This window comes from Terriglobales bacterium (genome assembly GCA_035567895.1).
Lineage (GTDB): Bacteria > Acidobacteriota > Terriglobia > Terriglobales > Acidobacteriaceae > Gp1-AA112.
The window spans coordinates 1-49,691 of the sequence record DATMPC010000106.1 but is presented as its reverse complement, the minus strand read 5'-3'; the positions used below and the strand labels follow the sequence as shown (position 1 = coordinate 49,691).

The 49,691-nt window shown below is 55.0% G+C and carries 39 protein-coding genes and 1 tRNA gene; 18 read left to right on the top strand and 22 right to left on the bottom strand.

Going from position 1 to position 49,691, the window contains the following annotated elements; genetic code table 11:
* On the top strand, window positions 1-1,300 hold a 1,300-nt coding region (locus tag VNX88_23010), incomplete at its 5' end, for a hypothetical protein (protein HWY71556.1).
* Between the two features lie 556 nt (window positions 1,301-1,856).
* On the opposite strand, the gene VNX88_23005 is transcribed toward VNX88_23010, so the two are convergent.
* The 4 genes from VNX88_23005 to VNX88_22990 all read right to left on the bottom strand — a co-directional run bounded on the left by VNX88_23005 (window position 1,857) and on the right by VNX88_22990 (window position 4,422).
* Window positions 1,857-2,255, bottom strand: a complete 399-nt coding sequence (locus tag VNX88_23005) for a response regulator transcription factor (protein ID HWY71555.1) — start codon at window positions 2,253-2,255, stop codon at window positions 1,857-1,859.
* Between the two features lie 111 nt (window positions 2,256-2,366).
* On the bottom strand, window positions 2,367-2,549 hold the full coding sequence (locus tag VNX88_23000; GenBank protein HWY71554.1) for a hypothetical protein: 183 nt from the start codon (window positions 2,547-2,549) through the stop codon (window positions 2,367-2,369).
* Window positions 2,550-2,869: 320 nt separating this feature from the next.
* The gene (locus VNX88_22995) at window positions 2,870-3,499 is read right to left on the bottom strand and encodes a hypothetical protein (GenBank protein ID HWY71553.1); all 630 of its coding nucleotides are present in this window, start codon (window positions 3,497-3,499) and stop codon (window positions 2,870-2,872) included.
* A gap of 476 nt (window positions 3,500-3,975) precedes the next feature.
* Window positions 3,976-4,422 (bottom strand): hypothetical protein, encoded by a 447-nt coding sequence (locus VNX88_22990; GenBank protein ID HWY71552.1) that lies wholly within the window; start codon window positions 4,420-4,422, stop codon window positions 3,976-3,978.
* Window positions 4,423-4,647: 225 nt separating this feature from the next.
* On the opposite strand from VNX88_22990, the gene VNX88_22985 reads away from it, so the two are divergent.
* Entirely contained in the window at window positions 4,648-5,487 is an 840-nt protein-coding gene (locus tag VNX88_22985; protein ID HWY71551.1) for a hypothetical protein, read from the top strand.
* A gap of 98 nt (window positions 5,488-5,585) precedes the next feature.
* Here the strand turns inward: VNX88_22985 and VNX88_22980 are convergent, their stop codons facing one another.
* The 6 genes from VNX88_22980 to VNX88_22955 all read right to left on the bottom strand — a co-directional run bounded on the left by VNX88_22980 (window position 5,586) and on the right by VNX88_22955 (window position 15,117).
* On the bottom strand, window positions 5,586-6,596 hold the full coding sequence (locus tag VNX88_22980) for a YncE family protein (GenBank protein HWY71550.1): 1,011 nt from the start codon (window positions 6,594-6,596) through the stop codon (window positions 5,586-5,588).
* Between the two features lie 48 nt (window positions 6,597-6,644).
* Window positions 6,645-8,051, bottom strand: coding sequence for a TIGR00366 family protein (locus VNX88_22975; GenBank protein ID HWY71549.1), 1,407 nt, complete (start codon window positions 8,049-8,051; stop codon window positions 6,645-6,647).
* Between the two features lie 153 nt (window positions 8,052-8,204).
* Window positions 8,205-11,372: an efflux RND transporter permease subunit gene (locus tag VNX88_22970; GenBank protein HWY71548.1), complete on the bottom strand. Its 3,168-nt coding sequence runs from the start codon at window positions 11,370-11,372 to the stop codon at window positions 8,205-8,207.
* 2 nt (window positions 11,373-11,374) lie between these two features.
* The gene (locus VNX88_22965) at window positions 11,375-12,673 is read right to left on the bottom strand and encodes an efflux RND transporter periplasmic adaptor subunit (GenBank protein ID HWY71547.1); all 1,299 of its coding nucleotides are present in this window, start codon (window positions 12,671-12,673) and stop codon (window positions 11,375-11,377) included.
* 4 nt (window positions 12,674-12,677) lie between these two features.
* Entirely contained in the window at window positions 12,678-14,069 is a 1,392-nt protein-coding gene (locus tag VNX88_22960; GenBank protein HWY71546.1) for a TolC family protein, read from the bottom strand.
* A gap of 37 nt (window positions 14,070-14,106) precedes the next feature.
* Window positions 14,107-15,117 carry a YncE family protein gene (locus VNX88_22955; GenBank protein ID HWY71545.1) on the bottom strand — a complete coding sequence of 337 codons (1,011 nt, stop codon included), beginning with the start codon at window positions 15,115-15,117 and terminating at the stop codon, window positions 14,107-14,109.
* Window positions 15,118-15,317: 200 nt separating this feature from the next.
* On the opposite strand from VNX88_22955, the gene VNX88_22950 reads away from it, so the two are divergent.
* The 8 genes from VNX88_22950 to VNX88_22915 all read left to right on the top strand — a co-directional run bounded on the left by VNX88_22950 (window position 15,318) and on the right by VNX88_22915 (window position 25,766).
* Entirely contained in the window at window positions 15,318-15,998 is a 681-nt protein-coding gene (locus tag VNX88_22950) for a response regulator transcription factor (protein HWY71544.1), read from the top strand.
* Window positions 15,995-17,455 carry an ATP-binding protein gene (locus tag VNX88_22945; GenBank protein ID HWY71543.1) on the top strand — a complete coding sequence of 487 codons (1,461 nt, stop codon included), beginning with the start codon at window positions 15,995-15,997 and terminating at the stop codon, window positions 17,453-17,455. The genes VNX88_22950 and VNX88_22945 overlap by 4 nt, the downstream gene beginning before the upstream one ends.
* Before the next feature lie 91 nt (window positions 17,456-17,546).
* A complete protein-coding gene (locus VNX88_22940) occupies window positions 17,547-20,723 on the top strand; it encodes a carboxypeptidase regulatory-like domain-containing protein (GenBank protein ID HWY71542.1) in 3,177 nt (1,058 codons plus the stop codon).
* A 12-nt stretch (window positions 20,724-20,735) separates the two neighbouring features.
* Complete coding sequence (locus VNX88_22935) at window positions 20,736-21,623, top strand: hypothetical protein (GenBank protein HWY71541.1); 888 nt, start codon at window positions 20,736-20,738, stop codon at window positions 21,621-21,623.
* 25 nt (window positions 21,624-21,648) lie between these two features.
* Window positions 21,649-23,046 carry a TIGR00366 family protein gene (locus VNX88_22930; GenBank protein ID HWY71540.1) on the top strand — a complete coding sequence of 466 codons (1,398 nt, stop codon included), beginning with the start codon at window positions 21,649-21,651 and terminating at the stop codon, window positions 23,044-23,046.
* Window positions 23,047-23,071: 25 nt separating this feature from the next.
* On the top strand, window positions 23,072-23,563 hold the full coding sequence (locus VNX88_22925; GenBank protein ID HWY71539.1) for a hypothetical protein: 492 nt from the start codon (window positions 23,072-23,074) through the stop codon (window positions 23,561-23,563).
* A gap of 108 nt (window positions 23,564-23,671) precedes the next feature.
* On the top strand, window positions 23,672-24,685 hold the full coding sequence (locus VNX88_22920; protein HWY71538.1) for a YncE family protein: 1,014 nt from the start codon (window positions 23,672-23,674) through the stop codon (window positions 24,683-24,685).
* Between the two features lie 241 nt (window positions 24,686-24,926).
* Window positions 24,927-25,766, top strand: a complete 840-nt coding sequence (locus VNX88_22915) for a proline dehydrogenase family protein (protein ID HWY71537.1) — start codon at window positions 24,927-24,929, stop codon at window positions 25,764-25,766.
* 80 nt (window positions 25,767-25,846) lie between these two features.
* Here VNX88_22915 and VNX88_22910 read toward each other — a convergent pair whose 3' ends face one another.
* The 4 genes from VNX88_22910 to VNX88_22895 form a co-directional block, all read right to left on the bottom strand.
* Window positions 25,847-26,446 (bottom strand): DUF3106 domain-containing protein, encoded by a 600-nt coding sequence (locus VNX88_22910; protein ID HWY71536.1) that lies wholly within the window; start codon window positions 26,444-26,446, stop codon window positions 25,847-25,849.
* 26 nt (window positions 26,447-26,472) lie between these two features.
* Complete coding sequence (locus VNX88_22905; GenBank protein ID HWY71535.1) at window positions 26,473-26,955, bottom strand: hypothetical protein; 483 nt, start codon at window positions 26,953-26,955, stop codon at window positions 26,473-26,475.
* 29 nt (window positions 26,956-26,984) lie between these two features.
* The gene (locus VNX88_22900) at window positions 26,985-27,662 is read right to left on the bottom strand and encodes an RNA polymerase sigma factor (protein ID HWY71534.1); all 678 of its coding nucleotides are present in this window, start codon (window positions 27,660-27,662) and stop codon (window positions 26,985-26,987) included.
* Between the two features lie 276 nt (window positions 27,663-27,938).
* Window positions 27,939-28,499 (bottom strand): DNA-3-methyladenine glycosylase I, encoded by a 561-nt coding sequence (locus VNX88_22895; protein HWY71533.1) that lies wholly within the window; start codon window positions 28,497-28,499, stop codon window positions 27,939-27,941.
* Between the two features lie 194 nt (window positions 28,500-28,693).
* Here VNX88_22895 and VNX88_22890 point away from each other — a divergent pair.
* Together VNX88_22890 and VNX88_22885 are read left to right on the top strand one after the other, a co-directional pair.
* Window positions 28,694-28,770: transfer RNA gene (locus VNX88_22890), tRNA-Val, on the top strand.
* 98 nt (window positions 28,771-28,868) lie between these two features.
* Entirely contained in the window at window positions 28,869-29,099 is a 231-nt protein-coding gene (locus tag VNX88_22885) for a type II toxin-antitoxin system prevent-host-death family antitoxin (GenBank protein ID HWY71532.1), read from the top strand.
* A 306-nt stretch (window positions 29,100-29,405) separates the two neighbouring features.
* Here the strand turns inward: VNX88_22885 and VNX88_22880 are convergent, their stop codons facing one another.
* From VNX88_22880 to VNX88_22860, 5 genes are all read right to left on the bottom strand, one after another.
* On the bottom strand, window positions 29,406-30,101 hold the full coding sequence (locus VNX88_22880) for an ABC transporter ATP-binding protein (protein ID HWY71531.1): 696 nt from the start codon (window positions 30,099-30,101) through the stop codon (window positions 29,406-29,408).
* A gap of 136 nt (window positions 30,102-30,237) precedes the next feature.
* On the bottom strand, window positions 30,238-31,602 hold the full coding sequence (locus tag VNX88_22875) for an efflux RND transporter periplasmic adaptor subunit (GenBank protein HWY71530.1): 1,365 nt from the start codon (window positions 31,600-31,602) through the stop codon (window positions 30,238-30,240).
* Between the two features lie 7 nt (window positions 31,603-31,609).
* Entirely contained in the window at window positions 31,610-32,773 is a 1,164-nt protein-coding gene (locus VNX88_22870; GenBank protein HWY71529.1) for an ABC transporter permease, read from the bottom strand.
* Between the two features lie 8 nt (window positions 32,774-32,781).
* A complete protein-coding gene (locus VNX88_22865; GenBank protein ID HWY71528.1) occupies window positions 32,782-33,930 on the bottom strand; it encodes an FtsX-like permease family protein in 1,149 nt (382 codons plus the stop codon).
* Between the two features lie 598 nt (window positions 33,931-34,528).
* Window positions 34,529-35,326: a DUF4097 family beta strand repeat-containing protein gene (locus tag VNX88_22860; protein ID HWY71527.1), complete on the bottom strand. Its 798-nt coding sequence runs from the start codon at window positions 35,324-35,326 to the stop codon at window positions 34,529-34,531.
* Window positions 35,327-35,538: 212 nt separating this feature from the next.
* Here VNX88_22860 and VNX88_22855 point away from each other — a divergent pair, with 212 nt between their 5' ends.
* Window positions 35,539-35,874: a PilZ domain-containing protein gene (locus VNX88_22855; protein ID HWY71526.1), complete on the top strand. Its 336-nt coding sequence runs from the start codon at window positions 35,539-35,541 to the stop codon at window positions 35,872-35,874.
* A gap of 18 nt (window positions 35,875-35,892) precedes the next feature.
* Here VNX88_22855 and VNX88_22850 read toward each other — a convergent pair whose 3' ends face one another.
* Entirely contained in the window at window positions 35,893-36,735 is an 843-nt protein-coding gene (locus VNX88_22850; protein HWY71525.1) for a hypothetical protein, read from the bottom strand.
* Window positions 36,736-36,980: 245 nt separating this feature from the next.
* Between VNX88_22850 and VNX88_22845 the strand changes: the two genes are divergently transcribed.
* Together VNX88_22845 and VNX88_22840 are read left to right on the top strand one after the other, a co-directional pair.
* On the top strand, window positions 36,981-37,973 hold the full coding sequence (locus VNX88_22845) for a transglutaminase domain-containing protein (protein ID HWY71524.1): 993 nt from the start codon (window positions 36,981-36,983) through the stop codon (window positions 37,971-37,973).
* A 124-nt stretch (window positions 37,974-38,097) separates the two neighbouring features.
* Window positions 38,098-39,636, top strand: a complete 1,539-nt coding sequence (locus tag VNX88_22840; protein HWY71523.1) for a M20/M25/M40 family metallo-hydrolase — start codon at window positions 38,098-38,100, stop codon at window positions 39,634-39,636.
* Between the two features lie 117 nt (window positions 39,637-39,753).
* Here the strand turns inward: VNX88_22840 and VNX88_22835 are convergent, their stop codons facing one another.
* A complete protein-coding gene (locus tag VNX88_22835) occupies window positions 39,754-41,874 on the bottom strand; it encodes a radical SAM protein (protein ID HWY71522.1) in 2,121 nt (706 codons plus the stop codon).
* Between the two features lie 890 nt (window positions 41,875-42,764).
* On the opposite strand from VNX88_22835, the gene VNX88_22830 reads away from it, so the two are divergent.
* The 3 genes from VNX88_22830 (at window position 42,765) to VNX88_22820 (ending at window position 48,935) form a co-directional block, all read left to right on the top strand.
* Window positions 42,765-44,981, top strand: coding sequence for a DUF4139 domain-containing protein (locus VNX88_22830; protein ID HWY71521.1), 2,217 nt, complete (start codon window positions 42,765-42,767; stop codon window positions 44,979-44,981).
* A gap of 216 nt (window positions 44,982-45,197) precedes the next feature.
* Window positions 45,198-45,422 carry a hypothetical protein gene (locus tag VNX88_22825; protein HWY71520.1) on the top strand — a complete coding sequence of 75 codons (225 nt, stop codon included), beginning with the start codon at window positions 45,198-45,200 and terminating at the stop codon, window positions 45,420-45,422.
* Between the two features lie 300 nt (window positions 45,423-45,722).
* Complete coding sequence (locus VNX88_22820) at window positions 45,723-48,935, top strand: IPT/TIG domain-containing protein (protein ID HWY71519.1); 3,213 nt, start codon at window positions 45,723-45,725, stop codon at window positions 48,933-48,935.
* Window positions 48,936-49,324: 389 nt separating this feature from the next.
* On the opposite strand, the gene VNX88_22815 is transcribed toward VNX88_22820, so the two are convergent.
* Window positions 49,325-49,691, bottom strand: a 367-nt coding sequence (locus VNX88_22815; protein HWY71518.1) for a VWA domain-containing protein, incomplete at its 5' end; no start/stop codon positions are given.

Below are 49,691 nucleotides of genomic sequence, written 5' to 3'. Positions count from 1 at the left end.
AAATGCCAGTTTGACGAGCGCATTCTGGATTCGCGATTCGCCGAACGATGGCTTCTACCGCATCACTCGCCCAGAACTGCTAGGTGAACCGATCACTCCGGATCCGCTCCAGGCTGAGCTCACTTACGCGATCGAGGGCGTTGAGGCTTCGATGCGCACCGACGTGGAAACCAGTTCAATCGGCAACACCGGCGTGCAATTTCGGCATGCAGTCGCGGTCGCCCCTCCGGTTTCGGTGCGTTTCCGACCGGAGGCGATTGCGCTCCCTCAGGGCCGTTTGCGCCAGAAAGTGATCTGCTCGGTTCGCAATTATGTGAATGGTCCCAATGAAGGAAGCATTCATCTGGAGATGCCTGCGGGCTGGCGCGCGGAACCGCTGTCGGCGGCCTATGCCTTGCAGAAGCAGGACCAGGAAGCAGACATCGTCTTCGAGCTGGTGGTTCCCCCTAAGTTGAGCGAGGGTGAATACCATCTTGCAGCAATAGCCGAATCGAGGGGCAAGAGCTACCGCAACAGCTTCCTACCGGTTACCGAAACCGGATTGGACACGGTGTACCTGGAGGCGCCGGCGAAATTGACGCTGCGTCCAGTCCAGGTGGTGATCCCAAAGGTGCGAGTCGGCTACGTGATGGGAACCGGGGATGAAGTTCCTGATTCCTTGCGCCTGCTCGGCGTCGACGTAGACCTGGTGGACAGCACGGCGCTTGCGCAAGGCGATCTCTCCCGTTATGGAACGATCGTACTGGGGGTGCGCGCCTATCTGGCGCGCGAGGACCTCAAAGCCTACAACTGGCGCTTGCTGGAATACGTGAAGAATGGCGGCGTCCTCATCGTCCAATACAACACGGGAGAGTTTGACGACAATTACGGACCGTACCCGTATTTGCTATCTGGTGCTGACGCGGAAACGGAGGAAGATTCTCCTGTCGAATTCCTTCAGCCAGATCATTCTGTATTGAAATACCCGAACAAGATCGGACCGGAGGATTTTAGCGGCTGGGGAGGCCGACGTTCTCTGCGCTTTCTGGCCAAGTGGGACGCAAGATACGTCCCAATTCTCCTTAACGAAGATCGAGATCACAAACCGCAAGCAGGTGGTCTAATGATCGCGAGGTATGGAACGGGACTCTATGCATACAACGCCTACACACTCTATCGCCAGATATCGCTTGCGGTGCCCGGTGCTGTTCGACTCATTACGAATATCATTGCTCTCGGCAGCAACCAGGGTTATTGGAGAAGTGAGAGTCGGGTAGCACCTGCTGGTCGCTGCAGGCGGAATCAGGTTGGCGCGCGTTGAATCGGAGTTGGCACTGCCTTTGCCACTGTTAACGGCGTTCTGCAGCCCAGGAATCTTCTGGCAACTCCCGCCCATGCAGCTCTCGACAATGCCGCAGCTATGCCCGCAACTGCCGCAATTGTTGTCACTGATAAGGCTGACCAAAAGGGGACAGCCTGAGAGCCTGTCGGAGACAACGATTCCTGAGCCAGGAATCAATAACTTACAGAGATTCGATTATTGTTGTTGATTCTTCGTTCGCAAAAATCTATCTCCGACAGGCTCCTGAACTGGGCGATTTTGAGAAAATTACGCAATTCAGAAATGTCAGTCGCGAGATCGTACATTTGGGAACGGCACGCGAGCCGCAGATTTGATGGGTTTCATGGGAGTAAAAGTCTAAACGAAGACTCACGGTTACGAATGTGACCAAAAGGGGACAGCACAGCGTGGGATTACGAAAAGGATGGAGATTCGCTTTCCACGATTCACACAGTTCCGTAAATGGGACATGTCTAAACAAAACACCGGATCAAGAGAAGGACGGGGCCCCCTATTCAAGGTTGGATCCGCTCTTTCACAAATTCACGCTGTTACTGACAAATCGCTTGTCTTCCAGAACGGTCTTGATTGCGAGGAAGAGTTGGCCTCCGGCATCAGACTTAACAAGATAACCGGGCGCGCCCGTAGCCAAGGCTCCCAGTACAACCTCAGGATTTCGTTCCATGCTTACAAAGAGGATTTTGGAATTCTGGGAAAGCTGTCTGATTCTGCGGGCGGCCTCAATTCCATTCAGCTCCGGTAGTACCAAGTCCAGCAAAATCAAGTGCGGTTGCAATTCTTCCGCTTTTTGAACTGCTGCTAGTCCATCCGCCGCTTCGCCCACAATTTCCAATCCTGGCTGGGTAGCAAGCGCGGTCGACAGATAACGGCGCCACGGCTCGTAGTCATCCACTATGAGGACCCGAATTTTCACCGGCGGGAACTCGCAGTGGAGCTTTCAGATTTTGCAAAATGCCACTGCCCAACAAGCCCGACCGGGCATGCGGGTGGGCATTTTCACTGCGAAGCAACTGCGTTCGTTTTCTTAGCCATTCTCATCCAGTAGGGTGCGCATTGATTCGGCATTTCTCACGTACTGCTCCGCTCGGGCTTCCCACATCGGGCGGTCGGCTACGGGCACATGCGGCAATAATTCATCGATTGCTTTGGCTGCCTCGTGCCACTTTGCGATGTCCTGTTTTACAAGCTCGATGAACCGACTATTCATCTTGATTCATCTTCGTTGATGGACTGCTGTTCAAGGACTAACAAGCTCGACGATCGGCCATGTGCGTGATCTGTGGCATCAGGCCAGCCTCTGTTTCCAAGTGCGATTCAAGAATCCTCTCGTCGAGACTTTCCAGAATGGGACACTCAGAGAGTGGAGACTTCCCGTTACACGACTGCGCGCGCCCCCGCAATAGACGTCCGATCAAGGTGGCTGCAAGAACCCGGCGTTCTAGCCACCCTCAAGCACAATTACCCACCACGGCTGCCTGCATGGACATGGCGTTTGGTTCGAGACTGTGAACCGAACAAGTGTTCTTTCTATTTAGACGGAAGAAGTTCGTCTGCGACGACGGTCTCCTTCTCCACGCGCATATTCAATTTGCTGTCGCTGAGGGCCTTCCAATCGGGGTTTGACTTCAGACCTGCACGCACTTTCGCCATCGTGCGCTCGCGGGCGCCAAAAGATTCCGCATCTTTATATTCCAATACAAAAAGGACCTTCCACGGTCGAGAGGTCGGATAGCGACTTACATAGATCCCGTAATTCGCGATGATCCCCTCTGAAACCCAGCCCTTGATTTGCGGAATGACATATCCGTTCGCGTACTTGATGTATTCCTCGATTGTGTGCGGGTAGTAATCATACGGAATGAGGAAAAACACTGTGTGGCCCCGAGGTGGAACTGATGGAGCTGATCCGTGCCAGATCACGTCCATTGAGTAGGTGTTCAGGGGTGTGACGAACGCCAGCGCGTCCTCAGTCAGCCCGCCAGGCGACTCGGTCTCGATCGCAGCCCATTTTTCGACGTCTGAATATTTGCCGAAATTTAAAATCGCCATCATGTCATATGTTTCAGCGTCGTTATAGCGATTGAACAGGATCCGATAATCGGCAAGGACACCATCTTGCTTCCATTTTTCGAACCGTTGGACCCCTTGCTTCAGCATGTAACTCCGCAGCAAAGGTCGCTTTGGCGGGGCACAGCGATAAGTGATGACCAGATTCCGAGGACCGGAGTTCCGTTCCTCCGTGTCAGCCGCTTCTTGCGCATGGGCCAATGACATTACTAGACATGATAGAGCCAGCACTGCAAAGCAACGAGCTCGCACTAGCACTTTGAATATCCTCCTGACGAGTATTCTGCGGTTCTAGCCAACAGCAATTCCAACTACCAGTCCCCACCAAAAATTCAAGAGTTCCTTGTGCTCATGCGGATATTCCTCCCCGGGAAAGCCGAACGCATTCGCGCGTGGTAGTGGAACGTAATGCAGTCACAGCGAGGCTGCGGCGGGGATTATATGCGGCCATTGAGGCAATTCAAGCTGAAACCAGCATTAACTTTTATTTACCAGCTTAAAGATGCGTGATGAAGGATTTGACTATGCAGTTATCACTGAAGTGGCGCATGGGAAATCCACTCGTTTTAAGGTTGGGACTTACCGGCACAGGGAGACATTTTTAATTCGACTCGAATTGTTTCAAGCGGATAGTCAGTGACGTTCTCACTTGCGTGCTTGAAAGAAGCGCGGGCAGGCACAAACCGCACTGCTCCAGCTTTTTCCGGCTTGCCCTCAACTATCGTGCCATCGGCGTTTGCTTGGCGCATCCTGCCGCCGCCTTGGAGAACCACAATAACCACAGCGTTCCCATAGTGTTCATGCATCTGCGACTTTTCATGCGGCGCATACGTGACCCGGACGACGCGAACCAAATCATTTTCTAACTCTACTTTGTAGTTCCCGGGAGCAACTACGGTTGCATCCTGCTCTGAAACAGAATATTTAGTCTGAGGCGTACCCCTCGCTTCTTGAACGGAAGCAGAGGCGAACAAAATACAAGTTGCAAATAGACTCAACATCGCTGGCTTCATGTCAGGATCCTTCCTCGATGGACATTGCGCAGGAAAGTTTAGTCTGAACGTGCCTTTCGGAAGTCAGTATGTAGGAGATTTAATGTCGAATTCATCTGGCGGGAGAGATTTCACTCGATATGATGCATTGCGGACGAAGCCCACTAGATGGAACGCTTCTGAATGCGATCGTTACCTGCAGTCGAGTTGTGCGCTGGAACAGGAGCCATCTCAAAGGAGAGACTTGTGTTTGCAAAATGGCCATGGAATCACGAATCATCAGAGTTCGTCCTCAGCAGTAAGCAACACGGAGCCTTACTCCTGCTGCTCGCTCTAGCTCTTCTGACTCTGACCCCGCCTATTTCAGCCCAGGAGAAAGCCCAAGGAGCCAGCCGCTACCCCCAGTTTTCCCTGTTCTACAGCTATCGTTGCCTTCCTGAGAATCGCCCAGAACTGCGAAAGTACATGGATGCGGCCGGAGTCGTGCAGTTCGAACAATGGAAGTCGCGAGGCGTGTTCAAGGACTACATAATCCTCTTCTCGTCTTATGTCCATATAAATTCGGTCCCGTGGGACATGTTGATCCGAATAGATTTTGATCGCTATGCTGATACGGAAAAATGGAAAGAGATTGAGAGGACGATGCCCGCTGGACTTCCGCCGCGGATCCTGGCCCTTGCCTCCCCCGAAAATCTCAATGTGGGCGAAACGTTGGCGGCAGGAGGAATGGAACCTACAGATGCTGCGAAGGCTATATATGATGTTTCATATTACAAGTTCAAAGTTCCATTGCAGGCCGGGAAAGACTTCATACAAGGCTATGTCGTCCCACAGTTGGACGCGTTCTTGCACGAAAAAGTACTCGCTGGCTACGGTCTGTATCTTAACAAGTACGAGGGTACCGATTGGAGCTACCTCATCTTATCCGAATACTCGGATGCAGCGTCATTCGATCTCCGCGTGCCGAACAAGTCGAAAATCCGCTCGCTCTTGGATCCAGCCTGGAAAACGCTGAACGACATAAAAGTTGAGCACATCCGCGACGAGCCGCATGGGTTCATAGCTGAACAGATCGTTCCACATTGATGATAGTGTGAGGAGTTTTCGTTGTTCTTACGGCAATCTACGAAAGTCACGTGCGTCGCCCACTATCGGGCGGAAAACCACTTACTATTCAAAGCCGATCATTGAGGCTGATAAACACGTATCTCCGCATCGCTTTGGTCATTCTTCGGCAGCGCCACATACAGCCGATCAAGCTCTGGCACGAAAAGAGACGTGCGGGCGAGGTACGAGGTAGCTATCCGCGCGGTCTGCTCGTAGTGATCCGGATCTTTTTGCTGATAAACAACCAGAAATCCCTCGCCTCCGGACGCGTAGATTTGCTTGTGCTTGGGGTTTAAGTAGAGTCCATCGAGCACTCCAACAGTTTCCATCTCGGCTACGATCTTGCCGTTGTCGGTGTCATACACCACAACTCGTGGCGGCTTGCGTGTACCGACCAAAAGCCGATGGTTAGCCTCATCTAAGGCCAAAGCGACGGGTTGCTGTGTGTCCGATGGGAGGGGCCAAGACCCAGTCACTTGCTGAGTCTTGCGGTCAATGACGATAGTTTCATTGTTTTCTGGAAGAGTAACGAACATTCTCCCGCGGCCGTTTTCAATAGCGAAACCTCCCGGGTGAACAGCGGTCTTGATGGTCCCCACCTGCTTGTCAGACGCAGGGTCAATCAAGGCGATCTCACCGTAGTCCTTACCGGCGTCTTTTCCACCATGTCCCACGTACAATCGGCTAGCGTTGCGGTCAAAGTCCATCTGATCGGCGCCTAACGACAAAGGGACAGAAGCAACAATTCCAAACGGATTTCCAGCCAACACCTTGCAGGTTCCATCATTTCCATTCGCAACAAAAACCTTCTTAAGTCGGGGTACGTAATACACCCCCTGTGGCTTGCTGAATCCTGAGATACTCTCAAGCTTCTTTCCTTGAGAGACATCGACGACTTCCAGCGTGTTGTTGATCAATGCCGCGACGAAAAGCCGATGACCTTTAACATCAAAGCCCATGTGATCGATGCGACCTTGAACATTTGGCATCGGAATGGTCTGAACGAGTTTGAGCGGTTCTTGGGAGAATGCTTGGATCGACAAAAGCATCATTAACAGGCAGCTCACACGAACGATTAATCTTTTCATTGACCACGCTCCATTTGTCACAACTGTAAAACCAACGCCGACTCGTGCCTATCGTGGAACAAGCAGCAAGAGCGATGCCCCAAAAATCATGAACGCAACGACAAAAGTGACAACCATATAACCCATCATGCGGCGCATTCCAATGCCGGCAATTGCAAGAATGGGAAGCGCGAAGAAGGGCTGCAGCATGTTTCCAACAGATTCCCCCATAGCTACAGCCATTGTTGTGCCTGCCAAAGATGCGTGCAGGTCACGCGCCGCTGGCAAAACAAAGGGACCTTGAACCGCCCAGTGCCCCCCTCCGCTTGGAATGAACCAAGTGATGAAGATAGAAGAGAGGTAAGTCCAAAATGGCAATGTCCTGGCCGTGGAGAAGCTAATAAATGCCTTCGAAATAACAACTGCAAGACCCGTCGCAGTCATGATACCCATGATGCCGCCGTATAGTGGATATTGCAGAATTAGTGGTCCAGTAACTCGAGCGGCTTTCTTGATAGCCTCCACGTACTGCAGGGGCCTCCAGTGGAATAGCAAACCAAGCAGTAGGAAAATCAAGATCACTGAGTTAAGGTCAATTGAGAAACCAACCTGTTTCCAGTGTCCAATCAAGCCAAATACTCCGCCCGCAATGAGCAATACATTGAGTATCCAAGCATGGTCGAGCCACCGCCCCAAACTGCGGCCAGACTCGGCGGGACGCTTTGGCTCGTCTTCAAGACGAAGGCGGTCTGGATCGGCGATGACTGAGTTCTCCTCGGCAGGTTCCGTGAAACGAAAAATGACAGGAAGTAGTATTAATAATGCAGCTATAGGTATGAGATTGAAGGCCGCAAATACGGTCTCTCGGAGCGGCAAGCCGTGTCCAACCGTCTTCTCGGCGATGTTGAGAATCGATCCAGGGGTGGCCTGGGACAGTGCTATTGATCCTGATAATCCCTCCGTTGAAACAACAAAGCCCGTGTAGGCGGCAGCCACGAGCCAGCCGAAGTCCATCCGCACTCTCTTGGCAAGCTCGCGAGCCAAAAGGGCAGAAATAATCAGGCCGAATCCCCAGTTCGTCCAGGAAGCTACCATTCCAATTAAAATCGTAAGTGAGACTGCGTCGCGAGGCGTCTTCGCGACTGAAGCGATCTTCAACAACATGCGATGCACGGCGGGCGAATTCGCCAAAGCCGATCCTGTTACAAGCATCAACACCATTTGAAATCCGAATGTCAGAATGTTGAATACGCCGTTGTACCAACCAACGGCGATCACGAGTGGCGAACGTGTTGCAGTCAACGCGTAAGCCATCGCAGCAGACAAAAAGGTGAGAATCACGGCAAATACAAAGGGATCTGGAACAGCCTTCTCAAAAACGTAGACACAGTATTTGCTTATCCGGCTTAGTAGCGTTTGCCGTTGAGACGTACTCGCTGTAGGCGCTGTTTCCAGTGCGACTGCCGAAGGTCTCATTTGGTGTTCATCCCATCTTCAGGCGTTTAAAGAAAGCAAGGACTCAGCACTCCATGAGTGGTTGCTCAGACCCGAGTCCTTGCCTAACGCGCCATGTCGGGCGAGTATAGCTTGGACTAAAAGTATCTAAGCTAAATGTGAAATTAATATGCGTTAACCGCTGCGACGATTCAGATAGAAATATACGGCGGGCGTAACCAGGAGTGAGAGCACCATTGAGATAAGGATGCCGCCGATTACAGCGATAGCGAGCGGCTGAAGCATTTCTGATCCGGCGCCGAGAGCGAAGGCGAGGGGCAGCATGCCCGCAATAGCAGCGATAGCAGTCATTGCGATTGGACGCAAGCGTCGCCGGCCTGCGCGCATCATGGCATCTTCGGGGGCAAACCCGGCGCGGCGAAATTCGTGCTCGGCATCGAGCAGCAGGATTCCGTTCTTGGCTACGATACCGATCACCATGATCAGTCCCATGAACGCGGAAACGCTAAATGTCGTGCCGGTGATCAACAGCGCAAGGAAGACTCCGGCGGTTGAGAGCAGCGCGGAAGCGAGGATGGCGGTTGGAGCGGAGAAGCTGCGAAACTCGAACAGCAAAACAGCAAAAACGAAGGCGAATGCCATCGCGAAAACAAAGACGAAGTCGTGGAAGGTCTGCTGCTGCTCAGCGTAGAGCCCGCCGTACTCTATGCGAATCGACGATGGAAGGTGCAGCTTGGCGATTTCGGCTTGCACTTTACTAATACCGGTTCCCAGATCGATTCCCTCAAATCGAGCGGTAACTTCCAAATCGCGTTGCAAGTTCTCACGGCGAATTTCCGTCTGCCCGGGAATTTGCGTGACCGTTGCCAATGAACCGAGCGTTGCGGTGCGACCGGCGGAGCTTGCGAGCAGCGTATTCTTCATCGCTTCGATATTCGTTCGATTAGCGTCCGGGAACCGGACCCGCACAGTGTAGGCGCGATTGTTCACAACCACGGGGGTCGTGGCGGGCTCGCCTTCGAGAATGGCAGCAGCATCGACAGCGACTTCGTCCGGCGTAAAGCCGGCGCGGGCCGTGACCGCAGGATTGATCTGGTAATTCAGTGCCGGGCCGCTGGTCGTGTTCTCAACACCGTCCTTAACGTCGACGACGCCTTTGATTTTGGAGATTGCATCGGCAACCTGCGGCCCGGTCTTCGCCAACAGAGCGGCGTCGTTGTTAAATAACTTGATCACCACCGGCTCCGGCGCGCTGGTGAGATCTCCGATCATGTCCTGCAGGAGCTGCGGGAACTCCGTATCCAGTTGCGGCTCCTCCTGTTTAATCTTGACGCGAAGATCCGCAATCACCTCGTCAGAAGAGCGTTCGTGCTTCGCCTTCAGCTTCACCGAGATGTCGCCGGTATTCGCTTCCGTCACCGCCGCCAATCCAAGTTGCAAGCCGGTACGCCGCGAGGTGCTTTGCACATCCTTGTCGGCGCGGATGATCTGCTCCACGTGGTTCACGACGCGATTAGTCTCGGCGAGCGAGCTTCCCGGCGGCATGATGTAGTCGACGATAAAACCGCCTTCGTCCATCGCCGGCAGCAGGTCCGATCCAAGAGTTCTAAAGCAGAAGTACGCAACAACGATCAGGACTACGCTTAGGCCAGCGAGCAACAAGGGACGCTCCAGCGCGCGGCGTAACCAACGCTCGTAGAAATTAACCACGGCATGAAAGCGTTTGCCATATGAGGCCTCTTCGGCCTCAATCATGTGTTCGAGGCGCTCACGATCGGTCCACTCCGCAGCCGCCGCTTCGTCGGTTTTGTGCTCAGATTTCCGTTTTACAAAGTATTGGCTCAGGTTCGGCGTCCATGTGAGCGCCAGCGCCAGCGAAGTGAAGAGCGACACTCCCATCGTGACTGCCAGAGCTCGGAAGAATGTGCCGTATACGCCGTGGATGGCGATCAGCGGAAGAAACACGACGATCGGAGTAACAGTCGATCCAATCAGCGGTGCCGTAACTTCTTTTAACGCGCTGTAGATTGCCTGAGCTCTTCCCTGGCCGAGGTCGCGATGCAGGACGATGTTCTCGATGACAACAATGGCATCGTCGATGACCAAACCGACGGCGGCAGCAAGACCACCGAGGGTCATCAGGTTGAAGCTCTCTCCAATGGCCTTCAGGACGATGAAGGTAATTACGATCGTGATCGGAATTACCATCCCGGCGACGGCTGAGCTGCCCCAGTCTCGCAGAAAAATGATGATGACAATCGACGCCAGCACGAGGCCGATCAGGATCGCGTCGCGCACGCTGCTGATGGAATCCCGCACCAGTCCTGATTGATCGTAGTAGGGAGTGAGCTTGATGCCCGGCGGCAACGTCTTCTTGAGCTCCGCCACCTTGGCGTTTACTTCGTCCGCTACTACCACGGTATTGCTGTCGGGCTGACGGTTGATGGAGAGGAGCACCGCTGGCTTGCCGTTCGCCGTCACCACCGTGTACTTGGGCTTTGTGCCGTGGGTGACTTTAGCGACATCGCCAATGTGAATCGGAATCCCGGCCGGGTTGGTCTTCACAACGATTTGGCCGAGCTCCTCGGGGCTACGAACCTGGCCGTTGATCAGCCCCAACACGAGCTGGTGATTGTCCTCGATCAGGCCGGGCGAATCGACAAGGTTGGTCTTCGCGACAGCGTTCGTAATGTCCGGCACCGTAACTGAGGCGCTCAAGAGCTTGGAAGGATCAGGTGTGATTAAGTATTCCGGCTCCTGTCCCCCCTGGACAACAACCGTTGCCACACCATCAAGCCGATTAATCTGCGGCTTAAGCTCGTAAGTCGCTAACTCCCAGAGCTGTGTTTGCGGAACGGTATCGGAGGTCAGGCTGTAGCCCAGAATGGGAAAACTGGCGAAGGTGAGACGGTGAGTATCGAACTTCGCCGTATTCGGCAGCGAGGTTTGCACCTGCGCCACCGCAGAGTTCACCAACTGTAACGTCTGCACCATGTCAACGTTCCAGTTGAAGAACAGATCGATTTCGGCAGAGCCACGACTGGTTATGGAGTCTACCCGCTGCAATCCGGGAACGCTGTTCACCGCATCCTCGACGGGGCGTGTGATCGTGACCATCATCTGATCGATGGGCATCACGCCGTTGTCGATGCCGATAATGATGCGGGGAAAGTTCACTTCCGGGAAAACGGCGACGGGGATGGTGAACGCGAGATACGCTCCCATGATCGCCAACGCGATGATTAGAAAGATAAGCGGCTTCGAAAAACGCGAGAACCAATAGTCAAGCAACGGAGCAGGAGCGCGCTGCACTTCGTCGATTGGCGTGATCTTCGTCGCCATCCTTACGGCTCGCTCCCGCCCTCGCCTTTATCTTTTCCCTCGTCTCCGCCTTCCTTGCCAGGAGCGGCGGGCGCCTCAACTCTTACTTTGGTCTTGTCTGGCAAGCCGTACGCGCCCGTGCTCACTACTTGCTCTCCCGGCTTCACTCCGCTCACGATCTGCACGGAGTCAGCGGTTTGTACCCCGATCTCGACTTCCCTTTTGTTGGCAACACCGTCGCCGCCGATGACCATCACCGACTTCTTGCCTTCCTCGGTAACCAACGCTTCAGCCGGGACAATGAGCGCATCGGGAACGGTATGCGCGACCATAGACAGTGATGCCGACGACCCAGCTTTCAAAGCGCCCTTGGGATTGACAGCCTGAACCCACACTTCGACGGTTGTGCTACCAGGATCGAGGGCGGGACTAACCAGAATGACTTTGCCTTTGATTTCGTCTTCAAGGCCCGCCATCTTGACGGTCGCATCATCGCCCTTCTTCAGCAACGACGCCTGGTTCTGCGGAATATGAGCCTTCGCGATCATCTGCGACAGGTTCATCACGGTGATGAGAGGCGCGCCCGCCGTTGGCAGCATTCCCGGATACAGTGGTCCGTCCGTGACCACACCATCGATGGGACTGCGGATTTGGGAATATTGAAGTTGAGCTTGCGCCCCCTTGTATTTCCCCTCAGCGGCGACGAGTTGCCCGCCAGCAGACTTGAGCGCCTGTTGATTTCCGCCGGCTTTCAATCCGTCGAGATGCTTCTGCGCCTGTTCATACTGAGCGCGAGCCTGCACCCGAGAAACTGCCGCCGCATCGAGATCCTTGCGTGGAATTGCGCCTTGATTGAACAGATTTTGACGGCTATCAAAGAGCTTTTGCTGGGCGTCGAGGTTTTCTTTTGCGGCTCGCGTGTCTGACTCGGCCTTCTGCAACTCCTCAGGTACAGAGTTTTTCGTCGCGATTGCGGTTTGTGCCTGCACCGTCTCGAAGTTCCCCCGATTCTCCTCTTCTGCCGCCGTCAGATCTTTGTTCTCGAGCGTCACCAGCAACTGGCCCTGACGAACCTTCGATCCACGGGTTACATAGGTCTTCAGCACCGGGGCGACGATCTTGGGAGTAATGGTCGCCTGATTGATCGGGTATAAGACCGCATCGGCCGTCACGGTTTGCGAAATGCTTCCCTGCTTCACCGGCGCAGCCTGCACCAACACGATCGGCGGCGGCTCAGCCTGCTGCTTTGAGCAGGCGGCGAGCGGCAGCAGACTTAAGACAACCAACCCTCGAATTGAATGCACAAGCCGTCGAGTTGCCATTGAATTAGAAGACCCCGGTCAGAGTCTGCAGATTAGCGATGGCCAGCCGGTATCGGGCTTCGCCGTCATCATAATTGTTACGAGCTGTAACCAGCGAATTTTGCGCGTCCACCACTTCAAGAGCTGTGGCCTCTCCACCCTGATAACGCAGATTCGTCAGGCGAACACTCTGCGCGGCCAAATCAGCCGATTGCTGGAGCAAATCCAGTTGCATCCTTGCCGATTCCGCCTCCGCGTAGAGCGTCTTCAAATCGCCGATGAGTTTGCGCTGAGCCGCCGATAGCTCAACCTGCGCCTGGTCGCGCCGCAACTCGCTCTGTTTGACCTTGCTATGCGTGGCTCCCCAGTTCCAAATCGGGACGTTGAGGGTAGCGCTCGCGGAATAGCCAAGATTGTGAATGCGTCCGTCGGGTGTGGGAGTGTAGGTAGCGAACCGACTGGCGTCGATGCCGTACCAGTAATCGAGCGTAAGGTTGGGCAGGTAGGCGGCCTTCGACGCGAGCACCTCGAAGCCCGCCGCACGAACCGCCTGCATCGCCGCATACAGTTGCGGGTTGTTGGTCTTCGCCTGCTGCTCCACTTCCTGCATTGGAGGAAGCGGCAGTGGAAGCCGCAGATCGTCGACCGTCGAGAAGTTCTGATTGAAGTTAAGGAACACCAGCACGGCAAGCTCGATGTGACTGCGGTCCATCGCGAGTTGCGCATCCTGCAGGGCTCTTTGGGTATCGTTCGCCGTCAACTGAGCTTTGATCACGTCGGAATGAGCCACTTCACCGCCTTGTTCCAACTTCTGGGTCAGTTCAAAAAAATGCCGCGCCTCATCGGCGGCAAGCTGCGCGTTGGCATATTTACGCCGGCTCACAACCTCGGCATAGTAGGTCTTCACTACAGTCGCCACTAAGCCTCGTGCAGCAACTTCGGCGTTTGCGCGAGCTACCGCCGCCGCAGCGGCCGTTCGATTGTAGTCCGCGAACTGGGAGCCGCTAATTACCTCATGGAGGTTGCCCTGGCTGATGTATTCGTGGACTGCGTTATTGGCTATATAACGCGGTATCGCAGTGCCGGTGCCTTGGGTGTAAAGGTACTGCGTGTTCTCCGCGACGCTCGGCAGTAATGCAGCGCGTGCCTGAACGTGGTCTTCACGCGCCACTCCCGCGGCGGTCAAAGCCATTCGATACGTCGTGTCCAGATTGCGGGCGCGCTGCAATGCATCCTGCAGCGTGATAACAACTGGGGCCTGCGAGTCGGAGGCGGTCGGTTGCGCCTGCGTCGGCTGGGGTTGCGCTGTTTGCACATCCACAACGGGCGTGTTGCTCGATTGCTGCGCAGCGGCGCTGCAAACGACTACGACCGCGCCGACCAACGAGCTTGCCCACCGTCTCGAAATCGAATTCATCCTCACAGTTGGTCTTCCTCCAATTCCAAGCCAAAGATTATGGCAGAGTCTCGAATGCAAGGACGCGGGCGCCATACTTCCCTTCGCCCGGAGACACAGCCACAAACAACCGGTTCAGTTCCGGAACTAAGAGGCATGTTTTCGCTCCGGGCGCTGTCGGTACCTTGGCGGTTAGCTCGTAGTGGTCAGCATCCCTCTGCTGGTACACAGCGATATACCCCTCAGCTCCAGGTACATAGATGCGTTTGTGAACTGAATCGTAGGCCATTCCATCAGAATGTCCCGCCGTGGTCCAGGCACCAACCTGCTTTCCCGTCTCGGAATCGATGACAACCAGCTTGGCGGGCTTGCGGCAGACAATAAAGAGGCGGTGATTGGGTTCGTCAAGGATCATCGGGGAATTTTCGCCTACGTCCTGAAGCGGCCAGCGACCGACGATCTTCATGCTGTCGCGATCCACGACATCAATCTCATTGTGGTCCGTGACGTTCACGAACATGCGTTTTCCCCGCGCCTCGAGAGCCATTCCCTCCACATGCGCGGAGTCAAACTTGAGGTCTGCCTTCTTGCTGAAGTCGGTAGTGTCGATCACCGAGAGCACTGACTCCTTCATCTTTACGTCTTTGCCTCCAGTAACGACGTATGCCTGGTGCTTTTCCGGATCGTATGCCAGCGAATCCGCACCCGGGACCAGCGGTACCTTCTGAAGGATCTGCAGATCTTGGCCATTCAAGACTTTCGACATACCCTCTCCGCCGTCGGTCACAAACAGCCTTTGTGAGGCAGGAAGATAGAGGATGCTGTGGGGCACCTCGAATCCCCGAATCGTCCTGAGCCACTTTGTGCTCTTCAGATCAAAGACCTCGAGAGTACCGTGATCTTCGGCCGCCAGGAACAAACGATTCCCACTGATGTCGGCGGCGAAATGATCGAAGTCGCCGGAGTACCTGGGCAAATCGACGCTGTTTACCAGCCTCAGCGGCACACTATCACTTGCTGCCGCACACGCTGCCCACAGAAATACCAACGCGAATAAGGCTCTTTTCATATTTCCTCACTAAATGGCCTCTTGAAGGCTAGTAGGGAGGCATGAGCTCGTCCTTAAGTCACAATGAAAATTCGTTCAGGAACTACCGCTGGAATCGCGAGAGAATGTTCTTCGCGAGCGCAGATGAAGACTGTATGAACGAACTTTCATTATGAGTTCATGCCCGGTTCATTGCAGCCGCGCGTAATAGGGAGCCGCAAATGCGAATTCTGTTGATTGAGGATGAAGTGAAGTTAGCAAGCTTCATCAAGCGAGGCTTAGTAGCGGAAAGGTATGCAGTCGATGTTGCCAAGGATGGTCGAAACGGACTGGAACTCGCGCAGACGTACCAGTACGACCTTATCCTGCTCGACCTCATGTTGCCCGGCATGGACGGAAGCGAAGTGCTGCGTCGAATCCGGAAGGAGAACTCCTCCGTGCCAGTGCTGATTCTGTCTGCTCGCGATACCGTCCAGGACAAAGTCGCGAATATGGAGACCGGCGCGGATGACTACCTCACGAAACCGTTTGCGTTTGCCGAGCTGTCGGTTCGCATTAAAGCGCTGATGAGACGAGGTCCGGTGAATCGCGCAAGCACAATCCGAGTCAGCGATCTCGAGTTGGACCGGCTCTCGCAGCAAGTGAAGCGCGCCGGACAGCGTATCGATCTCACCGCCAAAGAATACGCGCTCCTTGAGTACCTCATGAGCAACGCGGGACGCGTTCTCTCGCGCAACATGATTATCGAGCATGTCTGGGATCAGAGCTTCGACGGAATTACCAATATTGTCGATGTCTACATCCGGCACCTGCGTAACAAGGTGGACACTGGCCACGACTCGAAGCTCCTGCGCACCGTACGCGGAGTCGGGTACACCATTCGCGAAGGAGCGGAAGCATGAACTTCAATTCCCTCCGCTTACGAATGGCTGCGCTGTATGCCGGCGTGCTCGCGATCTGCCTTGTGATCTTCGGCGCTGCGGTCTACCTCGGTCTCGCGCGCTATCTCGATTCGAACTTGCGAAGCTCGCTCCGCAGTGAAGGGCAATCGATCGGCGAGAAGTTACTGGTTGACGTGAATCGCAAAGGCGAGTCGTTCGTGACCGACGAAGTGAACGAAATGGCGCCTGAAATCAGTGGACGGTTTATTCGCATCACGCGTCACGACGGGAGCTTGCTGTACCAATCTCCTGCTCCGATCAATCAGAATTTCCTCCCCTCAAAGATTCCGATCCTGCGGGACTGGGGCTCTCGGCCTTTTTCCCTTGTCGAATCCGGAGCCGGGAGCCGGCCGGTGCTGATTGAGGCTGTTCCCTTTGTGACACCAGAGGGCAATTCCTTTCTAATCGAGATTGGAGCGTCTTCCCGCGACATTCATTCAGTCCTCCACGGACTGATCCTCACGCTGGCTCTGGGGATGCCGCTCATTATCGCGGCCGCCATCCTCGGCGGCATTGTCATTATGAAGCGCGCTTTGCGTCCGCTGGACGAGATCACGCGCACGGCTGAAACCATAACCTCGCGCAATTTTGGCGAAAGGCTGCCCGCGGTTCGAACTGGAGATGAAATCGAACGGCTCAGCACGTCGCTGAATCGCATGATGTCGCGGCTCGAAGATTCCTTCCAGCACATTAGCCGCTTCTCTGCGGATGTATCGCACGAGTTGCGTACGCCGCTCGCCATCCTTCGAGGAGAGCTTGAGTCACTCACACAATATGAGCAGTTGTCGCCGGCAGCCTTGGAGATTGTTGGCAGCGCTCTCGAAGAAATTGCGCGCCTGAGCAAGATCGTGAACCAGTTGCTCGAGATTTCCAGACTCGAGGCAGGCGAGGCCACTAAGGAAGTTGCACTTGTGAATTTGGGTGAGCTCGCAACTTCCACGGCAGAGCAGATGCGGCTGCTTGCCGACGAAAAATCGCTTCGCCTGGAGTACCTGGTTTCCTCCGGAGTCATGGTGGTCGGCAATCCATCGCTGCTAAAGCAGGTTGTCGTCAATCTTCTTGACAACGCAATCAAGTACACGCCCTCAAACGGCTCGGTGGAGCTCCTCGTCGAGAACCAGGGATCCAAGGCGGTGCTGGAAGTGCGCGACACCGGAATTGGGATCCCCAGCAGCGCGTTGCCGCACATTTGTGAACGGTTTTATCGAGCAGACAAGGCCAGATCGCGACACTCGGGTGGCGCGGGCCTCGGACTGTCCATCGTGAAGTCGATCTGCTCAGCTCAGGGTGGTGAGTTATCGATTTTCAGTAGTGAAGGAGAGGGCACCCGGGTTCGCATTGAGATGCCCAGAGCTAATGGCAAGGGACAAGCCACGGATGAAGGCGCAGCCAGAGAATATCTTCATCTCGAACGCTAAGAGTCTTTGTTGAATTGACGGTTCCCTCTCCCGAAAAAGGTTTTGCTGAAGAGTCGCCGGCTCAGCGGAAACCGGCATGGGAGAGGGAGCGATGTTCACTCAGCTTGAAAAGCGTGCGTGTTTCTACTTTGCAGTCGCAGTTTTCGTATGCCTGCCGGCATGTTCATTGCAAGCCCAAACTGTGGGCGCCACCGTATCCGGTACTGTCGCAGACCCGTCTGGTTCAGTAATTCCAAACGCGCAAGTCACTATTCGCAACACCGACACTGGGAACGTGACGGTAGTCGCATCGAACTCACAAGGGTTTTACAGCGCGCCTAACCTTCAGCCGGGAGATTACGCAATACGAACTGCCGCGAGCGGATTTGCGACGACGGAATCACACATCAAGCTAGAAGTTGGCGGTCAACCTCTGCTGAACATCGCTCTACAGCCCGGTAGTGTGACCCAGAGTGTCGAGGTTAAGGACACACCTCCGGACATCGAATTGGCCTCTTCACAAATCAGTGATGTTGTAGATGCCCGAACCGTCCGTGAGCTTCCACTCAACGGACGCGACTGGACACAACTCGCCACATTGCAGCCTGGTGTGGCTGCTGTCAGGACCGAAAAAGCCGTCGCCGTCGGAGCTGATCGCGGCAATCGAGGCTACGGTGTGCAGATCACAATCGCCGGCGCGCGTCCGCAGCAGAACAACTACCGGCTGGACGGAATTAGCATCAACGATTTCTCGAATGGCGCGCCCGGCAGCGTTGTTGGGCTCAATTTGGGAGTCGACGCGATCCAGGAATTCTCTGTCGTGACCAGCAACTACTCGGCTGAGTACGGCAGAACCTCCGGCGGAGTGATCAACGCAATCTCGCGTGCTGGAACGAATCAATTCCACGGCAGCGCATACGAGTTCTTCCGCAACAGCGCACTCGACGCTCGAAACTTTTTCGACAAAGCACAGATTCCGCCTTTTAAGCGCAATCAGTTTGGTGCGTCGGCAGGTGGACCGATCATTACGGATCGCACCTTCATCTTTGGAGACTACGAAGGACTCCGCCAATCTCTCGGATTTACTTCCGTAGGCCAGGTGCCTTCTCCGGCTGGCCGAGCATCGGCCAGTGCCGCAACCCAGCCTTATCTCGTCTTCTATCCACTACCGAATGGACCTACCCCGGCAGGCAGCTCGACCGGACAATACTCACTTGTCGGACAACAGATCACACCGGAAGATTTCTTTACCGTTCGTGCAGACCACCGAATTAGCGACAGAGACGCTCTGCATGGCTCATACATGTTTGACAATGGCAACTTCACGCAACCCGATTCACTAAACGACATCTTCCTGAAATCACACACTCGCCGGCAATCCGGCTCGGGTGAAACAACTCACACATTCAGCCCGACTTTAATCAACACCGTCCGCTTCGGAGTGAGTCGCGTGGCCGCGGATATAAACGGCTCAGCGCCAGGACCTGTGGCGGCTGGAAACGATCCCAAATTGGGAGTCGTTCCTGGACAGAACGCTCCCAGTCTCATCACTTCAGGAATTATCACTTTTGGTGGCGGCGTAAACGGGCCTTCGGCCTATCACTATGGATGGACATCCATTCAGGCTTATGACGACGCCTTTCTCACCAAGGGCGTGCACTTCCTGAAGTTCGGCTTTGCGTTTGAGCGCATGCGCAATAACATTCTCGCGCTATCGAATCCGAGTGGATTATTCCGCTTCAACTCGGTTGCCGCCTTCCTGGCCGGACAAGCCAACGAATTCGACGCGAGCATTCCCGGAACAACCTCGCCTCGCAATCTGCGGCAGAATCTTTTCGGAGGCTATGTACAGGACGACATTCATTTCCGGCCTTACCTGACCTTTAACGTTGGCCTACGCTACGAAATGTCGACTGTGCCCACGGAGGTCAACGGCAAGCTATCGACCTTGCTCAGTTTGACCGATGCACAGCCACACTTGGGTGATCCTTATTTCTCTAATCCGACAACCAAGAACTTTGAACCCCGTGTAGGTTTCGCCTGGGACCCGTTCCATACTGGAACGACTTCCGTTCGAGGAGCCTTCGGTTTATTTGACAGTCTTCCTCTGCCGTACGAATTTGAACTGCTGTCGTCTTTGGCAGCACCGTTCCTGGAGCTAGGCAGCGCAGTACCGCTGCCGGTCGGTGCTTTCCCCAACAGCTCATTTTCACTTATCTCTGCATCTCCAAGTGCCTTGCGGCAGACTTACATCCAGCCGAATCCGAGCAGGAACTACGTCATGCAGTGGAACCTGTTCCTCGAACGACAGGTGGTCAGAGACCTCACTGTGACCGCCGGCTACGTGGGAACTCGAGGAATTCATCAGCCATTCCGCTCGGATGATGTGAACACTGTTCTTCCCACAGCGACACCACAGGGACTGTTGTGGCCATCTCCGCGAAACAGCGGAACCAAGTTGAATCCGAACGCTGGACAGATCGCCGCATTAGCTTGGACGGGGCACTCGTACTACGACGGGTTGCAGTTGCAAGTCGTGAAGAGAATGAGCCACGGGTTCCAGAGCCAAAGCTCCTTCACCTACAGCAAAGCCATCGACGATGGTTCAGCAAGCCTCGCAGGGGATCCTTTCGGGAATTCCATTTCCGGACTCTTCTTCTTTGACGAAACCTCGCGACGCGGACCTGCAGACTTCAATATCGGAAAGAATTTTGTACAGAACCTGATTTGGACGGTGCCTGCGGCAAAGTCCTTGCATGGTCCGGTTGGTTGGGCTGCCAATGGTTGGGAACTCGGCGGAATCTTTCAGGCCAGTGATGGACTCCCGTTCACTCCTTTGCTAGGCGGCGATCCATTAGGACTCAAGAACACCGCCCCCTACGACGTTCCCGACCGTGTCCCGGGATGCGGTTCGCCTACGCATCTCCAGTACAACACTCCGGTGCAGGGCCAGGTTCAATACATCAACCTGAGCTGCTTCGCGTCCCCTAATCCACTCACTCGATTGGGGAACGTTACCCGAAACTCGCTGACCGGGCCCGGACTTACAAACCTTGATTTCTCTATATTCAAGAACAACAAGATCCCGGCGATTTCAGAGGCGTTCAACGTGCAATTTAGAGCGGAGTTCTTCAACATTCTGAACTTCACAAATTTTGCACCCCCCAGTTCGGGAAAAACTCTTTTTCCCGTAACTGGTGGAACGACCCCGATCACTGGAGCAGGCCTGGTCACGTCAACCCAGACCGCATCGCGTCAGATCCAGTTTGCGCTGAAGGTAAGCTGGTAGGTATTCGTGGAAATGAGCATCAACGCGAAGCAAATTGCGGCGAAGGTTTCGTTAGTCCTAATAGGCGCTTTGCCTTGCACAGGGCAGACGACTACGAAGCCGTACGCGCAAATGCTGGTGAACGAGACCATGTTGCGCAACACCAACATCTCAACTTTGTCGATGGTAGTTCCTAGCCCAACGACTAAAGAGAACAGGGTCGTAGCGAGCAGTAATGCCGCCGCGATCGGTAGTGAGGCCGGCCAAGTCGATCTCGAAGTGCTTGGCGGTAATCGACCCGTGACGACACCTGACATCGCAAACCATCGATGTCAGGCGGTCGTCCCGCTGCACGATGCTTCGAGTGCAACCATTGGAGTCTTGCGCATCAGCGTCAAATCCGAGATCGACACTAAGGCTGAATGCCTGCGCCAAGCAGAAGCGAGGCGCGATGATCTGGCGAGAGTAATTCCTTCGGTGCAGGTGTTGTTCGATCCATTCATCGTTGCTAGTTCTTCCGATGATAATTTGGCGCAGAGACTGACGATTGAGACCCTAGCAAAGTATCCAGATGTTCTCGTCCTCGCTTTTCATGTGACCGCGCCGGGTGAGACTACGAATCGTGTCGTTGGAATTAACCAACCCAAGTTCATTGGCCGAGCTTCCGATGATGTTGATCAGGACATCGCGAAGACAGGGAAGATGATCGTTCAGGTGATTCCCAGCACGCATCGTATGGAAATTCATATGCCATTACGCTCAGCCGACGGATCGCTGGTAGGAACCCTGGTCACAGTCTATTTGTGGCGACAGGAAACTGAGGCGCCGGAACTCATTTCTCGCTCTATGAAGATTCGTGATGAGCTGCGATCGCGCATTCCCAACTTAACCGCCTTGCTTGGCCGTGAACAGCAAAACTGAAGTCGACTTACGTCGAGAGGAACAAGTGGGCATCTCAACTCCAGCCGTTGCAACAGAGACTCAAGCGCAAAAGCGTGCGTCGTTTCTAACACGTGCCAGCAGTTCCATCGTGTACCTGATGGAGCGCGCTCTTCCCGATCCATACGTCTTTGCGCTGCTTCTCACCTTCGTGACGGCTATTCTGGCGTTCACGTTGACTCCGACCCGCTCTGTAGGCGCAATCGGGCTCGCCTGGTACAACGGCGTCTTCAACATCCTGACGTTCGGCTTTCAGATGGTGCTGATCCTGGTAACCGGATACGCGCTTGCCAGCTCGCCTTCTGTGCATCGCGCACTGGAACGGTTAGCCTCAATTCCCAAAACGCCACGGAACGCTGTGTCGCTCACGATTGTGATCGGGATGATCGCATCATGGTTGAACTGGGGGTTCGGACTCGTCATCGCCGGTCTGCTAGCCCGCGAGATCGCGAAACGTGTACGCCTGGACTTTGGCTGGCTCGTAGCTGCGGCTTATACCGGTTTCGTGATCTCGACGGAAGGCCTTTCAGGATCCATCGTCTTGTCGCAAGCCACACCAGGCTCGGCGCTGAACCTGGTGGAGAAGGTGGCAGGCTACAGTCTGCCACTGCGCGCGACGGTCTTTACGGCATTCAACCTTGTGCCCGTAATTGCGCTGTTAGTTTTCCTGCCGATCATCTTTCGATCTACCGAACCAGCCCCCGCAGATTCGATATACGTTGACTCCGAGCGCCTGAAGCATGAGGACCAGCAGAAGATCATTGGTGAGAAGGCAGGGACTTTGGGTGCGTGGCTTGACCGTGCTTGGATTTTAACCATTCTGCTGGTGGCTCTTGCAGCCTGTGCACTGGCAGCACACTGGAAATCGGGCTTCAGCGTGGACCTGAATGCGGTAATCCTTATTTTTCTGCTGCTGGGTTTGATCTTTCATCTGCGGCCTATTGCGTACGTGGGAGCCGTGAAGAACGCAGCTCGTGTGACGGGACCACTGATCCTGCAGTATCCGCTTTATGGCGGAATCATGGGCATCATGACGGCCACCGGACTGGCCGGTGTAATCTCTAAAGGCTTCCTGGCAATCTCCACGGCGCGATCTCTCCCATTCTGGACTTACATTTCGTCGCTAATTATCACGTTGTTTGTGCCAAGTGGAGGTGGCCACTGGGCAGTACAGGGACCCTTTGTCCTGCCTGCGGCTAAGGAGCTGCACGCCTCGATGGCTGGTACCACGATGGGAGTAGCCATGGGCGAGTCTGTGGCCAACATGCTACAGCCCTTCTTTGCGCTTCCCATTCTGGCAATCGCGGGCATAGGCATGCGTCGAATGATGGGGTACATGGTGATCACATTCCTGATAGCGCTGATTGCGTTCGGATTGTCCCTGTTGTTTTTGTTACCGAGCTAGCCAAATTGAAATAAGGAGAGAATCTATGAAAGTCGCAAAAGCAATTCTGTGCACATCGTTGTTAGCCTGCCCCGCAATACTTTCTGCTCAGGAGGCGGCCTCCAAGGCCAATTCGCAGCCGCCCAAAACCTATGCTCAGAAACTAGTGAATGACACGCTGGCCAAGCACAAGGAAGTCGTGATCATGGCCTTCCATGTAACCCCACCCAACCAATCGGAGAACGTGATCATCGCCTCAAACATCGGTCGCATCGGCAAGAAGGCGGACGAAGACGATATGCGCGTCATCGATACCGGACAGAACAATCTGGAAGTAAACAAGGCTGGAAATCATTTTGAAGATGAACTTCCGTTGCTGGATCAAGCCGGCAACCGAATCGGTGCCGTGGGAATCGTCTTCGACTACAAGCCCGGAGTCGATAAGAACAAACTTGCCAAACAGGCGGAGAAAGTTCGCGACGAAATGGCCCAGCAAATCCCTTCGAAAGAGAAGTTGTTTGAAGAAATAAAGGAGTAGTTCTTATTTTCTGACTGCCTGTGCCGTATAGTTTGGTTGACCAAGTCGGTCGTCTGCTGTTTTCATTTTCATTTGAGGGAGACTATGCGAACTCGGATTAAAACGATAATGCTCTTACTGTCCGTCTTAGCGTTTGGATCTGCATATGCAGTGGCGCAGGGCGCCGGCGGATACCATCAGCTTCATGCATACAAATTGCCGGGCGACACCGGTTGGGATTACCTCACAATGGACCCCGCTTCACGCCGTCTTTACATTTCCCGCGGCACGCACGTGCAGATTTTGAACATCGATACCGGCAAGCTTGAGGGGGACATTTCCGACCTAAAGGGTGTACATGGCATCGCCCTGGACAAGGCCAATCGGAAGGGCTACATCAGCGACGGTCGTGATAACTCGGTGGTCGTATTCGACCTCGGATCGCTTAAGTCCACCGGCAAAGTGCAGGCAGGCACAAACCCGGACGCGATTCTCTTCGATCCTGCCACGAAGCGGGTATTTGCCTTCAACGGCCGCAGCGGCAACGCGACCGTGATTGAAACCAAGGACAACAGCGTTGCCGCGACTATCGACCTTGGCGGAAAGCCCGAATTCGCCGTCTCGGATGGCAAGGGCAAAGTTTTCGTCAACCTGGAGGACAAATCTGAGACTGCGGAGATCGACGCGAAGGGGCTTAAAGTCCTGAATCACTGGTCACTCAAGCCATGCGAATCGCCAAGCGGATTGGCGATTGACGCCGATCATGAACTGCTCTTCGCCGCATGCGACAACGAAACCATGGCGGTGCTCGACGGAAATAGCGGAAAGGTCGTCAAGACTGTGCCGATCGGCAAGGGTACTGACGCCGCGGCTTTCGATAAAGGTCTCAAACAGGCCTATAGCTCGAACGGGCAGAGCGGCGATATCACAGTGGTGAAAGAGAGTTCGCCGGCCAGCTTTGACGTAGCCGCAACAGTTCCCACAAAACCACGGGCTCGCACAATGACCGTCGATGAAAAGACTCACGACCTGATCACTGTCTCAGCCGATTTTGAAAAGGCCCCCGAAGCTACCGCTGACCAGCCCAGGCCACGCCCCAAGATGGTCCCCGATTCCTTCGTAGTGTTGGTATACGGCAAGTAGACGGAATCTTCGTTCTCTCGAGCCCCGCGGTACCGCGGGGCTTTTTTACTGCGATCTGAAAACCTGAATCTCTCCGCGCCGGCAAATGACAGCGATAAATAGCTTGTGATAGAACCAAGTGTTTGCCTACACGCATGAAAATCCCACCGTCAGGACCCCAATGTTAAGAGCAGCTTTCATTGCTCTTTCTGAAAATCGCTCTTTGCGGCATATGGCAGAAAGTTCTTCGATTGGACATCGAGTGTCTGGCCGCTTCGTGGCAGGGACTACGATCGAAGAAGCCCTAAAGGCCACGCAGGAAACCAACGCTCTCGGTATGAGCGTGAGCCTCGATAATTTAGGCGAGAACGTCACGAATGCAGATGAGGCTCGGCTTAGCGCGCAGCTTTATCACGAGCTCCTCGATCGTATTACCGAGCGCGGACTCGACGCCAACGTCAGCCTGAAGCTCACACACATGGGTTTCGATATCGATGAGCAGCTTGCGATTGGCATTGTCCAGAAGCTCGTCGAACATGCGCGTGATAAGCACAATTTCGTTCGCGTCGACATGGAAGGATCTCCCTACACGCAACGCACCTTAGATCTTGTCGAGGAGATTCATTCCCGAGATGGCAACCGAGGAGCCGTGGGCGCAGTCATTCAGGCTTACCTTCGGCGGAGCGAAGCTGACGTGCGGAACCTCATCTCCCAAGGTACTCGTATTCGCCTGTGTAAGGGCGCATACAAAGAGCCACCGGAGATCGCGTTTCCGGAAAAGTCCGATGTCGATGCGAACTATGTGAAGCTTATGAAGCTGCTGCTGAAAAGCGGCATTTATCACGGCATCGCCACGCACGACGAGAAAATGATCGAAGCGACGATCGCCTTCGCGCAAGCGGAGAAGATTCCGTCCACGGCGTTCGAGTTTCAGATGCTTTATGGGATACGTCGCGACTTACAGCGCGAGCTGGTAAAGCAGGGCTGGCGCATGCGCGTGTACATTCCATTTGGCACCGAGTGGTACCCGTACTTCATGCGACGCCTAGCGGAACGCCCTGCTAACGCTCTATTCGTTGCGAAGAATCTGCTGAGATCATAATCCGAAGGTTACATAAAACGGAGCGCCCGGCGCTCGGTTTGTGCCTGCTTTAGCTTATTGCTTATTGCTAATCGCTGACTCTACCGCGGCCCGCCGCCGTTGCTGTCTTCCGGATTGAAGCCAGAATCCAGCAGCCCCCTGAGCGTTGAGCGCTCCTGATCGTTAAAGGTTGAGCGGAAGCGCTCGGAATTCAATGTCTGCTCACGTTGATCTGGCGGCATTTGCCGCAGGCCGAGCCATGCACGTCGCACTGCGCGCCGGCGATCATCAGGGAGTTGCCGCATTTGCTGTAGCGAATTTCGCAGAATATCCTGGCGCTCTTGTGGTAGAGACTCCATCGCCTGCATCCGCTTCAGAGTGCGTTTTTGCTGCTCCGGCGGAAGGCTGTTGAACTGATTCAGGCGTTGTTGCAGATGCTGCTGTTGTTGCGGATTGAGCTGTTTGAATTCCGGATCGTTCGAGAGTTCCTTCTGCTGCTGTTCCGGCGAGAGGTTCAAGTGTTTGCTGAGCCAATCTCCCGGTTTAGGAGCATTGTTCTGAACCTTACCCGGCGGCATGCGATCGCGGTCGTGATCGTTGTGCCCGCGATTCTGGTTTGGCTTTTGTGGCGCAGCCATCCCGGGCAGACAAAGAGCGCCAGCCAGCAACAACATCGTCGCGGATTGGCGCATGAGTTTCATATTGGGATTCCGTCTTGCTTCTTTTCTCAGTTGCTCAGTGGCACTTGTGAGTTGTCGTTCGAGCTGTCGTCATCCAGATCCTGAAGCTCGCTCAGAATCTGTTGATTCTTATCAAGAGCCTGTAAATCGACCACTGGGCATGCCGCCTGAACAACTGGCGTCTTAGGTGGCAATTCGAAATACACACCCACTGCCATTACCAAAGCAAACACGCTAGCCGCAACTGGCTTCCAAGTCAGGTGATGAACGCCAATTTTCTCCATCCACTGGGCAAAGAAACCTTGCGGCTGTTCTTTCACCTCGCGGAGACGTGCCTGGAGCCGCACCTCAAAGTACGGCGACGGCTCAGGCGCGGTCCACGTATCGAGCACGTTCATAGTTGAACGCAGGCTCTGAAATTCGCGATCACAGGCCGCACATGCTGACATGTGCGCCTTCACGCTCTCACCCGGAGCCGCACCCGAAAGTGCAGCCTCGAAGATCTCGTCCCTTAAATCTTTGCAAACCATAATTACAGCCTTTCCCGGAAGTAAAACATTTACACAAACTCTTTCAACCGCTCTCGCAACGTTTCGTAGGCACGGAACAAAAGCGACTTCGTCGCAGACTCGCTCAGCTTTAAGACTTTGCCGATTTCCTTATAGTCGAGTCCCTGATACTTATGCATCAACACTGCCACCCGCTGCCGTTCCGGCAATGCCATGACGTGCTTGCGAATCGCCGCCATCCGTTCTTCGCGCAGAATGTCTGCTTCAATCGTCGGCGTCGCATCAGCGACATCTGGCGTCGTTCCCGTTTCAGGATCAGGTTCGTCCAGATTCACAGTCGGGGCCGTACGCTCCGACCTGGAATCTCGCGCGTGATTCACCGCCAGGTTCGTTGCGATTCGGTACAGCCAAGTACTGAACTTGGCCTCTGCCTGATACGAGCTCCGCGAACGATACACTCGTAGAAAGACTTCCTGCGCCAATTCTTCGGCAATCGCCTGATTGTGGGTCATCCGATACATAAAACTGATAATCGGACGGCGAAATTTTTCTACCAGATATCCAAATGCGGAGTCATCTCCAGTCCCGGCGAGCAGCATCACTTCCGCATCGCTCATCTCATTCATCGGACGCAATGCAGTGCGCGCGGCTGGTTGACCACCATTCTGGCCCGAAACCTTACCCGCAACCCCTGGATACCTCTCCGGATTCAGAGCTATCGTACCCACGCTATCTTTAACCCCTTCCGGGGGCGGAAGTTGCGCCGAATCAGAAGGCGGTAAACCGCTGGATTGATTGGACTTTGACCGGATTGGATCGTCCGGAAACGGCATGCTTCAGAGCACCTCGGCAAGCATAGTTTTATTAGACGCGACAACCCGGGCGCAGGGCAGCTAATTGTAACGCTTTGTTGAGTGAAAACCGAGCTGTACCGGCTGCGGTACTGGTCCCTAGCCGCTGGGTCAAGAGTTGGCCGAACCCGCGGCCACGGCCGCCGGTACTCCTCATACCTGCTTCCGCCGAAAACATTTTTGGCTGTGATCGTTCACGATCCCTACTGCCTGCATGAAGGCGTAACAGATCGTGGAGCCTACGAAGCCGAAACCGCGTTTTCTTAGATCCTTACTCATGCGGTCGGAATCGTTTGTCTGGGTGGGCACGTCTCCGGAACCTTTAGGCCCCCTACCGGCCCTTTTCGGAGCGAACTGCCAGATGTACTTGTCAAAACTGCCGAACTCTCTCTGGACAGATTGAAAGGCCTTTGCATTCTGGACCACCGAAGCGATCTTCATCCGGTTGCGCACGATTCCCGAATCGGCAAGCAGGTCAGCGATCTTCTTTTGGTTGTACTTCACGATGATCTCGGGCCGGAAGCCGTCAAACGCCTTACGATAGTTCTCACGCTTCTTCAGAATCGTTTCCCAACTCAGTCCCGCCTGCGCGCCCTCCAGACACAAAAACTCAAAGAGCATTCCATCATCGTGCAGCGGCACACCCCACTCTTCATCGTGATACCGCACCATGATGTCGCTCTTCGCCCATCCACACCGATTCAACTCTTTCATTTGGGACTCGCAGATTTTGGACTCGTTGATGAATAGACTACAGTCAGGAGACAGATTGTGCCGAGGTGATGCGCGCCCCTTTGCATGACGCGACGCTTTCTTGCTCGCGCTCGAAAACGATGGGCAGGCATGTGGAAACGCACGCAGTGCGTGTTGCAAGTAGCGTGTTATGCTGGTGTTACCGCTATTTATGTGGGCGGTTAGCTCAGTTGGTTAGAGCGCCTGCTTCACACGCAGGAGGTCGTAGGTTCGAGTCCTACACCGCCCACCATGGCATCGCCAAGGAAATTCTTAATGCCGGGATCTTGAGTCGCGTGCTCGCAACACTCGGGTGATTATCCAAAATTGCCGTAGTTAGCAGGGTACCAGATGCCCAGAGTAACCATTCATCAAGCAAAGGCAAATCTGTCAGAACTGATCGAGCCGGTTGAGCGCGGGGAAGAGATCCTAATCGCCATAGGTAAAAGAGTTGTAGCAAAGATCGTTCCTGTCGCTCAAGCTCCGAACCAACGCCGCCTCGACATCCTGCGGGGCAAGTTCAAGGTCACTTCCAAGTTCTTCGAGCCACTCTCCCAGAACGAGCTTAAGGGTTGGCGCTAGGTCGCTTTCAGCGTATGACTCGTCGGACATGTCCCCTTTTGGAACTGTGATCCCACGCGCCGCAGCGACAGCACCTTCACATCGAAACTTCATTTCTTGCGCGTGGGGGATCTGCTGTTGCGTTAGTGATCAAACAGCAGATCCCCCAGGCCGCATCCGCGTTAACGGAACACTGACAGGTAGGCGGCGGCCTGGCGGATGACAGTGTCCATTAGACAGTGTCTACATGGTTCGGTAGATTCAACAGTCGCCCGCATGGAATCTCGACCCTGATGGCCTCCGCCCAGTCGTAGAAACGCGGCCTACCTAACCAGGCAGCAGCATCCCTTTCTCCAAATGCCGCGTTGTATGGGCGTATGCGGCAGCATTTGGATCGTGTGTAACCATCACCACGGTCTTTCCAAACTCTTCGTTTAGACGCTTCATGATCTCGAGCACTTCGGCGGCGGAGTGACTGTCGAGATCGCCGGTGGGTTCATCCGCGAGCAACAGTGTGGGATCTGTGACAATGGCACGAGCTATTGCGACGCGCTGTTCCTGTCCTCCGGAAAGTTGTTTTGGCAAATGGTGAACGCGGTCGCCCAGGCCGACCAGCGTGAGCGCGGTCATTACGTGATCGCGACGCTCATTCTTGTTGAGCTTGGTGAGCAGCAGTGGTAGCTCGACATTTTCAAACGCCGTGAGGACCGGAATCAGGTTGAAGGTCTGGAAGATGTAGCCGATGTGCCGATTACGCCACTCGGCGATCTTCTTGTCGCTGTAGCGGAAGACATTCTCGCCCTGCACGAGTAATTCTCCTGCCGTGGGTCGATCGATGGCCGCGATCATGTTCAGTAGTGTCGTCTTGCCGGACCCGGAAGGTCCCATGAGCGCCATGAACTCTTTTTCGGCGATCTCGATGGAAACATCGTCGAGCGCCTTCACTTCAAAGGTATCGCGTGTGAAGATCTTGCTTACATGGTTCGCTTGCACGAGCTTCGTCGCCACCGGTGCACTTTTCATTTCTGCTGCTTGAGGCACAAGGATCGTCCTTTGAGTCTTGGAGTAATCAGTACCGGCAGTGGTAGCCGCTGGGTGTGACTGCAACTTCTTCATAGAGGCTACGACTAACCCAGCGGCTCCCGCCGCCGGTACTGACTCATTGCTTTACTTTTATTCTGTCGCCATCTTTCAAGTCCGCTGGAGCGTTCACAATGATGTCTTCGCCTCCAGTAAGTCCATCGACTAAGTACCCATCACTGCGCTGGCTGAGCACCTTCACTTCTCTCATCGCGGCACGACCATTGAAGGCAATGATCACAACCCGCTTTCCGCCGTTGTCGTGCACTGTGCTCGCCGGAACAACTGTGCCCGATGACACTATCCCAGCGCCTTTAGTCTTTTCATCACCGACGAAACGCACATTGGCGTTCTCTTCCGGGCGGAGATAATCATCCGGGTTGAGGACCTTCACTTTTACCTGCAGCGTGGCTTTTTGCCGGTTCGCCATCGGAGCGATCTCGTTGATCTGGCCCTTGTACTCGCGATCCGGATACGCGTCCGTTGAGAGCACAGCTTTCTGCGTCGGACTCAGCTTGGCGAAATCGTTCTGACTAATGTCTAGCTCCACCTGTAGGTCCGTCAGATCGGCGAGCGTGACCACCGATCCGCGAGGTCCGCCCGTGTCAGCTCCAGATGCAAACTGCGCAGTAACAAGCTCGCCCTTCTCGGCAGTGCGTTCCAGAATCGTTCCCGATACGGGAGCACGAATCTGCGTAGCATCGAGGAGCGATTGGGCATAGGCGAGCTGTCCCTGCGCCTGTTCCAGCGCGCCTCGAGCATTTGAAATCTCCTCCTGGCGTGGGCCGATCTTGGATAAACGGTAGCTCTTCTCTAATGACTGCACGCGCTGTTGCGCGGAGTCATATTTCGCCTGCGCATCGTCAAGCTGCTGGCGGGAGAAGACTCCCTGTTCCACCAATGGCTTGGTTCGCTCGAGCGTCGCCCTCGCATTCGCGAGATTGGCGCGCGCTTCGTCGAGATTCGCGCCGGCCTGGTCGATTTCTTCCGGACGTGAGCCGTTTTCAAGCTGTTGCAGTCGAGCCTTGGCCATGCTCACCGCCCCGCGGGCCTGGTCTGCCTGAGCGCGGAACTCCTGGTCCTCCAATCGGACCAGCACCTGCCCGGCCTTCACTTTGTCGCCTTTTTCCACTCCGATCCAGGCGATTCGGCCGGTGACCTTCGAGTTCACGCTGATCGTATGATGAGCAACGATATATCCCGCCGCCTGCAGTACGGTATCGCCGGTATTAGACGAGGAAGTCACGGGGTTAGCCCGCACAGTTTGCACTTCGGGAATTGAAGACGAAAACAGGCGCACGGCCAGCGCGACAATTCCCAGCAAAACGATCGCGCCAACGCCGGCGACGATGAATCGCTTCGACCACTTCGGATCGTCGGGTTCCTTTTGTGTGCGGTCGATCCGCAAGCTGTGCAGATCGCCGTATTTTGTCTCGAGCGCCATCGGTTTTCTAGTCTCTCAATGCTGCAAGGATCTCTCCCCGCGATGCGTGCCAGGCAGGAGCAATTCCGCCGAACAATCCCATGGTCACGGCAAATGCGATTGCGGTCATTAGCACCGCGAAGGTGATTCGAACGCTAAAGACAGTTTCACTGAAGGTCAGCGAATTTGCCGTTCCAGTCGTGAGGCCGTTAAAGGGCAACATCAGGATCAAACCCAGCGCCGCTCCTATCAAGGCTAAAAGGACCGATTCGATCACGAACGAAGTGATGATGCTGGGCCGCGAAAAGCCGACGATTCGCAGCGTCGCGATCTCGCGGCTACGGTACGCAACCGCGGCGTACATCGTGTTCATGGCTGCGAAACACGATCCAATCGCCATAACAAAGGCGACGATCGTTCCTACAAATTGAATCGGTTTGCCCGACTTCGTTTGTTCGCCATAGTAGTCCGGCTCCATGAATGCATCGAGCCGCAAACGCTGGTCGTCGTTCATTCGATTCTTCAGCGACTGCGCTGCAATCGAATCTGTGGCGTGTACGAGTACGGACGAGAAAGCGGCACTGCGTTCAAAATCGGACCCCATCTGGTTCACATCCGCCCATATCTCCGAACTCGCAGCCGTCTCGCCGGCGTCGAACACGCCAACTACCTTCCACTTGCCCTTACCAAAAAAGAGCTCGTCCCCAATCGCGGCATCGCGAAACCGCTTAGCAATCGATTTGCTGACGACGATCTCGCGTTGCCCCGCATTAAACCAACGCCCCTCAATCAGTTGTATTTTGGGGCGAAGTTCAAAGCCGGTGGACGACATGCCGCGGACGGTGACGTTAGTTTCGCCCGTGTTGTCATTGCGCGGTATCACGATGACGACCACGACTTCGCCCGAAGTTAATGGTTCGCCGGACTTATCTTTCGCTATTCCCGGCAGGTACCGAATTGCTCCGTAAGCCTCACGATCGATCCCGCTCTGTAGCTCCGCCTGCGAGCCCTTGCGCAGCACCAGAACATTGAGCGGATCACCGCTGCTGACGAACGCCTTCTTTAATCCCGCCAGGAGAGCCATGATGAACACAGCTACGGCAACGGTGAGCGCAATTCCCAAAGCGGTCATCATGGTGGCGCCCAACCGGAGCCGAAGATTGCGGATGTTATACGTGATTGGAATTGCCATGTGTCCTCTTATCCGATGTGCCGCAGGCCATCAACAATGTTCCGCCGCGAGGCCTGGTACGACGGAAAGACCGCACTTAGAAAGCCCACGAGCGCCGCCACTGCCAACGCCGCCAGGTATGTGGGAGCATTCACTTTGAATCCAGTGAAGAAGGTTCCGTTTGGCGCTTTCGAAGCTGCAATCAGTAACAAGGTGGCCCCAGTCGCGCCAAGCAGACCGCCAAGGAGTGAGATCGTCACCGCCTCACCAACGTAAATTGAGAGAATCGTCCCGCGTGTGAATCCCAATGTCTTCAGGACTGCCACTTCGCGCGTACGCTCGCGAATGCTCATGGCCATGGTATTCGCTGAAACCAGCAGGATCGCGAATACTACCGCGCCGCAGATGCTCAGGATAAAGAGCTTCACATTCCCAAGTTGGGCTACAAAGCTAAGCCCGAAAGCCTTCTCCGTTTCCGTCTTCGTCGGTTGCGGCGAGTTCGCGAACATCTCGTCGACAGCTTTGGCGACGCTTACCGTGTGCTCAGGCGAATCAACGAGCGTGTAGAAGGTACCGGTACGTCCTTTGACCCGGGGAAGGGCTTGTTCAATGTACTCAATGTTGTACAGCATCGTGTCGAAGGCGTTATCTGTGTCGTAGATGGCTCGGATGTTCATTTCAAGGTTGACGGGATAAATCGTCCCCTTGACGATCACTTTGTCGCCGAGGTTCCATCCGTGCTTCTTCGCCAACGCACTATTCACCGCTGCCCCAGCGCGATCGTGCTTGAAAGCTTCGAGCTGGTCGGGCGGCACACGGCTGTCTTTCATTACGTCGAATATTTCGTTCGGATCGACGCCGAATTGGGCGAATGTGTTCTCGGGTTTGTCGTCCTTGTAAATTCCACCAAACCAGTTCCATGGGCTTATGTGCACCACCCCAGGAATAGTTCGCATCTTCTCGCGGTAATACGACGGAAGCCAGAAGACGAGAGAGACTTTATGGCGTGTAACCAGCCGCAAGGCTGACTCGGGGGGTCCCTGATCGATATAGAAGCCACGATAGACGCTCATAAGCAGCGTCAGGAGAAGCAGCGAGAAAGCGATGCTAATCGACGTGATTAAGCTGCGACGACGATTGCGAAAGGCGTTTTTTGTGGCAAATCGGCTCAGCGTCATTTTGCATCTCTCCCGAGAAAAGCGAGGCCAAGGTTATTCGACTGAAGATTCTAGCCAGACGTTAATCACGTTTCTTGTAAAAATACGCACTGAAGGGGAATCATTTCCGGTAAATCAAGACAAACCAGCTGGTTGCCAGTTCTCCCATTCGAAAACGCTCATCTTCATGCGTTCTTAACGGGCAACAACGTTTGCGGTCTCTTCTGGACCAAAAAAATTTGGCTTATCTCTACGTCGAACGTTGTTCGTTCGAATCGACACACCCAAGCTGTTTTTCTATCGCGATGTTGCTTGTACAAGCCCGGAAAGAGCGGCCACAACAGCCCAAGCTCCCTGATAGCTCCCTGTTACTTTTTTGAATCCCGCGCCAAACCGATCCAAGCGCTTTGTTGACAGCGCCTTGCGAAGAAATCCACAGAACTCCCTGTTAACTCCCTGGTTCTGACCGAAATTTGCGCATTCTGGGCAGAATTCGATGATTTCAACGTCGAATCAAAAAATCCCCTGTTATTCTGCCTGTTTCTTCTTTTTGGCTGCGGATTTCTGGCAAGGTCTTTTGTCCCTAACTAGAGTTGCAGGCCAGTCCTCGTGTTTAAGATCAAATCGCTTCTTTGCGAAGCTCTCCGCTGCCGTTGACTGTCTTGAGATCTAGTGAACGCCCGCCGCTGCCAATCGTGCCGTGGACGGAATGTTTTCCGCTGCTGCCTTGCATGGTTAGCGGGAAGTCGGATTCGAGATGTCCGTTGACACTCCTGAAATCTAGTTCCGTGCTCAGGTTTGTGGGCAGCTCCAGTTTGATGCCGCCGTTGACAGTCTTGAACTCGAGGTCTCCGGACCAGTCCGCCCGCCCAATCCTCGCCTGAATCGATCCGTTCACACTTTTGGCAGAGGCCCAGCTTTGCGTGGAGATACGAATGCTACCGTTCACACTGTCGGCTTCAACGTAGCGGCCCATCGACATAGCGCGGACCCCGCCGTTCACGTTCTTGCCGACGAAACGCAGGTTCTGGGGCATGCGAATCGTAAAGTCGACCTTGGCGTTATTGTGACTGTTGCCGAAATGCGAATTGGACTCGCAATTGTCGGAGCTGAAAAAGCCCGGGTACAACGCGCAGATCATCACTCCATCGTTGAGCTTCACGACCTGGATCTTGATATCCTGTGCGCCCTCGCCGCTCTTAATTGCGCTCACTTCCACCTGATCGCTATTCGAGGAACCAGTCGCGTCGATATCCCCATTGATGTCTTTGATCACGACCACCTGATCCGGTGATAGCTTGCCCGTCCAGTGAAACTCGCGGCCATTGTCTGTGCCTTGATCTTGTGCCCATCCGGCCACTCCCAGCGCCATCGCCAAGGCGGCAATTCCCATGTAGCGAGTCAAACGTGTTGTCATTTGGCCGTCTCCTCCTGTTCACCCAGAAGACGTGTACGCAAGCCCTTTGTTAGCAGTTCCTTGGGATTGGGCAAACCGTCGTCCAAACAGCTTCAAGTCTCATACTCGAAAGCTCAAGGCTGGTTAAGCACCGGGCCATTGTACCCAGCCCTCCGCCACAAGGCCTTCAGTAATCTTTTGGGCTTGCACGTCGCCAGCTACATTTCTTGGGCATGGCCCATTTCCCCAAGCTTCACTCCTCGATTCGTTCCCCCAGGACATCATTCCGTAGACCCGAACCAGCCAATTTCCGAGTGGAAAATCAGCTACAAAAAGGCAGTTTATTGCGCCTGTCTATGACGGGCGGCTGCGCACTCCTCGATAAGAAGGTTCGGCGCGGCACGCTCGGAGAAATCGAGATTTCAACGTCACTCGGCAAAATTCGTGGACTGATTGAATTCTTGGATGAGCGTGGAAAAGGCGCCCATTCTGAGCTGGGCTTCCGCTTCATTGGCCTGGAAGACACCGATCATGAGCGACTCGGCAGAGCGCTGCAGAGAGTCGGATAACGGTTAGTTGTGCGGCTTCTACTTGTGGGACCTGCCGAACGAGAAGCGGCGTCCCACAATACCCTTCACGATCAGGTGATCCGTGGATCGAGTTACACCGATTCCAACACCGAAATTGAATTCCCACTTCGGTGAGACATTTAGGTCGATGGATGGAAAGAAATCCTGCTGTTGTTCCCTGAATGGATCGAAACCCGTGAGATTTCCGTAATTGCCGTAGTACTCGAATCCGGCTGAGACCTGCTTAGTCACGTTATAGCCGACCTTGAAGTTAGGTGAGAATTCGACGCCTTTGCTCACGCTTGGTCCGTGCCACGAGCGATCGAGCGTTGGATTGAACGACAGGTACCACGGCCCGAGTTGCTTATCTACGATCGGACGAATCTCCCACGTCCACGTGTCTGGTGAGAAACGGGCGCGCTGATATCCGATCTCGTTTGACAAGCTCACCCCGACAGGCCAATTCCATTTTTCTGGAACGCGAACGCGGGGACGAATGTGATCGCCTACCCACTCGTACCCGAATCCGCTGTGCGCGCTTGTAAAAATGTAGAACCCGGTTTCGAACCAGTCGGTGAATCCCTGGGTAATTTCTATGGTCTCGTGTAGCGCGTGGTGGGTAGGTTCAGTACCATCCTCGGCAAAACGGCTACCAGCGGCGGCTTTTGTTCCCGAGACTGTGTAGTTGCTGTGCAGCTCGATCATAGTCGTGCCCGGGTCCACAGTATCGGAGCCGTAGACCTGGATCTCGTAGTTGCCCTGAGCGTGAGCGCTTTGCGCTAGCAATAGGCAATAGGCGATCGGCAATAGGCGAAAACCTTGCAAGAAGTAATTGATCAAGAAGCAATTAATAAAGTCCACGAACACGGATCTCAGTCTTCAAACGCAATCCAAAGGTTGGGTGACAAAGCAGAATACAGAGCCAATCGCCTATTGCCTATTGCCGGTTGCCCGTTGCCGTTTGCATGACAGGCGCGCGAGGATTAACATTTTTGCGAGCAAGTACCATGCCTTCCTTTTCCGGCTTCACCTGAAGCTAGCCTTCCTGACGCCCGGGTTGTCGTCACAATTCACATCGTCACGTCAAGAAAGAAAAGGAAGAATCTATGAAAATCTTCGTTTGCGTAGTTCTCTTGCTGGCGCTCTTTGTCGTGTCAGCGCCCGCACAGACTGCCGGTCCGGAGCGCCACTTCACCTTTCATTACGCGTTCACAGTTCGAAATACCCATCCGGGCGCGCCGTTACGCGTATGGATTCCCATGGCATATTCAAATGAGTTCCAGAAAGTGAGGATGATTTCCCAAAAAGGGGACCTTGCCTTAAAGCAGACTCACGAAAGTGAATACGGCAACGAAATGCTTTACGCGGAGACAGCCAATGCAGCCAAGGACGAGTACGCTTTCGATATCGTCTACGATGTCGTTCGGCGCCAAAGTTCAGCCGGTGGAGCTGGCTTGGAAGCAGCCGAATTCAAACGTCTTCTCGCTCCCGACAAGCTAGTTCCGACCACCGGATTGCCTGCGGAGCTTGCAGTTAAGCAAGTTTCGGAAGTCAAAGGCGGGGACTATGAGAAGGGCCGCGCCATTTACGAGTACGTGCTCGCTAACATGCGTTACGACAAGAGCGGCACCGGATGGGGACACGGCGACACCCTGTACGCCTGTAATGCCAAGCGCGGGAACTGCACGGACTTCCATTCCCTCTTCATCTCGATGGCGCGCTCGCAACACATTCCTTCGCGATTCGAGATCGGTTTCCCGATTCCGGCAGACAAACACGAGGGAGACGTTGCTGGCTACCATTGCTGGGCAGACTTCTACACCAAAGACCGCGGATGGATTCCGGTAGATATCTCCGAAGCATGGAAGCATCCCGAACAGCGCGAGTTCTTCTTCGGACACTGGGATGACAATCGCGTGCAATTCTCCGTCGGCCGCGACTTAATTCTCTCGCCTAAGCAGGACGGGGGTCCCTTGAACTACTTTGTCTATCCGTATGTCGAACTGAATCACACGGAATATCCGAACATTTCGACGCACTTCAGTTTCGAAGATGCGGGAAGCGAGCAGACTCCTATTCGCGCGACTGCTGGACAGTAAAGGCTAGCGAAGAGGTTATAGGGGACAGGGAACAGGAAACCCATGCGCCTTCCTGTTCACTGTCTCCTGTTCCCTATCTGCTACCCTAATCAGTCTCTTGTCATCAAATTGTTCCGGAGAACTGATGAGTCTATTGCTCCCGCGCAAGCGGTCAATTTCCTTCCCTTTCTTGCTAGCCACGATCGCCTTCATCGCAGCACAACTTATAGCCCAAGCTCCGTCCAGCACACCAACTACAACCCGCACCGACGATGAAAAGCGGGCGTACAGAACTGCAATGGAGCAGGCGGACCAGAAAATAGTCGACGAAGTGAAGGCGCACTCCGAGCTGATGAAGAACCTCGAGTACCTCACTACGGAAATTGGACCGCGCCTGACTGGATCGCCACAAATGAACCGCGCCAGCGATTGGACACTACAGCGCTTCAAGGACTACGGCATCGACGCCCATCTCGAAACCACTGAGATTCCCCATGCGTGGACGCGTGGGCAGGATACAGCTGAAATCACAGCTCCCTTCACACGACCGATCGAGATCCGCTCCGCCGGATGGAGTAAAGCCACAGATGGTGCGGTTACTGGAAACGTGATCTTTTTGAACTTGGCTAACTCCTCCGACGTAGAGAAGCAGAAGTCCAAGCTGAAGGGTGCAATCATCATGACGCGCCCGCCTGCAGAGCTTTCTCCAGAGAACGAAATCCCGAACAATGCCTACGACGCCGTGATTCCTCCGAGACGCGGCGTCCCCAATGCGGGAGCGCGTGCCCGTTTTCGCGAGCGTCAGCAGATGATGCAGGCCGCAGCCGACGCGGGTGCAGCGGTTGTGCTGATAGATAGCGGTAAGCGCGATTCGCTGTTCAATATGACCGCCTTCAGCCGGTATCAGCCTTCGCGGCTTCCGACTGCGTTCCTCGCGCACGAGGATTACAGCTTGATTTATCGCCTGCTGCAGCGTGGGCCAGTGTCGATGAAGATCAATTTGACCGGCACGTTCAGCCCGAATCCGGCGAAGACTTCAATTACCGTGGCAGAGATAAAGGGCAGTGAACATCCGGAAGAACGCGTAATCGTCGGCGGACACCTCGATTCCTGGGACCTCGGCCAAGGCGCGATCGACAACGGTACCGGCGCGATGGCCACGCTGGAAGCCGCCCGCACACTGAGTGCGCTTGGCTGGAAACCGAAGCGAACTATAACCTTCATTCTCTTCACAGGTGAGGAGGAGGGCGGAACTGGAGCTGAACTCTTCGTGAAGAACCATGAAGCCGAGATTCCCAAAATAGATGCAGCTCTGATTCTCGACCTCGGAACCGCCAAAGTGTTCACGATTGTCCTCGAAAATCAGTACGAAACTGTTCCGTTAATGCAGGAGATCTATCAGCCACTGCAGGAACTCTTCGGGCTGGATGCGTTAGATACCCGCTACTATGGCTCTTCCGATCACGTGGAGTTCCTCAACAAAGGCGTGCCGGCATACTTTGGTTTGCAAAAACCGGACCATTATGGGCAGGCACATCACAGCCAGGCAGATACGTTCGACAAAGTAATTCCCGACGAGATCAATCAGGGAGCAGGCCTGCTCGCGGCCTGGGCCTGGAACGTCTCTGAGATGCCGCAGGCCTTGCCGCATCACGCGCCGAGGGAAGAACAGGGAGCGGAGTAGTCAACGAGAAGATTGTTCAGTTCACCTAAAGGTCCAAACGTCAAATTGAAACAAAAAGGCCGCCTTACTAGGCGGCCTTGAGTGAGGACTACATCAGAGGAAGAAACTTGCTTGGACTTAATCTCCCAGGACGGGCTCTTCAGTCTCGGCGACCTCTTGAGCGATCTTCTTGGGAGCCGGCGCGATCAGGTTTGATACTGGAATGAATCCACCTTCCGGCGCCTGCTCTTTCAGGATTTCTTTGCGATAGAGCGCCATCATGCGAGCGTTCTCGGCGCCTTGTTTTAGCTTGGCGTCGCGGGCGCGAATCTTCTCTTCACGCGAATTCTTGGCGATACCTAGCTCGTCGAGAGTAGTATTCGCGGCAGCATTCACATGCTCTTGCACGAGCTTGAGCTTGTGCGAAGAGTCTTCGAGGCCAACATTCTTGCCGCCTGCGAAGATCTCGTGACGGCCGTGCTCGTCGTACCACTTGGTGAGGGTCGCCGTCATGTGCATCTTCTCGATGATGTTTCGCCAGCCCACGCCGGTGTTATAGGCGCAGAAGGAGATTTCACCTTCCTGCGTGGCGTACGGGATGATGCACTGCTCGGTGCGGCGGAAGTCGTAGTTGAACAGATCCTGGAACCACATTCCGGCAACGAAGAGGAAGTTCCAGCGGTCTTTGCGGCGCTTCTCGATATCTTCCAACGTGCGCTCGCCTTTCACGCTGCCGTACTTCTTGTCGGCGTTCTTGCTGGCACCGAAAGACTTGTCAAACTTCTGGAGCAAGTCCTTCATCTTGAAGTGCGTCGGGGACTTGAACGGATCGTAGTTGCGCGTCAACGCGAGCGCCATTCCCAGAACGGAAAGGAAGCGGCCGCGGCCAGCGTCGTTGATCCTGGCAACGTCTTTCGCGAACCGTTCCATTTTCAGGAATGCGGGGACGGGGACCGCTTCTTTGGTCTCTTTATCGATCATCATTGCCGTGCCGATTCCGCAGTTCGGATGGCATCCGCAAGATAGCTGTCCCCAATCAGCGTTCGGACCGTGTACCAAATCGGCCCAATCGGAGAATGTGCTCATAAACGAAATCGGGAACCAGTCGCGCGACGGCTCACCCAGCCCGACCTGGTCTTTCACGTCGTGTGCCAGGTGGGAAAGCGTGTAACGCTGCGCCATGCGGCGCTCGTCGGTGACTTCCTCGTCCCGGCCAGTGAACGAAACCGGCTGGAAGCTGAGGAAGCTGATGGTCTTGGGATTGTCGAGCGCGAACTGGATAATGCGGCCTACCTGCTCGTTGTTGATGCCGTTGACAATCGTGGTGACTGGAACGATTTCTACGCCGGCGTTGTGCAGGTTGTGAATCGCCTTAAGCTTTACGTCAAAGAGATTGCCGACCTTGCGGTGCGAATTGGCGGCGTTTCCGATTCCGTCGAACTGGAGATAAACGTAACGCAGGCCGGCTTCTGCGGCCTGGCGGCAGAACTCTTCGCTCTTGGCAAACTCAATTCCGTTACTGGCGGCCTGCACCGAGTTGTAGCCAACCTTGCGCGAGTACGCGACAGCGTCGAGGAAGTACGGTGAAAGCGTTGGCTCACCACCGGAGAACTGAACCGACATCTGACGACGCGGCTTGATCGAGATCGCGTTGTCGAGCATCGTCTTGATCTCGTCCCACGTCAGCTCGTGCACAAATCCAACCTGGTTGGCATCCATGAAGCAGGGATCGCACATCATGTTGCAGCGGTTGGTGAGGTCGATTGTTAGCACCGATCCGCGGCCGTGCTTGATCGTCGATGTCCCGTGATTGTGCAGCTTTTCGTCACTGTGCGCGCGGATATCGCGGCCGGGAAAGACTTCTTCGAGGTGGCGGAAGAACTGGGTGTCGATGGCCATTACGTCTTCGAAGTGGCCATGTTTCGGGCAATCCTTCACCATCAGGATCTTGCCGTCGCGCTCGATGATCTGAGCTTTGATCTCACCCGCCTTTTCGTTCAGAAGAATCTCGTGGGGCAATTTGCCGTCAACGATCTGCTGGCGGATTTCAGGAACGCATTTCGGACAAAGAGAGTCAGTTGTGCGGGGCCATCCCAGCGGCGGTTTCTGCTTTTCGTAGGACTTTAGTAGGGGCTTATCCGACCACTTCGGCGTGAAAGACGGGTTGGGTTTAAAGCTGTTGAGTCTGTCGAATACTTGCCATGCTCCGTTGGCGGCAATTGTGACTGCCTTCTCAACATACTTAATGGCTTTCGGCATCCATGTGCTCCTCGCCGCGGAACTGCACCTTGGGGGCGGCGCTAGATTTTTACTGCTGATCGCTACAGAACTGCGGTGAGTTACACGACAACAGCTTCATCCTAAGGGCAGCTTCCCGGTCCTCCCAACCAAGAAACGCTGAACGGGGGTTACAAATCAGTGAACGGGGATTAGGGCAGGCTCAACGGAAAATGGCTGTATGTAGCAGAAAATACGTAATTTGGAAGATGCGAACCTCGCACGCAACCAGCGATAACCTGTTCGGCGATTGCCCCTCGATTCACATCACTCCATTTTGGCAGCAATGAACTGAAAACCCGCTACTCGATTTCCCGCGTTTGTTGTGAACTTTGCTGAAGGTTTCTCCCCGCGGAGCGGAGATCTTGGAAAGTCGCTCGAAAAAATCTGGGGTCGAAGTCAGAGTCTGGCGTAAGGGCGAAGATAAATCGATTTACTTTCCCTTTTGATTCGCCATTAGCCGTTCAGTGTAGGGGGATAGCCACTCGCTTCCCCCGACTCGCCTACGAGCCTCTAATGCGAAATTCTCAAATGGCGCCGAAAGTCATCCAAAACTGCATTGCATATATAAGGTTCGGTTGGCTCTTCCTGAACTCTTGGCCAGCCTTGCCTGAAGCTCTTGGATCAGCAGCAAAAGAGGTCCGTTTTGAGCGAGAAGCAAGTCACTTTTTGGGGCACTTTAGACGGCTTTTTGGGGCGCTAAATTGCAGTTTTCGGGGCACATTAAGAGACTCTTCCGGTTCAAAAAGCCGAACTGTGAGCCCTAGCTCTCATCTTTCGCACTGCAAGAACCATCAACTCGGGTGTCTATCACATAAGGCTGCGTAACCTTTCTCCCAAGCCGCCGGATTAACTCTATTTGGAGGTCCTTTATGAACTATCGCCTCGTCCTGCTGTTGGGATTCTTCGTTTCGAATGTCGGAACCATGGTCGCCCAGCGTGTCGCTCACACGCGAACCGAGGCGATATCGGTGGCAACAGGAAATTCGGTGATTGCGACTCCGGGTGCAACCGTGACCGATCGACTCCCGGTTCGACATGTGGCGCTCTACAAGAACGGCGTCGGCTACTTTCAGCACGATGGCCGCGTGCGCGGAAATCAGACCGTCACGATCGCGTTTACCACAGCACAGCTCAACGATGTTCTGAAGTCGCTCACCGCCATTGACCTCAACGGTGGACGCATCGCCGATGTGAGCTACAACTCAACCGCTCCGCTCGACCAGCGGCTGAATGCGTTGCAAATTCCCATTGGACAAAAAACAACGACTGCCGAATTCCTTGATGCTCTTCGCGGAGCCCGAGTCGAAATTCGCAACGCCGGAGCCGTGGCGATTGGTCGGTTGCTTAGCGTCGAAACTGTTAACTCAACGTCCAGTGATGAGGACAAAGAGAGCTCGAAGCAAATCACACCTCATACCGAGCTTTCGGTCATCACCGATTCCGGCGAGCTGCGCACCTTCCGCCTTACTCCGGCAACGAGCATTCATCTGCTGGAGCACGATGTAAATCAGGAAGTCGGTCGATATCTGTCGCTCATCGCATCCACTCGCGCAGCTGATGTACGCAAGATGGCGATCTCTGCGGAAGGAAGCGGGGATCGCGAGCTGATGGTCAGCTACATCAGCGAAGTCCCAGTTTGGAAAAGCACTTATCGCATCGTGCTGCCCGGCGACGCAAAGCAAAAGCCTCTACTGCAAGGCTGGGCCGTAGTGGATAACACGGTTGGGGAGGATTGGGACAACGTCGAACTCGCTTTGATTGCCGGAGCTCCGCAGAGCTTTATCGAGAATATCTCTCAGCCTTACTACACGCGCAGACCCGAAATCGGTCTACCAACTACTGCCTTGCTGACTCCCCAAACGCATGACGCGACGCTTTACGAGCAAATGGGACTTGCCAGCAAAGCTGACCGCCTCACAAGTAGCAATGATCGATTGGAGAATTACGCAGAATTAAACAGGCCACCAGCGATCCACGGGAGTACGCAGAGCCTAGCTGTAGAGGCGACCGGCGGACCGATCGGCACCGGATCAGGCTTCGGAGGCGGAATATTCAAATCGGATTCCACTATGATTTCCGCGATGGAGCAACAAATAAGCACCGCCGTTACTCAGGACATAGGCGACCTATTCGAGTACCGGATCAAGCAGCCGGTCACCATACACAAAAATCAATCCGCTTTGGTTCCGATTCTGCAGGCGAGAGTCGACGCTGAGAAGGTCACGCTTTGGAGTCCCGGAAGACCACGACCTCTGCGTGCGCTGTGGCTCACAAACTCCAGCGGACTCACCCTAGATGGTGGAACCTTCAGCATTCAAGAAGCGCAGACCTTCGCCGGAGAAGGGTTGATGGATGCGATCCGTCCAAACGAGAAGCGCCTCATCTCGTATGCTGCCGATCCTGCCGTGCAGGTGAAACCGGAGGTCAAGGGCGAGGGACAACTAACCACGCTCGTCCGTATCCATCGCGGCGTGATGTACCAGGAGTCGCAGGAGCGCCAGCATCACACGTACACGGTTCGCAATCAGGACAGCGCTGAGCGCGAAGTAATCATTGAGCATCCGGAGCGGAATGGATGGAAGCTTGCGGAAGGTGCCAAACCTGAAGAAACCTCCGCCTCCGCTTATCGGTTCCGCCTCAAGGTTGAGCCGGAAAAAACTTCTTCACTCGAATTCGAAGAGGTCCACTCCTTGGGCACGAATTACTTGCTCAGCAATTTGACCCCGGACCAGATCACTCTCTTCGCCCACCAGGGCTGGATGAACCAAAAGCTCGAGAACGCGCTTCGCCCGATCATGCAGCAAAAGGATGAGATCGCAGGCTACGCCCAGCAGATCACGGCCACACAGGGCAAGATCAACTCCATCTTCGAAGACCAGAAGCGTCTTCGCGAGAATCTCTCGGCCCTCAAAGGCGGCACCGAAGTGCGCTCGCTAGCCCAGCGTTATACGAACGAACTGAACCGCGAAGAAGATGGGCTCGCGTCTCTTCGGAAAAACCTTGCCGATTTGCAGGACAAGCACACTGCCGCGAATCAGAAATTGAATGAAATGATGGAACAGTTGGAGATGGAGGTGAAGATTTAGTTGTCCAACGACAAGGTCGTCGAGTCTCAAACAACGCCGTATAAAAAGACGACCATCGATGGGCACTCCAGAATGCTAGGCCCGGAGGGCCGGCTGGCCAAACGTGAGCCCAGTCCCGGAAGGCTGGGTTTCATGTTGGTTTGGAGATTCGAGCGCCGGAGGCGCGGCACTCACGAGAAATGGAATGGTATGATGCCGCGCCTCGGAGGTGCTGTGATGCCAGCCGACCAGGAGGTTGTGAGCGCGTGGCGTGCTTCTGCCCCGTTTTGGGAGAAGCACCGTGGAATCATCCGGCTGATGTTTGCGCCGGTCACGCAGGCTCTCATCGACGATGGGCTGATTGGCAGCGGAAACGCAGTTCTGGATATCGCTACCGGGCCCGGAGAGCCGGCTTTAACGATTGCTGCGCTTGTGGGCTTCCAGGACAAGGTCTCGAGGTAGATCCTGCGCCCTGAGATGGTGGACGCCGCTCAGCGAGCGGCAGACCATCTTGGGTTGCGGAACGCACAATTCGAAGTTGCCTCCGCCGACTCTGCCTTTCTCCGCCGATACGTTCGGTGCCGTGGTCAGCCGCTTCGGGGTCATGTTCTTGCATCGTCATCGAGGATAAGCGAGTTGCAGGCAATTTCCGATGATTGCGCACCCTGCCAACCGCGCAGAGTGCGGCACCCACTCTTTGGACGTTGCAGCCAGAAAGCAGAACACAGATGCGCCACCCGCCACCCGTTACATGGAAGTCGCATGCAACAACCAAAACGGGAACTAGGGTGGCCCACCCTTCCTAGTTACTTTCTAGTTATCGACGAGCGCTATCCCAATGTGGTAAAAGTTCGCTCGTTTTCTTTCCGAGCAAGTGCAGATGACTCGTACTGCTTCGAGAGAGGTGACGGGAACAAGCGGCTCGACTTCCAGCAGCATCCCCCTAACGCTAAAGGTCACTCAGGCAAATGGAAATCCCGACTGCAAGCACCTGGCATGTATGACGAACATGGAAAAGGGGAGGCCAAGGACTTGACTAACCGGAACAAGAATCTGCAATTCACCTATACCCTGGCGCTCGGCGTTCTTTTGCTGTCTTCGAGTCGCGCTGTTGCGACCAACGAGGAGAACCATATTCAGGAGATCATGGCCGGCGTCAATGGCAACTCCAAAATCCAATTCATCGTCATCCAGCAGGAGGGGAGTGGCAACTTATGGGGCCCGCAGACTGGCGAGACTCAATCGAGGGCGATGCTTGTGTTCTTCGACGCCGCGGGAAGAGAAACCGGCAAGTTCAAATTCCCGCACGATGTGCCCCTCGATGCCAACCCGCAGTTGATTGCGACCCAGGACTTTGCGAACCTGACTGGAGCACCGACTCCCGATTTCATTATGCCGCCGCTCCTGAGCCCCCTTAGCGGGAAGGTGTGCTTCACGAACAATCCGCTGAATAGCAATGCGGGTTCACGAACCGACTGCGTTTCCTACGGGAGCTTTCCTGCTGCCCAGACCGGAACCGACTCCGGCGGCTGCAACGGCGTCGTTATTGCAGGTCCCCCGACAGCCGCCCTTCCCATCATGAAGACGGTGAGCCTGAAGCGCACCTCTACCTCTTGTGGCTCCGTCCCTAACTCCGATTTCGCGATCAATACGACACCCACACCGACGAACGATGCGGGAAAGACGCTCATCATCCCGGTAGCCACCCAAGTCGCCCAGGGCGAGAATCTGTTCAACGGGGAGACTTTCCAGGGCAATGGGCGGACCTGCGGAACCTGTCACGTAGCGAGCCTGAACTTCGCGTTGCCGCCGAGCAATATCCAGTCGCGATTCAGTACCGTCTCCACGACGTTCGATCTGTTGTTCGTCGGAGAGACAAAGCCGTCCAGCTTCGATCCCGGCTTCGACTTCAATCTCAACACGCTGGTTCTGGACCAGGCGGGGGTTTCGAGCGGCACGCCATGCAGCGGTACGTTACAGGGCATCATAACGAGCGGAAGCGGAGCGACGGCAGCGACAGCCAAGGTGCTGGCGCAGGTTTCGCCAACGACGTATCTTGTCTACGGCGGCATGAACCCGGCCTTGTCCGGCACCGTGAGCGACAGCAACTCGTGTTCGGGAACCGTCGCGAGCATAACGGCAGGAAGTCTCGGCTCCGGTTCGACTGTGCTCGGCCTGGAAGATCCGAAGCGGATGAGGACCAGCGCGGACACGGTGAACTTCCCCCAAGGACGGGGCCTCATCCTGGAAAACATCGACGGGTTTCTTCCCACCGGGCCCACCCCGCCCGTGTTCCGCAAGTCTCCCCACCTCCTGAACCTGAACCGAAGATTTGGCCCGTTTGGACTTAGCGGCAGCGTCGGCGACCTGCAATCGTTCGCGACGGCAGCCGTCAAGCAGCACTTCCCGCGGACGCTGACTCGGAACAGCGGTGGATCGGACCCGGATTTCCGGCTGCCGACCTCCGATGAGCTGGCTGCCCTGGAAGCGTTCATGCGGGCGCAGGAGTTCCCGGCAGGAACCGACCCAAATAAGTTCAATTTGAACCGGTTCGTGATCACCGCCGCTCAACAGCGAGGCTTTAATGCCTTTTCCGGCGCCGCCAAATGCTCGCTTTGCCACAACGGGACGGTTCTCGCCGACTCAGTGATATTCAACACGGGTGTGGTGAACCAGACCATCGACTCGGCTGGAATGGACAATCTCCCCTGCGAGCCCAGCACACCCTGCGGGTCGCGTGCGTTCATCACCCGGCAGCTTTTCAACGTCGCCAACCTGGGTCCGTTCTTCCACGACGGCTCCGCAGCCACGTTGCAAGATGTAGTCGCGTTCTATAATTCGGCTTTCTTCAACACCTCGCCAGGTGGGGCGTTTTCCGGCCCGATCAACATTTCCGCGATGGGGCCCACCGCGGCCGACGACATCGTAGCTTTCCTCGAAGGGATTAGCTTCAGCCCGTTTGCGCCGACCTTCGGTCCGGTTGGAACCGGTGTGACGATTACCGGCACGACCTTCGCCGGAGCCACGGCCGTTTCGTTTAACGGAGTGACGGCTACCTTCACGGAGAGCCCTCCCGGTACAATCACGACGACAGTTCCCGCCGGGGCTACCACTGGCCCCATCACCGTCACCACGCCTGGCAGCGGGCCTTTGAAGACCACGACCCGCTTTACGGTTACGCCGGCCATCACTTCCTTTACGCCGGCCAACGGTCCGGTTGGAACGGGTGTGACGATTACCGGCACAAACTTCGCCGGGGCCGCGGCAGTTTCGCTTGGTGGAAAGGTGTCTACATTCACAGTGAGCAACTCCGGGACGGTCACCGCGACAGTTCCCTTCGGTGCTACCACTGGTCTCATCACTGTCACCACGCTGGATGGGACCGCGACCAGCGCTGCCAGCTTTACGGTTACGCCGGGGGGCCCCCCTTTTGCCCTGACCGCCACGCCTTCTTCTCAAACCGTCTCCGCCGGAGCCAGCACAAGTTACACCGTAGCTATCTCGCGGACGGCAGGTTTCACCGACAATTTGACCTTCAGTGTGGCCGGATTGCCGGCGGCGGCTACGGCAAGTTTCGGTCCGAACCCGGCTTTTGGCAGCTCTTCCACGATGACCGTGACTACCACCGCCGCCCATGCCCAAACGGCGCCTTGGCCGACGCTTTGGCTTCCTCCGACCAACTTCAGCGTCCGCGCTGCGCCGCTGTGGGCCATCTGCCTGCTGGTAATGGTTCTGCTTGCTGCTCGGGACAGATCCAGGAGGCACATTCCACGGTGGGTCTTTGCGGCTGGCACGTTCGTTGTGCTGCTTTCCATCGGCTGCGGCGGAGGTTCTGCTCCGCCGCCACCACCGCCGCCACCACCACCACCACAGCCCGGAACGCCGTCCGGAACCTACACGATCACGATGACTGCTACCAGCTCCAATTCAAGCGTACAGCCGGTAACTATGCCCGTCACGTTGATCGTCAAGTAATGGCCGTGAGGGATTGATTGGTCGGGGAGAAAGGAGTTGAACCTCCGACCCCTCTGCCATGAAAATTGCTTCGTCTATGCCGGGTGCCGTACCCTTTGTTCTGTTTTCCTTTATTGAACCCACACAGCGGGTGCCCTTCGTTCTTATCGATGGGCACCCGCAACAGCAATGGGAGAAAGAGGAACAGCCTGAGAGCCTGTCGGAGAGAACGATTCCCGAACCAGGAATCAATAACTTACAGAGACTCGATTATTTGTAAGTTGTTGATTCTTCGTTCGCAAAAATCTATCTCCGACAGGCTCCTGACCCGTCCTATTTTTCTTCTAGGATCTCTGTCGATTTGAAACGGGGCAGATCAGGCAATCCCGTTTCTTGCACGTCAACGCCGATTATCTTTGCTGAGGCGGGATCGCGTAGTAACCCTTGCGCGCGGTCACGCGGTCACCATGGTTTTGAGCCTCAATTTGGATCTTGCGAAAGCGTCCATCCCAGTTTGTGTTGTCGGGATAATAGCCGAGGCTGTACTGATGGTGCAGCTCTTCAGAAATCTGATCGAAGGCGTCGGCGATTTTGTTCATGCCACGCGCTTCAATAAGCCGGCCTCCGGTTTCTTCAGCCAGCTTTCTTAGCTTGCCTTCACTGAAGATGTGAAATACGTCGCAGTTATCATGCGGCCCATCCGTTACCTGCACCACATAGGCGATCACATCGTTTTGCTGCAGCGCGATCAGCGCGTCTTCGAGCGTCGATTCGCTG

What these genes read in the sequence shown, in the direction of transcription:
- VNX88_23000 (HWY71554.1), bottom strand. Translation starts at nt 2,549, where the DNA reads ATGAATAGTCGGTTCATCGAGCTTGTAAAACAGGACATCGCAAAGTGG.
- VNX88_22995 (HWY71553.1), bottom strand. Translation starts at nt 3,499, where the DNA reads ATGCTGAAGCAAGGGGTCCAACGGTTCGAAAAATGGAAGCAAGATGGT.
- VNX88_22990 (HWY71552.1), bottom strand. Translation starts at nt 4,422, where the DNA reads ATGAAGCCAGCGATGTTGAGTCTATTTGCAACTTGTATTTTGTTCGCC.
- VNX88_22980 (HWY71550.1), bottom strand. Translation starts at nt 6,596, where the DNA reads ATGAAAAGATTAATCGTTCGTGTGAGCTGCCTGTTAATGATGCTTTTG.
- VNX88_22975 (HWY71549.1), bottom strand. Translation starts at nt 8,051, where the DNA reads ATGAGACCTTCGGCAGTCGCACTGGAAACAGCGCCTACAGCGAGTACG.
- VNX88_22970 (HWY71548.1), bottom strand. Translation starts at nt 11,372, where the DNA reads ATGGCGACGAAGATCACGCCAATCGACGAAGTGCAGCGCGCTCCTGCT.
- VNX88_22965 (HWY71547.1), bottom strand. Translation starts at nt 12,673, where the DNA reads ATGGCAACTCGACGGCTTGTGCATTCAATTCGAGGGTTGGTTGTCTTA.
- VNX88_22960 (HWY71546.1), bottom strand. Translation starts at nt 14,069, where the DNA reads ATGAATTCGATTTCGAGACGGTGGGCAAGCTCGTTGGTCGGCGCGGTC.
- VNX88_22955 (HWY71545.1), bottom strand. Translation starts at nt 15,117, where the DNA reads ATGAAAAGAGCCTTATTCGCGTTGGTATTTCTGTGGGCAGCGTGTGCG.
- VNX88_22950 (HWY71544.1), top strand. Translation starts at nt 15,318, where the DNA reads ATGCGAATTCTGTTGATTGAGGATGAAGTGAAGTTAGCAAGCTTCATC.
- VNX88_22945 (HWY71543.1), top strand. Translation starts at nt 15,995, where the DNA reads ATGAACTTCAATTCCCTCCGCTTACGAATGGCTGCGCTGTATGCCGGC.
- VNX88_22940 (HWY71542.1), top strand. Translation starts at nt 17,547, where the DNA reads ATGTTCACTCAGCTTGAAAAGCGTGCGTGTTTCTACTTTGCAGTCGCA.
- VNX88_22935 (HWY71541.1), top strand. Translation starts at nt 20,736, where the DNA reads ATGAGCATCAACGCGAAGCAAATTGCGGCGAAGGTTTCGTTAGTCCTA.
- VNX88_22925 (HWY71539.1), top strand. Translation starts at nt 23,072, where the DNA reads ATGAAAGTCGCAAAAGCAATTCTGTGCACATCGTTGTTAGCCTGCCCC.
- VNX88_22920 (HWY71538.1), top strand. Translation starts at nt 23,672, where the DNA reads ATGCTCTTACTGTCCGTCTTAGCGTTTGGATCTGCATATGCAGTGGCG.
- VNX88_22910 (HWY71536.1), bottom strand. Translation starts at nt 26,446, where the DNA reads ATGAAACTCATGCGCCAATCCGCGACGATGTTGTTGCTGGCTGGCGCT.
- VNX88_22905 (HWY71535.1), bottom strand. Translation starts at nt 26,955, where the DNA reads ATGGTTTGCAAAGATTTAAGGGACGAGATCTTCGAGGCTGCACTTTCG.
- VNX88_22895 (HWY71533.1), bottom strand. Translation starts at nt 28,499, where the DNA reads ATGAAAGAGTTGAATCGGTGTGGATGGGCGAAGAGCGACATCATGGTG.
- VNX88_22885 (HWY71532.1), top strand. Translation starts at nt 28,869, where the DNA reads ATGCCCAGAGTAACCATTCATCAAGCAAAGGCAAATCTGTCAGAACTG.
- VNX88_22880 (HWY71531.1), bottom strand. Translation starts at nt 30,101, where the DNA reads ATGAAAAGTGCACCGGTGGCGACGAAGCTCGTGCAAGCGAACCATGTA.
- VNX88_22875 (HWY71530.1), bottom strand. Translation starts at nt 31,602, where the DNA reads ATGGCGCTCGAGACAAAATACGGCGATCTGCACAGCTTGCGGATCGAC.
- VNX88_22870 (HWY71529.1), bottom strand. Translation starts at nt 32,773, where the DNA reads ATGGCAATTCCAATCACGTATAACATCCGCAATCTTCGGCTCCGGTTG.
- VNX88_22865 (HWY71528.1), bottom strand. Translation starts at nt 33,930, where the DNA reads ATGACGCTGAGCCGATTTGCCACAAAAAACGCCTTTCGCAATCGTCGT.
- VNX88_22860 (HWY71527.1), bottom strand. Translation starts at nt 35,326, where the DNA reads ATGACAACACGTTTGACTCGCTACATGGGAATTGCCGCCTTGGCGATG.
- VNX88_22855 (HWY71526.1), top strand. Translation starts at nt 35,539, where the DNA reads ATGGCCCATTTCCCCAAGCTTCACTCCTCGATTCGTTCCCCCAGGACA.
- VNX88_22845 (HWY71524.1), top strand. Translation starts at nt 36,981, where the DNA reads ATGAAAATCTTCGTTTGCGTAGTTCTCTTGCTGGCGCTCTTTGTCGTG.
- VNX88_22840 (HWY71523.1), top strand. Translation starts at nt 38,098, where the DNA reads ATGAGTCTATTGCTCCCGCGCAAGCGGTCAATTTCCTTCCCTTTCTTG.
- VNX88_22835 (HWY71522.1), bottom strand. Translation starts at nt 41,874, where the DNA reads ATGCCGAAAGCCATTAAGTATGTTGAGAAGGCAGTCACAATTGCCGCC.
- VNX88_22830 (HWY71521.1), top strand. Translation starts at nt 42,765, where the DNA reads ATGAACTATCGCCTCGTCCTGCTGTTGGGATTCTTCGTTTCGAATGTC.
- VNX88_22825 (HWY71520.1), top strand. Translation starts at nt 45,198, where the DNA reads ATGCCAGCCGACCAGGAGGTTGTGAGCGCGTGGCGTGCTTCTGCCCCG.
- VNX88_22820 (HWY71519.1), top strand. Translation starts at nt 45,723, where the DNA reads ATGCAACAACCAAAACGGGAACTAGGGTGGCCCACCCTTCCTAGTTAC.